The organism is Marinomonas sp. TW1, assembly GCF_001625355.1.
Classification (GTDB): domain Bacteria; phylum Pseudomonadota; class Gammaproteobacteria; order Pseudomonadales; family Marinomonadaceae; genus Marinomonas.
Genome location: NZ_JSEE01000004.1, coordinates 115344 through 173014, shown reverse-complemented (window position 1 = coordinate 173014; position 57671 = coordinate 115344). Strand labels below are relative to the sequence as shown.

The following is a 57671-nucleotide window of genomic DNA, read 5'->3' as shown; positions in this document are numbered from 1 at the left end:
ACCAAGCTATTGAGCTTAGACAATCAATTAATAATCTGCGAATTCCGCTACTCTACGATGAATGTCCGCTAACTCGTCCTGTACCATTTTTCTAACATCCAACTGACTCAAGTTGTCTATACAGACTGTGTGAGCATCTGTGTCGGAAGTGGCTTTTAACGTCCTCTCATATTGACCAACGGCATCGGAAGACTTAACTAAGCCCATGGTCAATGCCGACCCTTTTAGGCTATGCAAGACTGCTATTAGCTGACCAACATTGTGTTTATCGACAGCTTGTTTAAGCTGCTCAATGAGCGTATCGGCTTCACTTGCAAAACCACTCATGACGCTTCGATACAGTTCAACACTGCCACCAAAACGATCTAAAATATCTTCTATTCTTTCAGCTTCAACGGTTTCATCTATTACCGAGGTGCTTGTAATCGTGTCTATCAAAGCGGCGTCAAGAACACTATCTTCAGTGGTGTCAACGGAGTTTGAAGCTGACATTTGAGACTCATTCACCGCGACAACCTGAGGTTTTTTTTCAGGAATCAGTCGTAAAATACAAGCAATGATTTGCTCTATATCCAATGGCTTACCTAAGTGATCATTCATACCGGCATCCAGACAAGCTTGACGGTCTGAGGCCGACACATTGGCCGTCATAGCAACAATCGGTAAATCCGTAAAACGTGGATCCATGCGAATTTCTCGGGTAGCTTCTAAGCCGTCTACGTCCGGCATTTGCATATCCATTAAGACTAAATCAAAAATAGGAAGTGTTTGATTGAGTACCATTGAGACCCCTTCCGCGCCACCTGTTGCTACGGCCACATTAGCGCCTTCAATCATCAACAACTCTGTCGCGACCTGGCGATTAAATTCATTATCCTCTACCAACAACAAGTTAATGCCTTGCAGCGACTTCACCTCTTCCTGAACGATCACCGACACGTCTTGGACGGTCTGGTTTACTGCTAGCGTTTGATAAACGGTTTCAGATAAACGGCTCAAGGTCACAGGTTTCAGTAACTTAACCGTATTTGGTAATGTCGTTTCATGAGCGTTTTCATTGGTCGCATTGAGCAACAAGATGCTTTTAGGAAGTGGACTGCCATCAGGAATACACTGACCAAGTTCATCGAGACTAGACTGCCCATGAAAGTGAGGCAGCTTCACGTCAATCAATAAAACATCAAAAGGTTTACGATCAACATGAGCCTGCTTTAGTACACTGCTGATTGCAGTAAAATCATCGATGGCCTCAGTTTGCCAACCGAGGTTTTGCGCCATCCGAGTCAAGATAATCTGAGAGGCCAAATTGCTTTCCGCAATCAACACCTTGATGTCTTTTTGATGCGTCAACTGTTGGCGAATCGGTTTGCTAGAGGATTCATCAGCAACAGGCAAATCAATGCTGAAAGAGAAACAACTGCCCTGGCCAAATTGACTATCGACGGTTAACTCCCCTCCCATCAATTCAACGAATCGTCGACAGATCACTAGGCCTAACCCAGTTCCACCAAAACGTCTGGTAGTGGAAGACTCAGCTTGTGAAAACACTTCGAAAATGGAGTCTATATTTTCTTGTGAAATACCAATGCCAGTATCCCTCACTGCAACCGCTAACTTAGCCATGCCTTGGTTTTGTTGTAAGCATTTTATTTCAAGGGTGATGCAGCCTTCTAAAGTAAACTTAATGGCATTACTTAATAAATTAATGAGGATCTGTAGCAGGCGTAATTTATCGCCGACAAAATGACTCGGGAGGTGTTGGTCAACATCAAAAACCAACTCCACTTGGTCACGAATTGGACTGCCAGACAACACCGTCGACAATTCAGACAATAAAGCTTCAAAATCAAAAACCGCTTGCTCTAACTCTAACTTACCTGCATCGACCTTAGAGAAGTCCAGGACATCATTGATCAAGCCTAATAATGACTGAGCCGAAATTCGTGCTTTGGAAATATAATCGTCTTGCTGATCAGTCAAGGGGGTACGTTTCACTAATTGCAGCATGCCTAAAATGGCATTCATTGGGGTACGGATTTCATGACTCATATTGGCTAAAAAATTGGATTTAGCCGCACTGGCCATATCGGCCTCATCCTTCGCATGTCGCAACCAGGTTTCGAGCTCTCGCTCAGAGGTAATGTCTTGATTCACTCCGGTTAAACGTAAGGTGTTACCTTGCGAATCTTTTTCGATATACGCTCCAGCTTGGATATATCGCACACTGTCATCTGGCAAAACAATACGAAACACATCATTGTACAATTTGCCGTTACGAACGGATTGGTTAAAATGATTGAGGGTTTTTTCTTTATCCTCTGGGTGCAATCTCGCTTGCCAATCAGGTAAGGTCACTCCGCCTTCATTTAAATCCTTAGGGTAGTGATAAATGTCATACATCATATCACTCCACTCTAATGCATCCTGTTCAAGATCCCAGCTCCACACACCTAATTGAGCGACCTCTGCAGCAATCAATAGCTGGTCTCGAGCCGCGACTAAGGCTTGCTGATTTCTCTTCTGCTCCGAAATGTCCATCGCCATACCAAGATAACCGACAATGTCGCCATGGGCGTTTTTCATCGGTGTTATGACTAAAGACACGGGATGTCGCGAGCCACTCTTGTGTACATACGTCCATTCCTGACGGTCATAATCTTGCTGTTTCGCTTTGTATATCAGCACTTCCATCGGGTCTGATACATAACTACCATAATCTTCAAAAATCACCGCACGATGTTGATCAATTTCTGCTGAGGTATGAAATAACACAGGGGTTCTTTCAGCCAAGACCTCCTCTGCTTGATAACCCAACATGCGCTCTGCTCCCTTGTTAAACAAGGTGATCAAGCCTTTTTCATCCGTCGCCACGATGGCAATTTCAGAAGACGCTTGTAAAACATCATTCAGTAATCGGTTTAAATGTTCCAACTCAGACGTACGAGCTTTTACTTGATCTTCCAAACTGACATTCAGCTCTCGAATTTTTGCCTCAGCCTTTTTACGTTCGGAAATATCACGCACACTCTGCGAGATCCCAACAATGGATTGGCTGGCATCAAAAATAGGGGAAATGGTCAGTGATACTGGAACTTGGGATCCCAACTTGGTTTGAATTCGAGTTTCAATGGATAAAGCTTGTTTTTGCTGACGAACCTGCTGAAACATTTTCTTATCATCATTTTGCAGTTCGCTAGGCACTAACGTCTGCAGAGCGGGAAGACCGATTACCTCACTTTGCTGATAGCCATAGATCTGCTCAGCACCTCGGTTCCAGCTCGTAATGATGCCATCAAGGTTCAAACTAATAATCCCATCAGCGGAACTCTCAACGACCGCGGTGATCCGAGATTGATGAGCAATAACCTCTTGTCGACGAGCCATATTGATACGTACAACGGCGACTAAAATGGCAGCCAGAACACTCAGCGAGACACCAAAAAACAGAAAAACATAGGGGTCAGAAAGACGTAAGTCACGGATATAGGCATCCGTAACACTCAAACGATTTTGCCATTTACGGCCATATATTTCGGTTTCGGTGGTATGAAGCTGCTCGATTGAGCCTTTTCCATCATTGGAATAAAAACCGACTTGATCGTCCAAATCCGTGACGTCGTAGAGTTCAAAATGAATCTTACTCTGATCAATCTCCAACGCCATCAGTACATCTTCCATAATTAAAGGCGCATAACTCCAGCCAAAGCCTTCACGATAGCGCTCCTGCATGTCTCTTGGAGTCTGACCATTACGATACACTGGCATCAGGATGAGTACTGATTGCGATGTTTTACCAGAAGCCTGTACCAGTGTAATGGGGCCTGTTAATCGTACTTCACCATCATAGATAGCAGACAACGCGGCTTCTCTTCGATTGACTTCAGAAGCGATGTCCAAACCAATTGCCCGCTGATTTAGTCCAATGGGTTCAACAAATTCAATGATAAAACGCTCACTGAAATTCGTAGACAATTCTTTGACCTTAAAATTCGGCCAGCTAGACGCCTTAATATGAGACACATACTCGTCCATCGACTCTTGCGATACGCGACGAATAAAGCCAAAACCATTAGCACCGGGGAATTCTTGGTCGATATTTCGGGTCACACTGTATTGATAGAAGTCATCACGGCTGAGGTCTTTTTCGCCTGCCGTCAACACGACGCCACGGGCACCTCTCAGACCATATTGATAAAGCTGAATCCGAGTCACGACTTTCTGTAAGACTTCTTCAGACGCCTGTTTAGCGGATCGATCGATAATCTCTTGATTGGAAGTATGAACACGATAAGTGACATAAACGGATATGAAACAACCAAGCACTAAGGTCAAAACCACCCAGCGATTGAAAATATTGTTAGATGAAGTCCAATACACTTTTGCCTCCAGGCAAAAACTCCCCTAATGCGTGATGAAAGCTAAATTGCTAGGGGCATCCGTTGTTAATGTGAATCAATATGGTTAGTCTAGTCGAAACCTATTACTCTCTTCATCCTGTTATGTGATATATAAATAAAAAATTACAATTCCTTACCAGATACAAATTAACTATTAATTTATGTAAACAGAAACCGTCTTATCAACGATGCCTCATAAATATTTCTTATAAAAACTTGCTGCACATCAAAAAAAGTCTAAGCAATTTACTTTCTACGGAAGATATACGCTATAACCTTTATATCCTTCACAGAGTAATAGGACATTGGTTATGAACATCGCGGTTTTCTCCTGCAAGCCTTACGATAAAAGAACATTGAGCCATTACATCTCAGGCACGGATCTTGAAATGACGTTTTTCGAAAGTCGTTTGAGTCAAGAAACCATCAGTTTGGTTCAAGGGTTCGATGCGGTTTCCTGTTTTGTTAACGATGATGTCAATGCTGAAGTCATTTGCCAATTAAAACAGCAAGGTGTAAACACCATTGCCTTACGCTGCGCAGGCTTTAACAATGTCGACTTGGATATGGCAAAACAACAGGACATGAAGGTGTTTCATGTTCCAGATTACAGTCCAACGTCTGTTGCTGAACATGCCATCGCTCTTATCATGACTCTCAACCGCAAGACACATCGGGCCTATCATAGAGTCAAAGAAGGCAACTTTGCCTTGGAAGGTTTGTTGGGTTTTAACCTACAAGGAAAAACCGTTGGCTGTATTGGCACGGGCCGTATCGGTGCGGCTTTTTGTCGCATAATGAAAGGCTTCGGCTGTGAGGTGTTGTGCTATGACCTATACCCATCACAAGAACTCATTGACCAAGGTTGTCAGTATCTATCACTGGATGAGATCTACCAAAAAAGTGACATTATCAGCTTACACTGCCCACTCACTACCGCCACTCATCACCTAATCAACCAACAGAGCTTACAAAAAATGAAAGACGGTGTGATGATCATTAACACCAGTCGCGGTGCGTTGGTTCATGCTCAAGAAGCCATCGACGCCCTTTACAGTGGAAAAATTGGTTATTTGGGACTAGACGTATACGAGCAAGAAAACAAAATATTCTTTGAAGACATGTCCTCTCATATCATTCAAGACAGCGTTTTCCAACTCATGCTGACCTTTCCTAATGTTGTCGTAACCGGCCATCAAGGCTATTTTACGGAGGAAGCCTTGAACCATATTGCGCAAACCACAGTGGCGAATTTACAACTTAGCCAAACCCTCAATCCTCAGCAGAGACGGTTGGCATAGACTTTTTGGAAAGCGTTATTGAACTGGCGTTATGAAATCGCATTAGGGATAGTAATTTTCAAGTACGACCTTTAAAATTACAATAACGCTAAAAGCCCGTTTAGAGACTGCGAAAGAATGTCAAAAATTGATGAAAAACGATTGTTACTCAAAATCGCCACTCTGTATTATCAGGATGGATTAAAACAAGCCGATATTGCGAAAACACTTCGACTTTCACAATCTCAAGTCTCTCGTTCAATTACTCGATGCCTTAAAGAAGGCATTGTCAAAATCAGCGTTATTCAACCGCCTTCCGTTTTTATTGGATTAGAAACCAAAATCCAACAACGTTTTGGGGTATCAAATGTCATCGTTGTGGATGTTCAAGACGATCCTTCCGATGCACAAATTAAACGCGCGATAGGTTCTTCTGCAGCACATTACTTGGATACCTCATTGCGAGATGGCGATCTCATTGGCATATCCTCATGGAGCGATACCATTCGCTCTATGGTCGATCATTTGCACACCACCAAAGTAAAAGCCAAAGGGGTCATTCAGGTCCTAGGTGGTGTGGGACATAACGGTAATATCCAAGCGACCATACTGACGCAAACCATGGCGGATATTCTCTCTTGTGACGCCTTTATGTTACCGGCTCAAAGTATCGAACACTCCTTAAAAGACAAACTCAAAATGCTCGATACGGCGGAAGTATCAGACGTGGTGGACATGTTCAATAAGGTCAATCTTGCCATCGTTGGTATTGGCATGTTGGAACCATCAAACCTGTTGCGAAACTCTGGGAATTACTACGACAAAAAGCGCCTAAAAGAACTCGCGGATAAAGGCGCTGTGGGCGATATCTGTTTACATTATTACGATGAAAATGGCTGTCCAGTGGTCAACCCTGAAGACGATCCAGTAATCGGTATGTCACTTGAGCAACTTGAAGCTTGTGAACTGGTGGTTGCCCTTGCAGGAGGTTTGGACAAGGTAGATGCCATCAAAGGGGCTTTATCAGGCAACTACATTGATGTGTTAATTACAGACAGAGTGACAGCAGAAGCCATTTTAGAGACACACTAAAACATAAGAGAAACGGCTAAATTTACTTAACCGTTCCTTTTTCACCTTCTCAAATCCCCCTACCATCTAACAGTAGATATTTCATCAGGCGGTTAACAAACCGCTTTTTGAGAACCAATGGCCGCTTTATACTGCATCTTATTTTGCATCTGGTCGATGATCACTGCGATGATAATCACCACCCCTTTGATCACCATCTGCCAAAACTCACTGACGCCCATCATGACCAAACCATCCGCCAATATACCAATCACAAACGCACCAATTAAAGTGCCGGTGACGGTGCCTCGACCTCCTGCCAAGGAGGTTCCACCCAAAACCACTGCGGCAATCGCGTTCATCTCAAAAGCGGTACCAGTTGCAGGATGACTTGCCACCAATTGTGAGGTCACCACAATGCCGGCGATGGCAGCGCATATCCCTGCAATCGTATACACCCACACCTTGACGTGATTGACCTTGATACCAGACAATTCCGCTGCTTTTTCATTATCACCGATCGCATACACATGCCGGCCAAAAGGCAGTTTTTTGGCGATGTAAGCAATGACACCAGCCATAATAAACATCAACCAAATAGCGATAGGGAGCCCAAATAGATAACCAGAACCAATGGCATCAAACCCCGTGTTTCCAAGCTCAGGGTTGCCCTGTAAACCTGGAAAAGTTTCGCCACCTGATAACAACATAGCAGCGCCACGGATAATGTACATGGTGCCTAGGGTACAAATGAAAGGCGCGACTTTATAACGTGTAATGATAAAACCATTTATTGCCCCTATTATCCCCCCAATAATCACCACGACAGGGACAACAACCCAAACGCTTGGAAAAATGGCAATGCCTAGCGGTTCAATCACTAAACCATGAGAAATCAGATAGCCTGCCACCATGCCACAAAACCCCAATGTGGCGCCGATAGATAAATCAATGCCTGCGGTAATAATGACAAAGGTAATGCCTAACGCAAGAAAAGCATTAATGGAAATATGCTTAATCATAATGATCAAACTGGTGGGGGCTAAAAAACCATCTACCGTCAACGAGAAAAAGCCTAAAATAATAAAGAGCGCAATGAAGGTTCTCATTTTAAGAAGAATTAACCCAAGATTGCCCGAACGAAATACATTGTTATTATTTTTGAGGTTCATAATTAAAATCCTTGAGCACTGGCATGAACTAATTGTGATTCATTGGTTTCGTCTCTCATTAAATCGGCCGTTAACTTGCCATTAGACATCACCAATATTCGATCAGAGACCGCCATAATTTCTTTTAAGTCCGACGTTGAAAACAAAATACCAATACCTTGCTCTGACAACTTAACCATCATTTCAAATACATCGCCTTTTGCACCAATGTCGATGCCTCTGGTTGGCTCATCCAGTAACAGCACTTTAGGCTCAGTTAATAGAGCACGACCAATGACTACTTTCTGTTGATTACCACCACTTAACGCCTGTATTTCAACTTGAGGAGAAGACACTTTGATAGAGAGTTCATCAATCGTTTTCGTGATCGCTTCTTTTTCCACCACCTCATTGATGGCTAAACCTTTCAGACGCTTCCACAAACTCGACATAGACAAGTTATTGGAAACCGAGCTAATCGGAAAAATGCCTGACTGTTTTCTGTCTTCAGGCACCAAACCTAACCCCATTTTAATGCGTTCAGAGGTACTCATGCGGGTATTAACCTTTTGCTTGTCCAGCGTAAATTCACCCGAAAAACTTACTTTACCCAGCAAACATTCAAATAACTCGGTTCGCCCTGCGCCCATCAAACCATAAATACCTACGATTTCGCCGGCTCTTAATGAAAACGAAACATTGTCCACCAGCGTCACTTCCGCCTCGTTTACCAGAGTAATATGATTCGCCTGAAGTACCACTTCACCAAAGGAACGATCGGCGGTTAAAAAATTGGTCACCGGTTCGCTACCCAGCATTTCGCGGACAATCCAAGCAACATCAATGTCTTTAACCATAGCCTCGGATTGGAACTTACCATCCCGTAAAATCGTAATGTATTGACCTATCGCCATCAGCTCTTCAAGTCGATGAGAAATATAAACAATAGACACGCCCTGCTGAGTTAAATCATTAATTACCTCAAACAGAATCTGCACTTCTTTTTTACTCAATGCCGATGTTGGCTCGTCCAGGATGAGAATATCGACATCGGCAATTAAGGACTTAGCAATCTCCACCAACTGCTTCTGACCAACCTTTAAATTGGCCACCAGCTCAGTCGGTTCAATATTTTGTTTCAATCGAGCCATCGTTTGTTTAGCAATGGCATTTTGATGACGCTCATCGATTGGTAAAAACCCTTTTTGCTGCTCTCTTCCTAAAAATAAATTTTCCGCCACGGTCAGATTTTCAGACAAATTCAGCTCTTGATGAACCATGCCAATACCATGTTGAGCCGCGGAGCGAGGTCCTGTGATGTAAACCTTCTCGCCCTTCAAATAAAGCTGACCTTCCGTTGGTGATTGCACGCCTGAAATAATCTTCATTAAGGTGGACTTTCCGGCGCCATTCTCTCCAATAATGACGTTCACCGCCCCTTGATAAACCTTGTAAGTCACGTGATCGAGAGCCTTCGTACCAGGAAACACCATACAAATGTCTTCAGCACGTAAAATGACGTTTTCATCTGAACTAGACATCACATCCCCTCTTTACTGATTTCGAGAGGCACAGCATGTGTCACTTTATTCGCTTTTATTGTCACTGCAGCCAACACACTGATCCGCTGATCCACCCAACTACTATCGGGTGCCACAACTTGAGCAATGGCTTTTTTATTTAGAGCTTTGGACAATTGCGCAAATTGAATTTGATTCTTGAATTGATTAAACGAAATCATCGACGCGGCATCTCGAATGGAATTTCCTTTGATGATTTTCCCAAATTGTAATGCGACATCGTAACCCGCCACGTTTACGACGAGAGCGGTTTTGAGTTTGGATTCGTCGAAGCGACTCACTACGCCTTGAAAACGTACAAAAGACACCACACTCGAGTCTTTCTCAATCGATGACAAGGCCACTGCATTCTGTTGCGCGTCCTTGTTTATAGAAGGCCAAAGCTTGTCGGCAATGGCATTCGGTGTCATGTTTTTTAACAGCTCAGCATCCGCCGCAGACATGGGTATAATCGGCTTACCCTTTTCATCCAAATCCACCACATGACAGCCGATCAATCCCATCAAGGCAAGGCTCAAAAAGAGCATTTTACATACAGAATAGTTAGACATCATTGCTACCCTTGATACTTATTTAGCGTAAAAAAAGCAGAAGCAAAACGAGTCTTGCTTCTGCTTCAGCCTTAGTTCAAAGCAAACGTATCAAGCTGGTTGGCATTGGACTCATCAATCAGCACACAATCCATTAATTGTTTTTCAGGAACACCCGTCGAACCGGTTTCGATATATCGATGAGCTTGGATGACCGCCATTTGAGCCTGATCCCAAGCAGGCTGTAAAACCGTCGCCTTGATGTTTGACCCCGCTATAATAGAATCTCGAACATAATTACTGCCGTCGAATCCCACCACGATAACCTCATTGCGACCCGCTGCTTTTAATGCCGCTTCCGCACCCAGTGCCATCGTATCATTACCTGCAATCACACCTTTAATATCTGGGTAGGCTTGAAGAATCGACTCCATTCGATTAAACGCTTCAATTTGACTCCAATTAGCCGTTTGTTGAGCCACCATTTTTAGATCACTGTAATCATCAATAACATCATGATATCCCTGAGAGCGCACACGAGCATTGGTGTCAGATTCACGACCCAGTAACTCGACATAGGAACCTTCACCATCCATTAACTCAACAAACTTCTCAGCCCCCAATTGCGCACCTTGATAGTTATTCGACACAATTTGCGAAATGGCCACACCGGTTTTGTTAATTTCACGATCAATAAGGAAGGCGGGCACGCCAGCCGCTTTGGCTTTTTCCAGTGCCCCAATCGTCACATCTGCCCCCGCATTATCCAAAATAATGGCTTTGGCATTACGGGCAATGGCAGTAGAAATAAGCTGATCTTGTTTATTCGCATCATCATCGTGCGAAGCAACAAGCGTGCTGTATCCAAGCGCCTCAGCTTTTTCCTTGGCGCCCATCGCTTCAGACTTGAAAAATGGATTATCATGAGATGGCGTGATAATCGCGATCAAGCCATTCGCCGAAGCGATATTGGAAAAGGCAATTGATAGACCAAACAACGTAGTAGCAAGGATTTTCTTATTCATATTATTCTCCCCATTGAATATATATTCAATATTAGTTATTTATGCAAATAAAGTGTAATAAACACCTCAAGAGATGTCTACATCACCAGAGTAAAAAATCTAACCGTCTGATTTTTCATTTTGGAAACCACCAAAGTCCATTTTCCTTATGCCGCACTAATAGGGAACAACCCGCACTACTGACACCATGACGACGCTTAAACACTCGGCTCGTGAGCGCTCTGTCCTTTAAACACCATTGCTTAAATTAACAAGCCAAGCGGGCTTTTTTTATCGCCAAAGACCACCACTGATAACGGCCTTGCCAATAGTCGTACTTATCCTGTCTCGGTGAAAACACAGTAAATGTCTTCGGCAAGCGATCAAGCTCGTCTTTTGTTTGCCACCAACCGATGGCCAATCCGGCCAGCAAACCGGCGCCAACAGCCGATACCTCAGCCACCTCTCCGCGGCGGATCGTAACGCCTAATAGATCAGCCTGAGCTTGCATCAGCCAATCATTCTGTGTCGGCCCACCATCCACACACAAATACTCAATCTTTTCCGGTAACTCATCTGAGATCACATTAAACACATCCGCCACTTGGAAAATAACGGACTCAAACGCCGAGCGCGCTATGTCTGCTCGCTCTGTCGCACTCTTTAAGCCACAAAATATGCCTGTCGCCTCTAAATCCCAATAAGGTGCCCCCAGTCCAGACAACGCAGGTACAAAGAAGACAGAATGATTAGGGTCCGCTTGCCCTGCAAGCTCACACATGGCCTCAATACTCTCCACGCCAAGCATTCGTCGAGCCCAATCGATCGCCGAACCAGTGTGAGTAATGTTGCCCTCAAGTCCATAGAATAATGAGGAATCCTGCCAGGCAATCGTGGTACTGACGTCATGACGAATGTTGGGCAATGTCGGCATAGCGGCCATCACCGAACTGCCTGTTCCATAGGTGGCTTTTACGACACCAGCTCTATAGCCGCCATGGCCAAATAGCGCCGCATGGGAATCGCCAATTTGGGAAGCGATGGGAATACCGGACTTAAGTGCGCCAAACGCCTTTGTCACCCCCACTACCTGAGAGGAAGGAACCACTTCCGGCAACGTCTCTAAAGCAATGCCTAAGCGCGCTAAAATAGCGTCATCCCACACTTGCTTGCCAATATGGTAAAGCTGAGTTCGAGCCGCATTAGACGCATCCGTGACAAACACATCTTGGGTCATATTCCAGATCATCCAAGAGTTAATCGTACCAACACAAATCTCTCCCTTCGCCGCTCTGGCATGACCATCAGGAATTTGCTGTAACGCCATTGACACTTTGGTGGCCGGAAACATGGGATCAAGTACTAAGCCTGTTGACTCTTGCACATAGAGACTAAATGTCTGATCCTGGCGCAAGGTCTCACACAAAGACTCAGAACGACGACACTGCCAACTCATCACAGGCGTCAAAGGTTTTCCTGTATTGCGTTCCCAAAGTACAACGGATTCACGCTGATTACTGATGGCGACCGCCTCAATCATCACATCGTCTGCAACAGAATCGATTGCCAAGGCAATAGAAGCTTTCATCCTTTCAATGATTTCAAACGGATCTTGTTCAACCAAACCCGCTGCAGGAAAGCGAATGGAAAGAGGCGCCATTCCCTTACCAACCACATCCCCCTGTTTATTCAATAGCAGGGATTTTACGTTGGTTGTGCCTTCGTCTATCGCCAGAATTACATTACGCATTCGAGCCTCACTTAAACCAATGTTTCATGAACAAGTTGCTGACAGACCATCACTATGCCCGCACTGTCGATAGAAAGCATTTTTCGAGTATAAGAACGATCCCCCGCGGCCGCATAGCCGCCATCTTCAACGCCTAAACGAACCAACTTCGCCGTCATTCCCTGTTCAGCCATGAGTTCCGCCACCACGCTTCCTAAGCCACCATTCACATTATGTTCTTCTACACTGATAACATGATCAGCGCCACTGAGCTGATTGACCAAACGTTGTCGATTCAGAGGACGAATAGACGACACATTTACCACGGCAACGTCTAGGCCATCTTCTTTTAACGTATCGGCCGCCGCCACGGCTTCATGTACCACCGACCCCAGCGCACAGATCACCACTTGCTTACCCTCTCTTAACAACGAAGGTTCACCTGCCGTAAATTGAAATTCAGCATCGTGTAATACAGGCAAAGCTTTGCCATCCATACGAATATAGACTGGCCCTTCATACCGTATGGCATACTCAATTATTTGCCGACACTCAACAGGGCACGCTGGCGCAAAAATTTGAATATTGCCAAAACCGCGCATAATACTAATGTCATCAATTGAATGATGGGTACTCGCAAGAGGGCCGTAACTGGCACCCGAATTCAAACCAAACAACTTAACATTGGTATTGTTATAACAAACATCTACCTTAATCTGCTCATTGCTTCGCGACATTAAAAATGGCGCTGCATTACACGTCACGGCGACTTTTCCGGCCAATGCCAATCCTGCCGCCGTTCCAACCATCACTTGCTCAGCAATGCCAACATTCACTAAGCGACCTGGAAACAGGTCAACAAAAGGCTTAATTTTGGAAGTGGAAGTCGAATCCGCCACCACGGGTACTAAATCAACGCCATCATTCACCGCGTCGATGAAACACTGCACCATAACATTGGCTAAATGTTCACTGTTAGACATCGGCTAGCTCCTTCAATGCAAGATCAATTTCTTCGCCTTTTGGCACTCGGTGATGCCATTCTGGTCGGCCCGCGATAAAAGACACACCAGCCCCTTTGGTGGTATTCGCAATCACCACATTTGGCTTGCCTTCGACTTTTAGCCCCTCTAACGTACTCACGATTGAAGCGACATCATTGCCATCACACTGGGTCACAGAAAAACCAAACGCTTGCCATTTTTGATCCAACGGATCGGTTTTCATAATGGCCTCAGTCGGTCCAGCCAATTGCAGTTTATTCTTGTCATTAATAACAATCAGGTTGTCGAGCTGATAATGAGAGGCCGCTAAAGCCGCCTCCCAATTACTGCCTTCGGCTAACTCACCGTCACCCGTTAACACATAAACCTTTCTCGAACGGCCATCACGCTTAGCGGCTAGCGCCAACCCCACCGCCACGGGCAAACCATGACCCAAAGCGCCCGTATTTAATTCTACCCCTGGGGTTTTCTGACGAACTGGATGACCTGGCAAATGGGAATCATTGTGTTGATAGCTTGGCAGCCAGTCTTCAGGGAAATACCCCGCTTCAGCAAGACAACAATAATACCCACCAGCGGCATGACCTTTTGATTGAATATAAATATCCCGATCATCGTCCGAAATTCGATCAGGGGCGCAGTTCAACAAACGAAAATATAACGAGGTCACAATCTCAACTTGAGAAAGATCTGCTCCAGTGTGCCCACCTGCAGGACTGTCGGCATTAAGCCGAATTATTTTACGCCTAATCGCTCGAGCTTTTTTCTCTAGCCCATTCACATCAAGTTGGAAAGGATTCATATCATCTCCTATTACATAAGACTTTAAAATTTCAACACTTTTGAATTTAATTTCAATAAAGAATAAATATTCTATAAGGACAAAAAATATAGGCCCTAATTTACCAGCAGACAAAACCGCCATCGACGAGTAAATCCACACCGGTACAATACGATGCCGCATCAGACGATAAGAAAATCGCAGGTCCAGCCATTTCCTCCACACTTGCCATTCTTCCCATAGGCGTTTGCCGTTCAAACTCTTTGGTTTGATGGACCATTTCCGGACGAGTATTCATCGGCGTTGCGGTGTAACCTGGACTAATCGAATTAACACGAATCTTTTTGTCTACCCATTCCATTGCCAAACTTTTAGTGAGATGAATAACACCCGCTTTAGACGTATTGTAATGAGCTTGCTCAAGCCCACGATTAATGATGACACCAGACATAGATGCAATGTTCACAATAGAACCGCCTCCACTTTTTTCCATCAGTTCCGCTTGCGCTTTACAAGAATGCCAGATGCCCGTTAGGTTAATATCGATAACTCGCTGCCACTGACCTACGTCCATCTCTAACGCAGGGTTAGCATTAGCAATACCTGCCGCATTAACAGAAATATCAAGTCGACCAAACGTGTCGTCAGTTAATTTAACCGCTGCACATAAGGACTCAAAGTCACAGACGTCACCGGTATAATGGATGGCCTCTCCACCCCTATTTTTAATACTGAAAACCGTGTCGGCTATGCCTGCCTCTTGTACATCAAAACACACTACTTTGGCACCAGCACTGGCAAGCGCCTGAGCAATACATTGCCCTATTCCGCTGCCAGCTCCTGTGACCATGGCAACACGGCCTGATAAATCAAAAAGCTTGGCGGCATTTATTGTGAAATCACTCATTATAATTCCCCAACCTAATTAAAAGAGTTTGCTTTAAAAACGTTTCTTCAGCGCTTAACCGAAGGCTGTTGCCAACTCCATTACAGAGACATCATTCGCATTTTGACGATCAAGAATACCCGTCATTTTGCCTTCAGCCATTACCATAATGCGATTAGAAATACCGAGCACTTCTTCAAGATCTGAACTTACCACAATAACGGCAACCCCCTTGCTCGCTAGTTCTACGATAATCTCGTAAATAGATGACCGTGCTCCAACATCAATCCCTCGGGTAGGTTCATCTAGCACGACAACTTTTGGGGCTTTCGCTAACCATTTAGCCAAAATAACTTTTTGCTGATTACCACCAGACATTTCACCTGCATTTTGCCCCCCAGTACCCTTGACCCCAAAACGGGCAATACCTGATTTGGCATAATCTTTAATACGGCTAGGGCTAATAAATCCAAATTTAGATATCGTCGATAAATTTGCATAAGCAATGTTATCTTCTATGGAATGATCCAACACCAGCCCTTGTAGTTTTCTATCTTCCGGTACTAACACAACACCATTCTCGATCGAACTTGTTGGCGTTTTTGGGGTAATATCTTTACCGTTCAGAAGAACTTGCCCCGTTGCAATAGGGTCCGCTCCCGTTATCGCGCGAACCATTTCCGTTCGACCAGCACCAATCAATCCAGCAATACCAAATATTTCCCCTTTTTTAACGGAAAAATTGATATCGTGAAAAGTGGCATTGGGGGATGACAAGTTTTTCACTTCTATGCACAATTCTTCTTTCGGTGCAGGGATAGCCGGAAACATTTGATTAAGATCCCGCCCCACCATGCTTTCAACAATCGTTCTTATTGGCACATCGCCACTGTCAAACTTTTCAACCGTATGACCATCACGCATCACCACAAGACGATCCGCTACTTTTCGAATTTCTTCCAAGCGATGAGATATATAAATGATGCCGACACCATCGGCTTTCAATCGTTCAATCTGTTCGAATAACAATTCTGTTTCAGCACCACCAAGGGCTGCCGTAGGCTCATCTAAAATTAATAGTTTGGCATCCAATGCCAATGCCTTGGCAATTTCAACAAGTTGTTGATTTGCAGTAGAAAGCCCACAAACTAAACTAGAGACCGGAATATTCAAGCCTAACCTTTCTATCTGAGCTTGCGCACGTGCTTCCATCTCTTTGCGCCTGATCAAACCGGCTTTACTTGGCCAACGACCAATAAAGACGTTTTCAGCTATCGATAAATGCTCAAGTAATCGCAATTCTTGATGGATAAGCACGAGACCTGAGTTAATTGCTTCTCCAGGACTGTTGGGCGAGTATGACTCGCCCAACCATGTCATGTCGCCAGAACTCTGGTGAAAACCACCTGCAATAATATTAGAGGTAGTTGATTTACCAGCGCCATTTTCACCCAATAATGCCACAACTTCGCCGGGGTAAACCTCAAGGTCAATACCGTGTAAAACTTCTGTCTGACCAAAGCTTTTACGAATATTCTGCAGAGTTAATATAGGCTTTCGTTCAATCGTCATGATGTTATCTGCTCCTATATTTGCGATTTAAGGATGATCCGCAATAAACGCATCAACATTAGCAGACGTTGTTAAAACCGCATCGATAATCTGCTCTTTTGGCACTGTACCACCGGCCGCAAGCTTAATAGCCGAATCAACGGCTAAACGCCCCATAGCCCGAGTACTTTGAGTGGCTGTCACGTCAAATACACCTTTTTTAATGGCAAGCAACGCGCCTGTATCGCCATCATAGCCACCAACAAAGATTCGATGCTTAAGACCAGAAGCCGCAACCGCTTTAGACGCTCCCATTGCCAAACCATCAGCCTGACCAAAAATCAAATTCACATTTGGATAAGCTTGTAGCAAGTTCTGCGCAATCGAAAAACCTTCATCCTGCGACCAACGCTCACTCCATTGGTTTGCCACCAGTTTCACTTCTGGATTTTCGGCGATTGCCTGTTCACAACCTTTCGTACGATTAACTTCAGGAGTCACACCTTTTTGACCGTGGATAATGATCATTTCACCTTTACCACCCGCTAGATCAATAATGTGACTACATACTTTATAAGCGGACTTAATACCTTCACCAGCAATAAACGTATCACCAGGCTCAGTCTCAGCGTTACGATCCAAATTCACAACCGGAATGCCTGCTCTACGAGCCAATCGTGGTGGTACAGTCGCCGCCGCCGCACCAGCAGGTATGTATAAAAAGGCATCTATATTTTGCGTCATTAAGTCTTGAACTTGACTCACTTGAGTCGAGCTGTCGTCATTTGCGTTAACCGTAAGTACCTTAATTCCCTTTTTCGTAGCATATTCTTCAACAGACTCTTTAATTTGAATAAAATAATTAGCCGACAGATTAGGGACCGCTAAACCAATTTTTTTAATTTCAGCAGCACTGACAGTGCTTCCCATAGAGATAACAGACGTGGTGAAAGCGCACATTAACATCAGTTTTTTAAGTTTCATCGTTATTTACCCTTATAAATATTATTTTTATTAAACTCCGTATACTGCTTATATACGGGCTCTAAGGATGCCCGACAACTTGCCGAACAGTTCGTGCTCAGAATATCCGTTCAAAATGAGACCCTTTACTAACGAATTCAACAGTCAAGTTTCCACATTGCTTTTGACGACAGTTAAACACGCCGTACAGTCTCGAGAATCGAGTCGGACTACTACTTTTTCTTTAAAGCTTCAATCGATACGGCTAAGGCGATTACGAGACCGATAACAACTTGCTGCATAAAGGGAGAAACACCCAACAAGTTAAGCCCGTTTCGTAGCACTCCGATAATTAACACGCCAATAATCGTGCCAGCTAAGCTACCAGTCCCTCCAGATAAACTTGTTCCACCAATAACCACCGCTGCAATAGCATCAAGCTCATAGGAAACGCCTGCCTGTGGCTGTACTGAGTCCAATCTAGCGCCCAGCAATACGCCTGCAATACCGGACAACACCGCAGCAAAAACATAAACCCCAACGGTATGAAGCTTAACTTTAATACCAGCAAGACGAGCGACTTCGGCATTACCACCAATAGCGTAAAGACTACGCCCACCAGAAGTGAATTTTAGATATGCCCAACTAATAGCAAAGACTGCAAACATGATAGCAACCGTAATGGTGATGACGCCGCCATAGCGAATCACAGCCATTAAGTTAAACCAAATTGGAAAACTTATGATTTGATGCCCATCACTTACCATGTTAGCTAGACCTCGCGCGGCAGACATCATGGCTAAAGTTGCAATAAAAGCGGGGACCTTAAAAAAAGCAATTAGTATTCCTGAAACTAAGCCTGCCAACCCCGCGGCAATCAAAGCGGTAAAAATGGCCGCCTCCATTGGCCAACCAAGTTCTTTTGCGAGAAAGCCCATCACCATGCCACAGAGTGCTAAAACTGAACCAACAGAAAGGTCAATACCACCAATCAAAATAACAAACGTCATACCGACAGCAAGAATGCCCAACACCGTTATTTGATCAAGAATATTGACGAAATTGCGTATCGAAAAGAACGACTCAGTCGAAAAAGAAAGGAAAACACAAAGTAGCAACAAGCCAACCAAAGGACCGGTAGAACCACTCAATGAGAACAATGCACCAAAGCGGCTTCGTAACATAAGCATTACTCCAACAATAATTATTCTTTTTTTTGTATTTACAACCACCGAATATATATTCAGTAATGTTTAATTATTCAAACACTATTAAATACTCTCTATCACTTGTCAAGAACTAAAAAGTCAATCAATAGAACCTCCACTCTTTAAAAATTAAGAATGACTTATTGACTTTTTGTGATTTATTATTCTATCTTGAATTTTTATTCAAAAACAAAAACAGGTTTACTCATGACTAGAAAATACAACAATGTTGTCATCTGTGGTGGTAACAAAGGCATAGGGTTAGGCATTACAGAACGCTTTTTACAGGACGGTTTTAACGTAGTCGTTGGCACAGTCGACACAGACTATGGTGCTACTGTAGAAGCACTAAAAAAAAATTACCCTAAGCAAATAGTCAACTTCTTAAATTGCGATGTAAGTTCAGTCGATTCCATCAAACAGTTTTATAAACAAGCGAATGAACAGATGGGGTCAATTGACATTTCTGTGCAAAATGCAGGTGTTATCCGAATTTCAAAATTAGATGAAGTCACTGAAAATGATTGGGATATCACATTAGATGTAAACACCAAAGGCATGTTCTTCTGCTGTAAAGAAGCCATTAGCTATATGAAAGCAGCTGGCAATGGTGGTCGTTTAATCAATACCGCATCAGGCCAAGCAAGAGAAGGCTTTATCTACACCCCACACTATGCTGCCAGTAAATTTGGTGCGATGGGATTAACGCAAAGCCTTGCTAAAGAAGTCGCGATTGATGGCATTACTGTAAACTCTATCTGCCCAGGTATTATTCATACGGATATGTGGGACTACAATGACCGTGTCTGGGGGCAGCTCATGGGAGACTTTAAACCTGGAGAGTTAATGAGTTCGTGGGTAGAGAACATCCCAATGAAACGCGCTGGAAGTGTTCAAGAAGTTGCCGGATTGGTCGCTTTCCTAGCTGGGCCCGATGCGGCTTACATTACTGGACAAGCCATCAATATCGATGGCGGACTAATAATGTCCTGAGAATGCCTTAGCAATTAAAAAGGTCTAGTTTGAACGACAGACTAGGCCTTTTTCTAAACTGATTTCTACACAATAAACTAATTGTCATACTCATACCGTATAATAGATCCACCCAAAGGAAATACAGCGGAGTAAGGCAGTATGAATCTCGACCAAAACACTCAAGACACGTTAATCAATATTCTACGTCGTACTGGCCAAGAGATTGTTATGCCTCATTTTCGCCAACTCGACAGCCAAGATATCAAAGAAAAAACCAGCCGCAGTGATTTGGTCACCATTGCCGATCAAGCCAGTGAAGACTTCATTACCCATGAAATTCAACGCTGTTTTCCTGACTGGGCCATTGTCGGTGAAGAAGCGGTTGCAGCGGCCCCATCCACTACCGATAAAATCAGCCGTGCCGATACTTGTGTCATCATTGACCCTATTGACGGTACTTGGAACTTCGCTCACGGACTTTCTGACTTCGGCATCATTTTGGCCGTCGTCGTCAAAGGCGTTACTCGCTTCGGTGTGCTTTATGACCCAGTAAACGATGATTGGATTTATGCGAACCAAGGACAAGGCGCGTATTATCAAGCGACGACTCAGGCGGAACGAGGTAACTATGCAGCGCCTGAAACCGCCCCTGTCGCATTGCACATTCAAGCAGATACACCGCTAGAACAACACGCTGGCATCATGTCGATTCATTCCTATGTCGGTGACCGAAAAAAAGACTTTGCCATCAAGGCGACACGCTTTGCTCGCATCAACAACCTGCCTTCTTGCCCCGCTTACCGACAGATGGCACTGGGGCATTTTCAATTTAGCCTAACCTATAAAATGATGCCTTGGGACCACGCGGCTGGAGTGCTGATCTTCACGGAAACGGGCGGTGTGTGTCGTCTACTCAGCGGCGAAGAATACAGCCCAAGTATGCTCGACGGCGAAATGCTAGTAGCCCAATCAGAACAGCAATGGCAGGAGCTGGCGGAGCATTTTAGGAAATAGGCTAAACGAAAACCCGCCCTTTTACTCAAAGTAATCTGTGGCATAATGCCAGAACGTATAGGCCAAAGAGACGACAAAGGCATGACCGAAGAAAATCTACCATCAGAACGTTGGAAACAACGATTTCAAAATTATAAAAAAGCCTTACTGCAACTAAACGAAGCCGTAGAAGCCTACGACGAAAAATCGCCAAACATCATAAAGGAAGGCGTTCTACAGAGATTCGAATTCACTCACGAACTGGCTTGGAAAGTGCTAAAAGACTACCTTGAATACGAAGGTCATCAAAACATTACAGGGTCAAGAACCACAACAAGACTGGCGTTTAACCTAGGTCTCATCCAAGACGGTCAAACATGGATGGACATGATCGAAAGTCGTAACAAAACGGTACACGCCTACGATGCGAGTATTCTTGAAACGGAATTTTCAAAAGTACGAGAAAGTTATAACGCCTGCTTCATCCAACTAAAAGAAAAACTGTCCACCCTATGACCCTTTCCAAATTCGGCATTCCAACAAACTTGTTACAAAAAATGTCTGAGACCTTTTCAAAGTATCCAGACATTGAAAAAGTGACTCTGTTCGGCTCCCGCGCCACAGGCAATTTTCGTAACGGCTCAGACATAGACCTTTCTATTTCAACACCAAAAGCAGACATCATCCCCACGCTTCGTATTGAACTCGACGATATGAACAGCCCGTACATGATCGACTTAATTGATGAAAACAACCTCACCAACCAAGCCTTGTTAAAACAGATCCGAGAAACTGGGGTGGTTATTTACGCCAAACAAACTTAGACAAACCAGCCTGCTCCTCCCCCTGCTAAGGGGGAGGCTGGGAGGGGGTTAACTCTTCCCTGTCTTTTTGCCAACCTTCTTCGCGGCCTTGGCAAGGGCTTCGCTTTCGGCGCGAGCGGCGGCGATGCGTTTAAGCAGTTCGTCGGCGGGTTCATCGGTTGGATCTTGTGGTACGAGTTCGCCGCGGAAGGCTTTGGCTAAGATGGATTGGGTGAGTTTATCGACGCGCTGTTGGGCTTTTTGCACTTGCTGTTCGATGGTGTTGGCAAAGGCAAAGTATTGATCCACCAGACGGACGATCTCGGTTTGTTCTTCGAGTGATGGAAGTGGAATATCAAGTTCTTTTATCGGCCCCAAAAACAAATTAGACTGAGCAGTAGACCTAGAACTATCTTCAATATTTTTCTGAAGCATTGGTGACTGTAGAGCTAACATCATAAACTTATTGAATATAATTTCGTCTATACCTCTTACAAGTGCAGCGCTTCTTACCATCACATATTTATCATCCTCATCAACTAAGCAAACTCTTCCAACGGAACCTGAGCAAGAAATTAAAATATCACCCTTATTCGGATCACAGCGTTTTCTTAGCTTTGAAAACTCTTCATCACCAACATAATCAACATTATCTAAGGCTATATAACCATCTCTTACATTTCTAGCTGATAATAAGTAGTTCCCAGTACCTTCTCGCTTTGGTGTTTTATGCTCACCATCTGTTATTTTTAAAGCGACAGAGCATAATTTCACACACAACCATTCTTTAGGCATTGAATGTAACAAACGCCCTTCTTTAGCTTCTAAATCTTTTTTAGCAACTTTATTTTTTATTAAATTTTCTTTTATTAATTTGATCTCATTGAAACTGACTTGAGCAAGCTTATCCTCCCCCCTCCACTCTTCCGTCAATTTCCCACTCACTGCGGCGGCGAGGACGGATTGGCGGAAGCGTTTGAGGATGGCGGGAATGCCGTCGAGGCGAGCTTTGATGGTGTCCACCTGCGCCAAAACTTGATCTAGCTTTTCGACAATGCGTTTTTGTTCGGCTAGAGGAGGAATTGGTAAACTAGCTTTCTTAACCAGATCACCACTAATATTTTTAACCACCCCACCAACCGCAAGTTGATTAAACTGATTTTGAATATATGAGGAAGAAAGCAAGTAATAGAAGTAATTAGTGTCTATGCCATTTGGTAGTCTAATAGCAAACCACCCATCATGGATATAACCTTCAATTGCCATAATATATGGTCGCCCATAAGACATAGAGTTTGAAAGGATAAAATCACCAATACCTACAAACCGAGATTTTAAGGCACCGGCTTTAGTGATTTTCTCTCTTGTCGAAGTTACATATTTTTGGCCTTCCTTCATGTCACCGATTTTTACCCAATTAACCCCATCCTCTGCTTCGGTAATAAAATCCTTGATTGGGCGAGGAGAGCTGCCTCGCTCAACGTGAACAAGATTTCCCAATAAGTCACTCTCCCACCCTTTCGGCAATTCGCTCACGCTTGGCCTCCAAATAATTCGCCTTGGCCTTTTTCATTGCCTTGCGCTTTGTTCTGTTCGACGGTTTTTTCTTCCAGTCCAAAGGAGGCTTCGAGCAGTTGCTTTTGCGCTTCGGCTTCATCATCCGCACCAAGGGCTTGCATGAGTTGGTAAAGTTCGCCCATGGCTTCGGTCAGTTCGGCCATGGCTTCGCCGGCTAAGATGTCTGGCTCGGGTAGGTTTTCGGAGTTGCTGGCTTCTAGGTCTTTTAGCCATGCGATGTCTAGGCTGTCGCCTTTTTGCTCGCGAATGTAGTCGCGGCTGAATTTACGCCAACGGGCGTTGTCAACACCTTCCTCTTCACTCAAACCGTCGATTTCACCCAGTTGCTGGCTTTTCCCAGTAAAAACGCCCTCTTCCCGTGGCGATTGGCCATTGGCGTCTTCCCCGTAGGCCGCGATAAAGCCATCAAAGTGGGCATCGGTTAACATGCGGCGTTTACCAAAAGTTTGCATGTTGGTACGCATGTCGTAGACCCAGGTTTCTTGGGTACAGTTGGTGTCTTGCTGGGGATTATCTGGCGTGCCTTTTTGGAAAAACAGTACGTTGGTTTTCACGCCTGCCGCGTAAAAAATACCCGTGGGCAAACGCAAAATGGTGTGCAGGTTGCACTTGTTCATTAGGTCGCGGCGAATGTCGGTGCCTTTGCCACCTTCGAATAATACGTTGTCGGGAATCACCACCGCCGCACGGCCACCGGGTTCCAAAGTTTCGACTATGTGCTGCATAAAGCAGAGCTGTTTGTTGCCCGTTGGGTGCACAAACTTGCGGGTAATGTTGCTGCTGGACGCGCTGCCAAACGGCGGATTAGACAAGACCACATTGGCTTTGGGCACACTTTCACCATCCGCGCCCAAGGTGTTGCCTAGACGAATCGCGCCGTGTTCGCTGTCGCCTTCGATGTCGTGCAATAAACAGTTCATCAAGGCAAGGCGGCGAGTTTCTGGCACTAATTCTAGGCCAATAAAAGCGCGTTCCATTTGGAATTTCTGTATATCATCGGGCAAGTCTTCTAAGTTGTTGCTGTGGGCTTTGATATATTTGTCGGCTTCGATCAAGAAGCCCGCCGTGCCGGCCGCTGGGTCTTGAATGATCTCGCGCGGTTGCGGTTTCATCAGTTCCACGATGGCGCTAATCAGCGGGCGCGGCGTGAAGTATTGCCCAGCGCCGGATTTGGTTTCGTTGGCGTTTTTCTGTAACAAGCCTTCGTACATGTCACCAAAGTCGTCGCGGCCTTTGCCTGTGCCGTCATTGTCGTACCAATCCAACTTGTCCATGTTGGTAATCAATTCGGTCAATTGCGCGGGTTGAGTAATAGTTGTGGTAGCGTTTAAAAAAATGGCTTGCACGATGGCATGATGATCGCCATCCAGTTTGTTCAATAAGGTTTTGTAAAAGCTGTGTTGTTCGATGCCAATTTTGCTGGTCAGATCTTTCCAGCGGTAGCCTTCTGGCAATAAGTCTTCGTCTTGACCGGTTTGTTCGCACATTTTTAGAAACAGCAAAGACGCCAGTTCGTTGACGTAGTTTTGGTAGGACACACCGCCGTCGCGAAGGTTGTCGCACAGTTTCCAGAGTTTGGCGACCAGTTCGTTGTTGTTCATAAAATGTCTCTATTAATAACACAATTAAATAAGGTAAAAGCGCCCTAGCAGGTGGTTGGCTAAGGCGCATTGGGTGACAGTTGGCGCGTATGATACCGAGCTAAGCCAGTTCGTCCCAGATATACTCGTTAAATTTCTGCAGAATCTCGTCCAGCTCGTTGTCGAAGGCGTCTTGCAGTTTGCGTTTGCCGCCATCGCGTTTGTAATTGCCGATTTTATAGACATCGTCGTCCAATACGACCTTGTCTTTTATCGAACTGGCGAGACGATCCAGCCATTTAATTTGCACTGGGTTCCAGTCGTTTTCGCTTTTTATGCGCTCAAGGGCATGATCGACACGCACGTCAAAGGGCAAGAGTTGTGGGTTTCTCATACTAGCACGGCGAATGTGCCCGACCAGCTTGGCGGCAATGTCTTGGTTGGTTTTCTGTTTCCACGCGGTTTGCAAAGCGGATTCGTCAAAGTGCTTGGCATCGAACCATTCTTGCAATTCCACCAGCCCTTTACGGGTGAGATCTCGCGGCCGATTAACCACCGCATCGAGCGCCGCCAGTTGGTTGACGTTGTCTTTGACCAGTCGATCAAAAGCATCGAGGAAGTCGTCAGGCTGGTTGTAATCGCCATACAGGGTTTCCACGCCAATCACTTTGTCTTCGATATCGGTAAAAATCGGGCGATCTCGCAAGCTGTTTATCGTGCGTTTTAAACCTTCGATTTGCTCGATTACGCTGGGTAGCTTGGCAAAATACTCGGCGGATTGCTTCGCGCCTTGGCTTTTTAGAGTGTTGGCAAACTGAGCAAAATCACAGCCAACCACGTTTGTTAGACGTTCATCCAATTGTTGCACTTGCTGTTCGACCTCGCGACTGCGGTCTTTTTGGTAATTCGCTTGGGTGATCACTCGTTGTAGCTTGGACACCAGTTGCTCGTGGCTGTTGTCTGCAAAGGATTTGTCGTTGCTTTCGATCACGGTGTAGGTTTTGTTGTCGCGGATTTCGGCCACCAAGGTCGACAAGCTGACGTTAGGACGCACCACAACGGCTTGCATGGTGTCGACGGATTCCAGCGTAGCAAACACGTCAACGGCGTCAAAAATACGGAAACTTGTTTTGCCGACTTCGGGACATAAACGTGTGGCGCGGCCTTTCATTTGCTCGTACAAGATGCGACTGCGCACTTTGCGCAAAAACACCAGATTGCAAATGCTGCGGATGTCGATGCCCGTGGTTAATAAGTCGACGGTGACGACGATGTTCGGCAGGCGTTCTTTTTCAAAGCGGGTGATCAGGCTTTGTACCTTGTTAGCGTCTTTGTCGGCGTTGCCCGTGATCTTGATAATGGCATCGTGTTCTAAGTTGGCGTATGTCGGGTTGCCTGATTGTCGAAAGGCGTCTCGTAACGTTTCAACCACCATGTCGGCGTGTTCGTTATTGACACAAAAAATGAGGGTTTTCTGCTGGCTGTTTGGGTCAAGCCAATTGGTCAGTTCTTGGCAAATGGCCTTGGTAAAATTCGGCGCGATGATTTGCTTGTTGAAATGATCGACCTCGAAGTTCTGCTCGTCTTCTAGTTCATCCAGTTGTAAATCGCCAGTGACAGCAAGACGTTGAACTTGCTCGCCTTTAGCAAAAGTAATGCCTTTGGTGTTGAGCTCGGTATTAATTTTAATCGGCGGCTGATAGTCATTTAAGTAGCCATCAATCACGGCGGTGCGGTAAGAATAATTAAAAATCGGGCGGCCAAATATCTCGGTAGTATGCAAGGCTGGCGTGGCGGTCAGCGCCAGTTTGAAGGCGTCAAATTGGTCGATCACGCGGCGATAGGCGGAAATGTAATCGCGCTGATCACGAAATGCCAACTCGCCTTCGGTTTGCTCTTTGTCGAGAATATAGCCTCGGTGGGCTTCGTCTATGATGATGGCGTCGTACAAGCCAACAGGGATAAATTCGTCATTTTGCAAAACGCGCTTCACCAAGGATTGCACGGTGGCAACGTGAATTTTGGTGCTGTCTTCTGGGAAACGATCGGTCAGCCCTTTGATGTTAAAGATGCTATTAAAGGTTTGCCCTTGAATGCGGGTGTCGTCGAACGAACCAACCGCTTGATTGCCCAAGGAACGGCGATCCACCAAGAACAACACACGTTTAAACCGCTGAGATTGGATCATTCGAAACATGATGGCGATGGCGGTGCGGGTTTTGCCTGTGCCCGTTGCCATGGCAAGTAACGCACTACGATTGCCTGCGACGACGGCGTTTTCTACAGCACGAACTGCATCTTCTTGATAGTAACGCAAGCCCAGCTCGCTCATATCGGGGTGCGTGGTAAACCAGTTATTTAATTGGCCAATGTTTTGACCCAGCTTGCTTAGCAACTCGTCTGGGGTAAACCATTGAGGCAAGGCATCCGGCTGGTTGGTTGCTAATCGCGTGTCCCGATACCAAATGCCGCTTTTGCTTTTTACCGCGGCGCTGTAACCACGCCCATTAGCAGAGAAGCAAAAAGGAATATTATAGCCAGTGGCATTATATTGGTTAATTCTTAGCTCGCTGACCTGCGCCATCATCTCATCATCATTGGCAGCGCGTTTAGCCAATTCGTTTTGGTACGCCAGGACATCAAAGGTTTGGCTGTAGCGGTAGGCTTCGTTGAGTTTGCTGGCAACATCGATGTTGTAACGCTTGGCTTCCACCACGCCAACTGGATTAAGTCCGATGAATAGGACATAGTCCGCAAATCCCATCTTACCCGTTTCATCCGTGCCCGTTGGCCATTCGGCAATCGCCATATTACGGCCGATTTGTGGACGCGTGCCATTGCTGTGTTTGAGGTGTTGGGTGTCCGCATCCCAACCTGCAAGGCGTAATTGCTCGTCAATCAAATAGCGGGTTTCTTGTTCATCCAAATTGAGCTTGTTTTGGCTGGCTTGCGTTGCTGTCACCTTGTGGAAAGTGTTTCGTTCTGGCTCGCTGAGTGTCGCTAATTCATTTTCTTTGGCTTTCAGCTGAGCTTCTAAGGCGGCAATGCGTGCGTCGCTTTGGGCTTGGGTTTCTTGCTTGGTACTTTCAAAAACCGACAAACGGCCTTTTAGCTCGGCTAATTCGGTTTGCTGCGCTTCGATCTCAGCTTGGCTTTTATGTTCATTTTGCAAAGCGGCTTGCTCGGCTTTCATCAAGGCCTGTTTAAGTAAGCCTATTTCTTGTTGAAACGCCTGTTGAGTGGCTTGCTGATCTTGCTTACTGGGTAATTGAAATAATGGCGAGGGGAAATCTTTGTCTTGGCTAATCAAGCGGTAATACCAAACCGCTAAACGAAACGACAACCTCAGGCACATTTCGGCGTCGTTTAAATCATTATGGTATTTATGAACCGCTTGGTTGCCAATGCTACGAAGTTTATGAAACACATCCAGAATGGTTTCATCTATTTTCGTTTTACGTTGAATTTCTTCGAGCAATTTAAACTGGGTTTCTTGTGGTTCAATATTGAGCAAGGTGCCAAGATGATTCGCCACGTATTCGCCAAAAATACGCAACTTAACGAGTGTAGTATTCGGATCATCTGGGTAATTATTCTCGGCCGCTTGAGCAATGGAGAGCAAAAGGTCATTGTGACCTTTGAGAAAAGCAAAGTTGGATTGGAGTTTTGTCATGTTATTTTCGAAATCCCTTCACCGATACACACCAAAGTAGTATTAGTCTAACCCTTTTCTTCTACCAAATCTTAGAATATCTCAAGCATAACCAAGCTTAAAACACATGTATATTATTGAATTGCTTCATTTTGTACGGAATAAACTAACTCACCAAGGATGCTCAGCAAAGTATTGTTCTAAATGATCAATCAAGGCTCGAACATTGGGTGATAGGTGCTTTCTCGACGAATACAGAGCGTAGATGTCCATGTCTTTTGGTTTCCACTCGGGTAATACATGGCACAAACGCCCATCGTTGATGTAGCGATTCACTAAATACGTTGGCAACATACTAATGCCCACACCATTGAGCGTACCGTGAAGTATCGCAGTGGCTTCATTGATGGTTAAGCGACAATCGACAGTGATCGATTCAAATTGCTCGTGTTTCGATAAATGCCAAATATGTTGTTCAAAGTTTTTATAGCCCAAGCAGTCATGCTTCGATAAATCTTGCGGTTGCTGAATATCACCCAATACTGGTTGAGCTTTGTCTAGGTAGGCAGGTGATGCAACCAGAACGGATTCACACCGTGCGATGGGCTTACCAATTAAAGATGGGTCTGGATTAGAAGCAATTCGTATCGCGAGGTCGATGCTTTTCTCGGTTAAATCGGCGGTGCTGTCTTCTAGGTCGATGTCGATATGCACTTTAGGATGCTGTGCCATGAAATTCTGAATTGCTGGCATCAATTGGGAAAAACCAAATGACATACTGGAAGTCATTCGCACCAAGCCAGATAGCTCATCACTGGTATTTGCCAAGGAAGTGATTTTATCTGCTTGCTCTAACCACAGTACGACGTCTTTTAGGCAGACTTCACCAGCACTCGTCAGTGATATCTTCCGCGTAGTACGGTGCAACAGACGAATCTTCAACCAGTCTTCCATGGCTTCTATATATCGTGTCACCATAGGACGAGACATATTTAGACGATCGGCAGTACGAGAAAAACTACGCGATTGCGCAACATCAATAAACACCTTGGCGGCCGTCACTCTGTCCATATCTCACTTTCCAATTTGAACGATTTAAGAAACAATAATGCTCATTTTTATGTATTTTTCCGAGCACGTCAATTCTCTATTATGACCACATGAATTAAACATTAGCTCTTTGGAGAGACAACATGAAAAAATTGATTACATTGGCGGCTTCTGCTCTTATCGCTCATTCTGCTTTTGCTGCAGACAATAAACCTTTAACACTCGATGTTTATAATGCAGCTCCTAGCAGCTTTAGTGTTAACTCAACCCTGGTATACGGTGAAACAGAAGCCATGGTGATTGATGCCGGCTTTACTAAAGCAGATGCGTTGCGCATTGCCGCTAAAGTATTGGATTCTAAAAAAGAACTCAAAACCATTTTTATTAGCCAAGCAGATCCTGATTATTACTTCGGTGCGGAAACACTGCACAACATTTTTCCAAAAGCAGACATCATTACAACGCCTGCAGTAAAAAAAGTTATTGAAGAAAAAATGGCAGGTAAATTGGCTTATTGGGGCCCTCAAATGGGCGCAAACGCGCCGGTCGCACCTATCGCCCCTACCGCTTACACTCAATCTACTTTGACGATTGATGGTCAAACCATTGAGATTCGTGGTACGGAAGGTGTGTTAGCCCACCGCCCTTACCTTTGGATCCCATCAAATAAAGCGATTTTGGGTAACGTAGCGATCTTCGGAAACATGCACTTGTGGATGGCCGATGCCCAATCGGATGAGTCTCAAGAAGCTTGGAAAGCACAATTGAAAGAAATGCTTGCACTTAAACCAACAACGGTTGTTCCTGGTCATATGGTAAAAGGCACAGCATTAACGGCTGATAACATTACGTATTCTCTTGACTACATCAATGCCTTCCAACAAGCAAAAATGGACAGCAAAGACAGTGCAGAATTTATTAAAACAATGACAGCGAAATACCCAAATGCACAAGGTGCTTTGAACCTAAACATCGCAGCGAAAGTCCATAAAGGTGAAATGAAATGGTAAAAGTACATTATTTTTTCGACCCAATGTGTGGTTGGTGTTACGGAGCAACATCGTTAATTGAAATCCTAGCAGAGATACCTGATTTCGAAATTCATTACCACCCAGGTGGCATGATTCCGAAACGCGCGATTGATCCGTCTTTCAGACAGCACATTCTGCAGGCTGATAGTCAGATTGCCGCTATGACCAAAGCCCACTTTGGCGAAGCTTACAAGGCGAGAGTAGCAAACAATGGCGAGTTTGTTCTTGACTCATACTTACCAACCCAAGCCTTTTTGGTTGGTATTGAGATGGGCATTGAACCACATTTGATGCTGAAAACGATTCAAGAAGCGCATTACCAAGATGGCAAAGAATTAGACAAAGCTGGCAATTTGCAAACTTTAGCGGCGACATTAGGGCTCAATGAAGCGATTTGGGCTGCCAATATGGCAGGAGCAAAACCTTTTTTGATGAAAGAGATCCAAGAAAGCCAAAAGCTGATGGGACAGTTACAGATAAGCGGTTTTCCGACCTTGATCATGGAAAAAGATGACCAGTTCGTTCGCTTACCTCACAGTTCATACTACGGTAAGCCATCTGAATGGGAAGCGTATTTAGCCTCTTTGGTATAAGGCGAGTATCAGTGACACAAAAACCTCCTGTATTAAGGTAATAAATACAGGAGGTTTTTTATGAAACGCGTTAATTCTATAACTGCCAAGCAAAGGTTAACGTACCATACTGCGTCAACTTATCCATTTCACGCGCATTTTTACGGCCGTTTAGACTAAATGGTGAATTGATGGCAAAGGATAAAGAAGCCTCTTTCCAAGCGTAGGTTAGACCTGATGTAAACATATTGTTGTTGTGGTCATAATCTATAGACCGACTATTCCGAAAAGTATTGCCGTCTGTGAATATTTGATTAAAGGTGTAATCAAACTCCAGCCCAGCATACACAAACCAACCATAATTGACCGCTAATGGATTCGATACTCGAGTCTCTGCCAGTAAAACACTCGGAAAAGAGTCATGCAAGTTACGCCCATAACGCAACATAAAACCAGCACCGACCTCACTTTTAAGCGTTCCTATGCCCCCTTCAATACCCGTTAGTATATCCATGTTATTGCTGTCTGAGACCCAAGAACGCCAAGTTCTCCCTCGCGAAAATTGAAAAACAAACTCATTCTTCAATTGCGTATCCCACCCCATCGGCTCTTGAGCTGAAATGATTTTATGTATGGTTTTCTGAGTTTGTTTGCCCAAGGCAATGGGTCCGACAACGCCTAAAGTGGTACTCACTTTATCCGCATAATCTGGACCTACCGATATGTAGGTATTGGTAAAACTAATCAGCCCTGAATACGGCAAAGAATCTTCTGATGGATTCGTGACAGTGAGATCTGAAGGGGTCGTTAATGATTGCCCAAAGCTATAGACGTTAACCGCTTGACCTATATTTTCATGTGACAAACTCCACGCCAGTGGCATAACCCAAGCATCGGGCTTTGGCAGCGCCATAACGTCATCGTAAACATCATAAAGCGAGACATAAATGCCATTGGTATAGCCATTGTCTTCATTAACAAAGAAATCATTATCCAATGTCGCTGACATCCAGTGACTCTCAGCTTGCGCTGGAATGGCACTCAAAACCGACAAGCACAGCATCAATTGTCGGATTGTTAAGGATATTTTCATTGGCTCAATGGCCCTTTCGACAGTCAAACGACTTGCATCATCCAGACTGATATTTTTAATTTTTTTCATTTTTAACCTACATTGGTAACGGATTCTAAATTACCAATTATTATAATTTGAACGAATTCAACTTAAGCTAAACAAGAGATATAACAATGTGGAAGTTAAACAACAGTTTTAGGGGAATTTTGAAATAAATCGGTCTTTGTGTAAGGAAAGTGACTTTTCAGGATGAGCGAAGGGGGTTCTCAGTATTGAACGCAATTCGCATTATCGAAAAAACCGCTACCCGACCGTTTTCGAATAGTGGTTCTTATTATCTTTATGGCCTTTAGTCGTTCGACGCACCGGATCAAAAACTAAATTTGCCAAGCAAGCGTTAAGGTTCCATAACGGCTCAGCTTTTCAGTTTGACGACTGCTTTCCGTTTCCTCTTCGGAAAAAGACGAGTTATAAGCAAACGTTAGTGCCCCATGCCCTCCCACAGAGTAGGTAATCCCAGCGGTAAAGGTATTGTAATTATGATCGTAATCTATTGAGCGGCTATCTCGAAAGGTATTTCCATCCGTAAATATTTGATTGTAAATATAGTTGCTGGACAAACCAGCATAAATAAACCAACTATTATTCACCCCAATAGGATTAGATGCTCTAGAGTTTGCTAATAAAACCGTGGCATAAGAATCCTGAAGGTTTTGACCGACACGCAGCATCACCCCAGCATTTAGTCCGCTCGTAATGGTACCAAGACTTACCTGACCACCAACCAGCAAATCCATGGTATCAGAGCTTGTTGCAAGCACTCGCCAAGCACGCCCACGAGAAAAGCCAAATACGACTTCATTCTTTAATTGAGTATCCCAACCTTGCGCTTCTTTCACCCCAATGGCTCTGTGAACACCATTTTGCGTCTGCTCCCCTTTTGCAGCAGGTCCAACGATGCCTAAAGATGTACTAACCCAATCCGCATAATAGGGACCCACCGTGACATAAGCATTGGTGTACTTAAGCAAGCCAGAATAAGGTAAAGAGTTATCCGGTGGAATTTCTTGAGTGATGTCTTCTGCGGTCGTTAATGTTTGACCAATACTATTAACATTGATCGTATTATAAACACGCCCATTTGGCATACTCCACAGCAATGGACGAACTAATAAGCTGGGATTTAAACGGCTTGCAACATTATAAAAAGAAAAATAAATACCATTGGTGTAGCCGTTATCTTTACCAACGAATACATCATTATCTAGTGTTGCAGAGACAAAATTTTCAATGGCATTGGCTTGCACACTAGACATTAAAAACAGGCTCGCCAGCCACAACTTAAGACTAAATGCCTTGTTTAATCTGCGCACAATTTTGAACCTCGGTAACATATATAAACCATTAAAATCTAAAAACAGCCGCCATTATAAGTCGAACCTAATTGGAATACGCCTAAGCATAACATCTATAACCACCAAGACATTAGCCATCTTAAAACAAAAAACCACTGTTTGGAGGATCCAAACAGTGGTTTTTCAATCAAATACTAACTTGAGGTTAAATCGGCTATGCCCTTAGAAAATTAAGAAGACGAATGAAATAATCACACCAGAACCGATTAATGCCATCAAGCAATACCCCATAACATCCTTTGCACCAAGCCCAGCAATCGCCAATGCAGGTAAGGCCCAGAACGGTTGGATCATGTTGGTCCACGCGTCACCCCAAGCAATTGCCATCGCCGTTTTCGCGGCATCTACCCCAAGCGCAGCACCAGCAGGCATCATAATAGGCGCTTGTACTGCCCACTGACCGCCACCAGAAGGCACGAAGAAGTTAACAATACCCGCACTCAAAAAGGTGAACAGAGGGAAAGTGGTTTCATTAGAGATGGACACGAATGCCTGTGAAATAACACCGGCTAACGAAGCGCCAGAATCACCGGTTGCCGTCATCATGCCCATGATGCCTGCATAGAAAGGGAACTGCAGTAAAATACCAGAACAGTTACGCGCCCCTTGAGAAATCGAATTCAGCAAACTCTTAGGTGTGCCATGCAACAAGATAGCGGAGAACAAGAAGGTGAAATTAACAATGTTCAAATTAAGCGCAAAGCCGTTAGTAACAAAGTAATAAATAATATAGGCAAAACCCATGACACCCAGAATCCATGACAAAGTACGACTATTTTCTAGGCGCTCTGCGGGTGTCATTTTGCTCTTTTCTGTCACCTCATCTTCTGTCTCTTCCAACAGTTCAGCATCAATCGTAATGGTGTCTTGTGGAGCTGGGTGCATCAAACGATTTAACAGCGGAATAGAAACAAACATAACCGCCAGAATCGTCAGATTCATCGTAGAGAAAATGGTGTCCGACGTTGGGATAGCAGCCGTCACGGCACCATTTGTTACCGCTTCAATATTTTTCCCACCGGCAATAGACAATGGAACGGAACCCGATAGTCCACCATGCCAAAATAAGAAGCCACTGTACGCTGAAGCGATTAGCAAACGATAATCGACCCCTTTCACTCGTGCTGCAATTTCACGAGCAAAGATAGCACCTACAACCAAACCAAAGCCCCAATTCACCCAACAGGCCATAGCACTGATTACGGTTACTAAGATAATGGCTTGCCCCGGCGTTTTTGCTGCTCCTGCCAACATCGCTAACTTACGCTTAAAAGCAGGCGCACTGGCCATTGCATGGCCCGTTACAACGACCATCGCCATCTGCATCGAAAAACTCAGTAAGTTCCAAAAACCACCCGCCCACGCATTGACCACTTGCATTGGCCCTTGCCCTGTACTCGGCATAACAAACAAAAACACCACAATCGTTAAAACGATGGCGAAAATGAAAGGATCAGGTAAGTAACGCTGTAAAAGTGTCACAAAGAATTGACTAACGCTTTGTAAAGCGGTCTTTTTTTGTTCGAGAGTATTCATCTATCTTTCCTGTTTTTTATATTTTTTATTGGACGTAACAGCGAAAGCAGAAAGGGGAATCTCTATAAGAGTCCCCTTTCTGCTATGCCACTTTATTACGTGTTTTTATTGCTTTATCTAGTACAAAACCTTTTAACGAGATACCAACATAGCGACACCCATTCCGCCGCCAATGCATAAGGTAGCAAGCCCCTTTTTAAGGTTTTGGCGCTGCATTTCATGAAGCAAGGTCACCAAAACTCGGCAACCTGATGCTCCAATAGGGTGTCCGAGCGCCACGGCACCACCATTCACGTTAACTTTATTGCGGTCTAAACCAAGCTCTTTATTGACACAAAGCGCTTGAACCGCGAACGCTTCATTGGCTTCAACCAAATCCAAATCCGCTACTTGCCAATTTGCTTTATTCAGTACTTTTTGGGTAGCGGCAATCGGGCCAGTCCCCATAATTTCAGGGTCGACACCCACGGCACTTGCCGCTTCAATGACCGCTAACACGGGTAAACCTAAACGTTTCGCTTCCACATCTGAAGTCACAATGACCATGGCGGCACCGTCATTCAAAGTCGATGCGTTACCAGCAGTCACTGTGCCGTCTTTAGCAAACGCGGGACGCAGTTTGGCTAATGACTCGGTACTGGTTGAAGGGCGAATTTGCTCATCCGCCTCAACAATGACAGGCTCGCTTTTACGCTGAGGAATCGAAACCGGCAAGATCTCTTCAACAAACCGTCCTGTTGTTTGCGCCTGACTGGCTTTTTGTTGGGAATGCACCGCAAAATCATCCTGCTCTTGGCGGCTAATATCCCAACGTTTAGCGATGTTTTCAGCGGTTTGTCCCATGTGATAATCATTGAACGCATCCCACAATCCATCCGTTACCATGGAATCTAACAATTCCCAGTTGCCCATTTTTTTACCTGAGCGACTGTTTGGTAACACATGCGCGGCTTGACTCATGCTTTCTTGCCCACCAGCGACAACCATGTTGGCATCGCCATTTAGTACGGCTTGCGCAGCAAGTTGCACGGCCTTTAATCCAGAGCCACATACTTTATTGATCGTCATCGCTGATACATGCTTTGGTAGTCCAGAATGAACCGCGGTTTGACGAGCAGGGTTTTGACCACACCCTGCGGTCAGTACTTGACCTAAAATCACTTCATCGATCTGGTCTTTGAACATCGGTTGTTTAGCCAGCATGCCAGACAATAATTGTGTCCCCAGCTGCACAGCACTGAGCGCTGATAACGCACCATTAAAAGCACCGATCGGGGTTCTTGCAGCAGCAACGATTACAGCTTTCATAGAAGCTCCTATAATTATTATTTGTAATTCAACTCTAAGAAAAAATCATTTCCGGCACATCATCCGGTACGATCAATTTACCTTGAGTTTTTTCAATAATCTCTTCAACGGAAACACCTGGTGCTCTTTCTTTCAAGATAAAGGCACCCTCTTCAATTTCTAGCCAAGCCAAATCGGTCAACACCTTCTTAATGCAGCCTTTCCCCGTTAATGGCAAAGAACAATCAGAAAGTAGCTTTGAATCGCCATTTTTAGACGCATGCGTCATGGTGACAATAATATTCTCTGCACCGGCTACCAAATCCATCGCTCCGCCCATGCCTTTGATCAGTTTATTGGGAATCATCCACGACGCGATATTACCGTTCACATCGACTTCAAAGGCGCCCAAAACGGTTAAATCCACATGACCGCCTCGGATCATGGCAAAGGATTCAGCAGAGGAAAAAATCGACGCCCCTTTCACGGTTGTCACGGTTTGTTTACCTGCGTTGATCATGTCCGCATCAATGGTGTCTTCGGTAGGAAACTCGCCCATACCAAGCAAACCATTTTCAGATTGCAGCATAACGCTCATGTTATTCGGGACAAAGTTGGCGACTAGGGTAGGAATACCAATCCCAAGATTAACGTAAAAGCCATCCTGTAACTCTTGGGCAACACGTTGTGCCATTTGTTCTCTGGTCAGTGACATAGGAAACCTCTTTTTCTTATTCTGTTGTCTTATTCGGCGGTCTTAACGGTTCTTTTTTCGATGCGTTTTTCAAAGCTACCAAGCACGACTCGATCGACATAAATACCAGGGGTGTGAATATGCGTAGGATCTAATTCGCCAACGTCGACAATTTCTTCGACTTCGACGACCGTTATCTTGCCTGCGGTTGCGGCCAGAGGGTTGAAGTTTTGAGCGGTATGACGGTAAATCACATTACCGTATCGATCGGCTTTCCAGCCTTTAACGATGGCAAAATCGCCGACAATGGCTTCTTCTAGTAAATATTCGCGACCATTGAATTGTTTTGTTTCTTTGCCTTCGGCAACAGGAGTGCCGACTCCTGTTGCCGTATAAAACGCGGGAATTCCGGCACCACCAGCGCGCATTTTTTCTGCCAGCGTACCTTGAGGTGTCAGTTCTACTTCAAGTTCACCATCTAATAGCTGCTTTTCAAACAGAGCATTTTCGCCAACATAAGACGAGACCATTTTGCGGATTTGCTTATCTTCTAGCAAAACACCTAAGCCAAAACCATCCACGCCACAATTGTTCGATACAACCGTCAAACCTTTACTGCCTTTGCGTTTAATCTCGGCAATTAAGTTCTCAGGAATACCACACAGGCCAAAGCCGCCCGCCAGTACAGTCATATCATCTTGCAGACCTGCCATCGCTTCTTCATAAGAAGCCACAACCTTATCAAAACCGGCCATTAGAAATCTCCATCTTATTATTTTTAAATTCCGTTCAGTTTGACCCAACAAGATAAATTAATTAAATTTGTTTTTTCTATTTATTAATAAGAATATTAAATATAAAGCATCACTTTTCAATGCCATAGCATTCATACAGAGACCTTAGATGAACATCAAACAAGTTAGAGCTTTCTTAGCCGTTGCACAAACCATGAGCTTTGCCAGCGCCGCGACACAATTACACTTGTCACAACCAGCATTGAGTTTATCTATTAAAAGCCTAGAAGATAATTTAGGTGGAAAATTGCTGACTCGAACAACTCGCCATATTGCGCTAACGCCTGAGGGAGAAGCCTTAATGCCAATAGCAAGGCGGTTATTAGCACAATGGGAAAACGCCGAAGATGAGATGAAGCAACGCTTCGCATTACAATTGGGCAAAATCACCATTGCTTCCATGCCCTCTTTTGCGGCGTCGTTGCTGCCAAAAGCCATTCGCAATTATCACGCTTCATACCCAAATATTCAGGTCGCCATCGACGATGTATTATCAGATGTCGTCGTCGAAATGGTGCGCAATAACCAAGTTGAGTTGGGCATATCCTTCGAACCAAGCAACCTAATAGATTTGTCTTTTCACCCTCTTTATGAAGACAGGTTTATCGCGATAATACCAAAAGGCCACCCGTTAGAAGGGCAAGAGACCATTTCTTGGCGCGCCCTATTAGAATACGATTTTATTACCTTGCAGCGCCCTTCCAGTGTTCGTGCCATGATAGAAAGCACACTCCATGAAGCAGGCATCGAACTCAATGTGGCGTTTGATGCTCACCAACTTGCTACGGTGGGACGTATGGTCAGCGAAGGCATGGGCGTCGCCGTGGTACCCGCACTGTGCCGACAACAAGCCATAGAGCAAGGTGCAATCTGCCGCACTGTGATAGAACCTGAAATTCGCCGCCGCGTTGGCGTGATTTGCCAGCCTAGGTCTAACTTATCCATCGCTGCCGCCGCAATGCTGGATGTGTTAATTAACACTTATTCTTAACCACTACACTGGCTACTTAAGCTGTCTTAATAAAATTACGTTCCTATTCCGAGAATCTTCTACTAAACTCAACCTTGTACACATGTGTCCGAAATATTATCTAGGGTGCCATCGTTTTCCATGACTATTAAAGCGGCATTCACTTTTGCATAAAACGTAGCTTCACCTTGGCGCATGCCAACCCCTACCCGCTCTAATGCCATGGCATCGCCAACTCAACATCGTCCGTTGAATACACCGCGCCTTACAAACCCGCAACCCCCTTAACACAATCTCGCCTCGGTTCGCTATTAGTACTGTGTTAAACATAAAAAGCCTTAAAAATATCGACCTAACCAATCACAAATAACACTTGACCGGATGCCACTTCATCACCTGATGCCTCGCTAATCTCTTCGCTTGGTGGTATGTTGGGCACGGCCGTCACCGGATCCTTTATTAATTTTCTCTATAAGCAGAACTTAGAAAAAACGCTAATAAATGCAGATCAACCGCAACATATCACTGAGTTAAGCAACCCCAATATTCTGATACAAACAAGCCACTCAGCGTCAAATGAATTACCAATCGACCTTGCGCAACAGGTTTTATTAGACACCTTGAGTTTAGGCCTGTTTGCCTCTGCCGGTATTTGTTTAATCTCCTTATTGATACTCTGGAAGGTTCCCCCTATGGTGCTTTTTAAAAGATAAGACCGTTAATCCATAATGACAGAAACTGGCCATGCTCTAAGTTGCGTTATTCTCATCGGGATAGCATCCAATGTTGAGTATCTTGGTGTTCTCAACACGCCTTTTTATCACACATAGCCATCTTTCAAATAGAATCATTAGCCCAGCAAAGAATGAAACAAAATAGCCAATCCTATAATTAACGCGGCCTCCAGCGTTTTTTCCTGAAATCAGAGATATATACCGACGACGACAGTCTCCTAACGGCTAGTTTTCCTAGTCGTTTCCAGATTGCATTGTTGTCGTACAAAGACCTATTCTTTTTTTCGCTGGTGACAAAATAACCAGTCGTGAACAAAAATAACAACCGAAAAAGGATGCTCACATGCATAATCACGCAAACAGAGGCGTTATTTATCAAGGCAACGGCACGGTCAACGTCGAAGCTATCCCCTTTCCTGAATTGGCCATTGGCAAACGTCGTTGTAACCATGGTGTCATTCTAAAAGTGGTTACGACTAACATCTGCGGTAGTGATCAACACATGGTTCGAGGTCGAACGACGGCACCAAAAGGCTTGGTACTCGGCCATGAAATCACTGGTGAAGTGATCGAATGTGGCCGCGATGTGGAATTCATCAAAGTGGGAGATTTAGTTTCTGTGCCTTTTAACATTGCCTGCGGTCGCTGCCGTAATTGCAAAGAAGGCAAAACTGGCATTTGCTTGAACGTCAACCCAGCTCGCCCTGGCGCGGCGTATGGTTACGTAGACATGGGCGGTTGGGTTGGTGGACAAGCCGACTATGTCATGGTGCCCTATGCGGATTTCAACTTGCTCAAATTCCCCGACGCCGATCAAGCTCGTGAAAAAATCCAAAGCCTCACACTGCTGTCTGATATTTTCCCAACGGGATTCCACGGCTGCGTTACCGCGGGCGTTGGGCCAGGTTCTACTGTTTACATCGCCGGTGCTGGCCCGGTTGGTTTGGCCGCTGCAGCATCGGCTCATTTACTTGGTGCAGCTTGTGTCATTGTCGGCGACATGGTGGAAGACCGTCTTAACCAAGCACGCTCTTTTGGTTGTGAAACCATCGATCTTACTCAAGATGGTGACATGCAAGATAAAATCGAAGCAATACTAGGTGACCGAGAAGTGGATGCCTTTGTGGATTGCGTAGGGTTTGAAGCCCATGCTTGTGGCTGTAATCACCATCAAGAATCCCCTGCGGTTGTCTTGAATTCCGCCATGCAAATGACACGCGCTGGTGGGCAAATTGGTATTCCGGGCTTGTATGTCACAGAAGATCCAGGCGCCACAGACGAAGCCGCTAAACAAGGTAGCCTAAGCATGCGCTTTGGTCTAGGCTGGGCAAAATCTCATTCCCTTCATACCGGCCAATGTCCGGTAATGAAATACCACCGAGCACTGATGCAAGCTATCTTGTTTGATAAGATCGACATTGCAAAAGCGGTGAATGTACAAATGATTTCACTGGATCAAGCGCCACAAGGTTATGCTGATTTCGATGGCGGCGCTGCGAAGAAATTCGTTATCGATCCCCACAAAATGGTGAGTTGATAAATCAAAAAGCGGAATAACTAAACAAAAAAGGCCCTGCCTTGCTAACGCTTAACATCTCGTTAACAAGGCAGGGCCTTTTTATTAATCTTACTTTTTTGATGGGAAATATTGTTTATGAATAGCAGACAATACTTGCGGAAGATGGTCCGGTAAATCTTCGGCAATCAGCCCAGCACCTACCTCATTTGCCACTTCGCCATGCAACCAAACCGCTGCTGCGGTCGCATAAAACGGCGTCATACCTTGTGCGATCAAACCCGCAATGAATCCGGCAAGCACATCTCCTGCTCCGCCTGTGGCGAGTTCAGCTGGCGCATTCGCGTTAATAATCGCTCGACCATCCGGTGATGCAATAATGGTGTCCGCGCCTTTTAACAAGATGATAGCCCCACTCTCATGCGCTGCTTGTTTGGCTCTAGTGAATTTATCCTTTCCTGATTGTTCAGAAAGGTGAGGGAACAAGCGCGCAAACTCTCCTTCATGAGGTGTCAGGACACAAGAACCATGAATGGCGCTAAACAATGCTTCTGGCTGTTCTGAAAAGGCGGTCAATGCATCCGCATCCAAGACACAAGCTCGAGCACATTTTAATGTTTCTAGCACGGCATGTTTAACACGGTTCTTGTCGTTTCCTTCTAACCCTGCACCAGGACCAATCACCACGACATTAAAACGAGGGTCGTTCAGCACCTGCTGAAACGCGTGCTCAGGTTGCTGTGTTTCCAAAGGTTTTACCATCACTGACAACATAGAAGAAGCATAGACTGACCAGCTCATCTCCGGCACCGCCAATGAAACCAGCCCCGCCCCGATACGCTGTGCCGCTCTGGCACTTAGGCGACTGGCACCTGTCATCCATTGACCACCATAAATAAGCACATGACCGCGATGAAATTTATGACCATTTTGCTGAGGCCAAGGGTAGTCTTTTAGCCATAGATCAAGATGGTTTTCCCACGTGTTCAGATTCAGCTCGTCCAGTACCGTCTCAGGAATACCAATATCAGCAACAATAAGTTCGCCGCACAAATCACGGCCAGGGAATAATAAATGACCCGGCTTTTTACGAAAGAAGGTCACCGTTAACTCTGCAGGAGCAACCTTACCAAGCACCACGCCCGTTGTACCATCTACACCACTCGGAACATCTACCGCACAAACAGGCAAACCTGACTGAACAACGGCTTCCAACATCGCATAGGCAACACCGTCTATTGGCCGCGACAAGCCTGCACCAAACAAAGCATCAACCACTAACTCTGCATTTTCTAGCCGTTTTGGTAACAAGGTCTGCCATTCCCCCTGCCATGCCTTAGCATGGGCTTGAGCTTCCTTAGACATACGGTCAATTTGCCCCGAAAAAGCCAATGTCACAGGCCAGCCATGCTGTAACAACGCCTGAGCAATCACAAAGCCGTCGCCACCATTATTGCCAGGACCTGCCATCACCAAAGTAGGACGCTTTGACCATCGCCCAATAATGGCCTCAACTACTGCGTTGCCTGCGGTGGTCATTAATGTAAAAGCCGGCACCCCTGCGACGACAGCAGCCTGATCCGCTTGAGTCATTTGTTGCGGTGTCAGCAAAACATGTTGATTACCTGCCATATCATTAAGATCCTCAGAATAGGTGACTAAATCCATCCTACGCCCATTAAAAAAGATAACAAATAGCTAACATCTTGTGCGCCTAAAAATAAAAAAAGCCAATCTTCAAGGATGAGAGATTGGCTAAAGGCACAACTGGATAACAGGTTACTTAACGTTGCGGCATATCCGCTACGCTGTAGCCTAAACTGACTGTCGCATCGTCTGGTATTTGCGGCATAGTTTCATTCCAATCCAACCATCGCTGCCTCATGTCTGCGAGTTTATCCGGATATCGTTTCGCAAGATTCGCTCGTTCACGGGCATCATTGGTTATATTAAATAGATACTCATGCTCATCGACTTTTAAGTATTTCCAATCGTCTAGGCGCAATGCTCTTTGTCCTCGATGTTTCATACGCCAATATAAAGGGCGTTCAAAACGTTCCGTTTCCCCTTTAAGCACTGGCATGAGCGACACCCCGTCCACAGGATAATCAGGGCTAAACACACCATTCCCAGCTTCAAGCAAAGTTCGAGACCAATCCATCGTCATACAGTGCTGCATGCTGACGCTGCCTTTTTTGACAACACCTGGCCAACGAACCACCCAAGGCACTCGAATTCCCCCTTCGGTTAAGTCCATTTTGCCACCGACCAAGGGCCAATTATCAGAGAAGCGCTCGCCACCATTATCACTGGTAAACACAATGAGTGTATCTTCTGTCATACCATGCTTTTCCAACGTTTCCATGATACGGCCAATACCTTCATCCATGTGATGAATCATTTTTCGGTAAGTATGGATATTACCGCCTTCAAGGTGGAATAAAGTCGTCATTTTTTCAGACAAATGCTCATCATCTCGGGTCTCCCAAGGCCAATGAGGCGCTGTGTAATGAATACTCAAGAAGAAAGGCTGTTCAGATTTCTCTTCTGCTCGACGATTAATAAAGTCTAAAGAATGTTCTGAAATCAAATCGGTTAAATAACCAATTTCTTTGTGTTCTTCTTCATTTATCCATAAATCGTGATCACCTTGTCCACTTTTATGAGAAAAATAATCGACACCACCTGCCATGATGCCAAAGAACTCATCGTAACCCGATGCTCTAGGCCCAAAATGAGGAGGATAACCAAGATGCCATTTCCCCATCAAACCTGTGTAATAGCCTGCTTTTTTTAATTGTGACGGTAGCGTAGGAATATGTGGCGGCAAACCTAATGTGTCACTCCCCTTACTTCGGCTATTAATTGGTTCTTCTAAAGCACCTCGCAAACGATACTGATACGCCATTGTCATCAGTGCAAAGCGGGTTGGAGAGCACACAGGAGAATTCGCATAGCCCTCTAGAAACATCATGCCGTCACTGGCTAACTTATCGATGTTTGGCGAGACTTGTCCGAACTGAGCTTCACGCCCTCCGTAACAGCCTAAATCGGCGTAGCCAAGATCGTCTGCGACTATGTATATTATATTCGTCATTATTATGCTCCCTTAAATTTCTGCAATACTTTTAAATCATGACGTAAATGCCAAACCCACAAGAAGATGGCTAATGAAATACCTATTTGATCCCATAAAATCCCCGGGGCGAACAGCATAACGGCAGCCACCAAGCGAGCAACGATTTCAAATACATGCAATTTACGCCTATGAAAACCAGTCAAAGCAGTCGCCATTAATAAAATGCCAATTGCCAGTTTGATGAGTAGCCAACCCCAAGAAACTAAGTCAAAAGGAACACCCGAATCCCCCACGGTTAACAACATTGGGTTAAAGGCAAAAGTGAATGGAATAATAAAAATCATGATGCCGACTTTAGACGCCTGAACAGAAGTACCGATTGGCCCACCTTTCGAAATACTCGCAGCGGCAAAAGCGGCAATAGCAACGGGCGGTGTGATGGCCGATCCGACCGCAATAAAAAATACAAACATATGGGCCGTCAAAGGGGCTAAACCAAGCTGCTCCATCGCTGGGATAGCAATCGTCGCCACCGTCACATAAGCGGGTAACGTTGGCATCCCCATACCTAGAACGATGCAACAAAAAGCCGCTATCAATAATGAAACCAGCAAAGAGTTAGACACCACACTCGCTAATAACACACTGAATTTAACGGGTACGCCGGTAGCGGATAAAGCCGAAATAACAATACTGACGGCCGCAATCGCCATCAACAAACCCGCGAAAGTTCTACCACCAACACATAGGCTTTTTATCAGCTTAACTGGCTTTTCTCTAATATCTGGATTAATCAAACTCAATGGAAATAAACAAGCCAATGCTGTGATAGAAGCACCGGAAGGAGACAGTCCATACAGTAGTAATGCGACAATAATGGCAAGGGGAATAAAGATCAGCAATAAGTTGAGATAGTCTTGTTTGTTTGGCTTATCAACACCATCAAACTCATCGTCAGCTTTGATGTCTAAGCGACGAGATTCAAACACGATCATGGCAAACAAGCTGGCGTAATAAGCGATCGAAGGGACTAATACGGCAATAATCACCGTCATGTAGTTCACACCGACAAAATCGGCCATCACCAACGCAGCCGCGCCCATGATTGGTGGCATAATCTGCCCCCCCGTTGACGCTGATGCCTCAACAGCCCCCGCAAAATTGGGTGAAAAGCCACGTCGTTTAATCATCGGGATAGTGATGACGCCCGTTCCCACCACGTTCCCAACGGCGCTACCGGATACCGTCCCGAACAAAGCAGACGATAATACCGCTGCGTGAGCAGGTCCACCTGCTGTTTTGCGCATCCAGTGAAAAGCAATTCGAATCATAGAATCGCCGGCCCCAACGCCTTCAAGCAAAGCACCAAGGATAATAAACGGAAACACAGTCGTGATCACAATCCCAAAGGTGCTACCTAAAATTCCCGTATCCAAACTGTATAAAAGGTTCTGAGCTAAGGTTTCATTTACATCATGACTCACCGTCTGCAGCGGTCCAGGCCAATATTGACCAGTTGCCATGTACAAAATCCCGACAACGCCCAGCAGAGCAACGGGAATGCCCCAAATACGCCAACAAAAGAATAAAGCGCCTACCGATGCCAGAACGGCTATCCACATCTCATTCGAACCGAACAAAAACATGCCATCGTCCAACTCGCTGCTGATTTGATAGAAGGACCAACAAGACCACAACATGCCAAACATCAAAATGGTACTAAACAGAGCAACGAAAACATTTGCCTTACCAGTGAAATAATTTTCTAGCATACAAAGTGCAATGGTAATAACACACAAGGCAAAGAAAGAAGCTCGAAAAGACACTAAAGGAAATGGCCCTATTCGAAAATCACCGATGGCAGGCAGGACATTGACCAGCCCATACATACAAATGATAAAGCTCAATATCGCTATGACTAACGAAACCGCTTTAAGAGACAAGTGAGAGGAGGACATAAAAAGCTCCCTTAAATGGAGACGAGCGTCTCCATTTAATTAATATGACAAACAAGTAGGAAAGTAAGAGAATTACTTCGGCATTAATTCAGCTGGGATATCAACACCAATTTCTTGGTAATAACGTACCGCTCCTGGGTGCAAAGGTGCATTAACACCAGCAAAATAATCGGTTACAGGCAGATCTCTAAAGCTTGAATTGGACTCAGCTAGCGCAAGACGATTCTCGATATAATCTTTGGTCAGGGTATAAGCAATATCATCTGAGATGTCTTTTTTAACCGCCATCATCATGACTGTTTGCCACGTAATGACCGGATTTTCATTCACTAGGCCTGGGTAACTTTTCGGCGGAATGACAGCCGTCTGCATCCCTGTACCTTTAGGCGGCACCATTTTTTCACCAGGGATACCAAGTATACGAATATCATTAGACAGACTTAGCTCTGCAACCGCTTGAGAACCGAGACCAAATGTCCCCACATAGACGTCAAATTGACCATCTTGATAACTTTGCGTCGCAGCACCCCATGGGGCCTTTATAGGATCATATTCTCCTTCTGGCAATCCCCCTGCGTTTGCTAATGCGATAATTTGTTGGTTAGCAGCCCCTGCTGGTGGTCCGATAAATACGCGCTTTCCCTTAGCTTCTGGCCAAGATGTTATGCCTGAATCTGCTCGTGTTATCGCATGGTAATAGCTGCCCGGAATAGTGAATAATCCACGTACATTGTGAGACAAATCTTTGGCTTTATCCGACATTTTCGCATAAGGCCCTACGCCTTTTTGCAATGCCGAAAAAGCAGGCGGTGGAACAACTGCAGAATCTAAACTGCCTTTAGCGACTTTAAGAAGGGACTTAGTTAATGTTTGATTAAGTGACAACTGAATGTCCACACCACTCTCAGCCCAAAAAGGGGCCATAGCTTGAGGTATCATACCTAAAAGACTATTAGGAGAAGATGATTCCATACCTATTTTTGCTGCTAATGCATGACTTGTCAGTAACGATGTCACACAAACAACCCCAAAAGTACTAATACCTTGGCGCAATAACTTCTTCACATTCTGCATTATGAACTCCAACCTTGATTATTATTTTTAAAGGTATGTTCAATCTAACCTGCAAATTGATATCAGTAAAATACTTATTTAAGACACCAACCAATCAAAAATGAATACATAGAAATATTTAAATATTCATTTTTGTCGATTTAGAGCACTCTTTTGTCATTTTACGAATACAAACTGATTGTTTACTATCTTCTGTCAGCTTGGGACGGTCTTGTTTCCTCCATTTCGCCAATCAATTGGAAAGCGCATGTTAAAATCCCTACTTCTCGCTTTATTCCCTTTTATTTATTGGGGACGGCAACTCACTACGTCAGACCTCAAAAAAGACCTCATGGCAGGCATTACCGGCGCCGTCTTAGTCCTTCCACAAGGTGTGGCGTATGCCTATATTGCCGGATTACCTCCAGAGTTTGGCTTGTATACCGCCATAGTGTCTGCCGCCATTGCCTCCTTATTTGGTAGTTCCTTCCATATGATATCTGGCCCCACTGCCGCCCTTTCCATCGTCGTCGCTTCTGTTGTCAATCAAATGGCATACAGTGATCTCACCGAGCAGTTAACCATAGTCGTCACTCTGAGCTTTTTAGTCGGCATTATTCAATTCACCCTCGGCACCTTAAGACTAGGGGCTTTGGTTAATTTTATTTCACATACGGTCATCATTGGTTTTACGACAGGGGCAGCCATCCTCATCGCCACCAGCCAAATCAAACACTTATTAGGCGTATCTCTGCCGTCGGGCCTAAATTTTGTAGAAGAAATTAGTACTTTGCTTCATTCCTTGAGCGACACCAACCTTTACGCGCTCGCTATCGGTGCTACGACCTTTATCTCTTCAATACTGATTAAAACCATTAATCGCAAGCTACCCTATTTGTTGATTGGAATGCTGACAGGAAGCCTGCTGTGTCTTTTGTTAAATGCACAGCATCATAACGTTGCCATGGTAACGAGCATGTCGGGGAGTTTGCCACCGATCTCAATTCCAGATCTGTCCTTAGCAAGGATACAGCCCCTGTTTTCAGGGGCCTTTGCCGTAGCACTACTTGGCCTAATTGAAGCGGTTTCAATTGCCCGGGCCATTTCAGTTCGTTCAAAACAGGTCATTGACGGCAATCAAGAATTTATTGGCCAAGGTATGTCTAATATGATCGGAGGGTTCTTTTCTTGCTATACCAGTTCGGGTTCCTTCACTCGCTCAGGCGCCAACTATGATGCTGGTGCGGCAAGTCCTTTAGCTGCAGTGTTTGCCGCCATTATCGTTGCATTAGTTATTTGCTTTATTCCATCCAGTACGGCGTATTTACCCTTGCCAGCCATGGCAGGCAGTGTCTTACTGATCGCTTGGAATTTAATCGACAGCAGACACATCATCGACACGGTCAAACTGAATCCTGCGGAAGCGTGTATTTTAATTGGCACATTTTTATCGACCCTATTTATTCCATTAGAATACGCCATCTACTTAGGTATTGTTTTATCCATAGGCTTTTATCTACGTAGAACCTCTCGTCCACGACTCATTGAAGTGGCTCCCCTGCAAACGACTAAGCATCGAATGATTCGCAACATTGATCGATATAACTTAAATACATGCCCGCAATTCCAAATGATCCGCATCGATGGTTCATTGTATTTTGGCTCTGTCGATTATGTTCAAAAGGAGCTCACTAACCGCACACAGCAAGGTCCTAATCACCTCATATTGGTTGCTAAAGGGATTAATTTCATGGACGCCTCAGGGGTACTTTTGCTGGAATCAGAAATAAAGCGTATTAATAAGCTCGGTGGAGATTTACTTATATGCTCTTTAAAAGGTACGGTATCCGATGAAATTAAAACAATGCCAACGTTTCAAAATTTGTTAAAGCATCATATATTCGATAATTCAAACGAAGCCATCAGAGCGATGCAGGATAAAATAGACAAACAAAAATGCGCCGTTTGCGAATCAAGAATTTTCAATGAGTGTCGCCAATTTCCCAATAATAAACACAATACAATAAACCATTGACGAATAAGAGAATGTCTTCATGGAGTCCAAACACCTCATATATTTAGCCACCATACTTGATAAAGGCTCCATTACGGCCGCAGCAGAACAACTTAACCTGGCTCAGCCTACTCTGACCCGAGCTATGGCGACCTTAGAAATGCAGGCTGGCACTCAGCTGTTTACTCGCAGTCGATTTGGCGTGACCAGTACCCAAGTGGGAGAATCGCTAGCCAGAGAAGGCCGAGCCATTACTCGTCGTCTTAGTGCGGCACAAGAGCAGGTTTCGCGATATAAGTTAGGCATTAAACAAAATTTACGCATCGCTTCGGGTTCCCTTATAGCGATGGGCGTTTTGCCCAAAGTCATTGATCGTATGATTGAAGAACACCCAGATGTGTCTTTAACGATTACCTGTTTAAACCCAACAATTGCGTTAGAAGAGTTGCTCGATGATCAATTTGATATTGTCATTGCCCCGCAATCATCAGAAAGAAATACCACCAGCCTTTATAGCGAATTATTGAAAGAAGATAAGATAGGCATTTTTTGTGGCCAACAACACCCACTGGCCAGTAGAAGCGACATTCAGATTGATGACTTTATGTCTCTAGACTGGTTAAGTCTGGGAATCGCCACTTACTTTGAACAACAAACTACTGAAATGCTCTCATCCTATGGCATACATGGTGCAAGAACGAAAGCCGTGTTCCGCAATGATGCTTACATGTTTATGAGAATGCTAGCGTCTGGTCGCTATCTCGCGGCACTCCCCCACTTTCCAGTTACTGTGGTTAAAAACGAATTTTCGATTCATGAATTAGAACTTAAACACATTCAACCTGTCTCCCGTGACTTGTATCTATGGTGTGTCAAGCCATTACAAGAACAATTCGCCTTTCAGTCTTTTCGGAAAATCGTCAAAGAGGTGTTTGAAGAACTAAGTAGCGAATAAGGTTCAAAAAACAGCTTATTTTAAAATGGAAAATTACCAACAACATCGGCTTAAACAACTTGAACTTCCCTAGCCCCCATTAGCGTGAAATCTAGTTTAAAAAAGCTCGCCTTAGCGAGCTTTTTGTGTTTGATAGACATAGATTGAACCTAGACTCAATTAAAGGCTTTTTCAAAGCGCTCCAACGCCAATCTAGAGTCATCAGATGGAAAGCCTTCAAAGCCCACAACCCCTTTATAGCCTATCTTACGCAAATGCTGTGCGATGGCAGGATAATTCATCTCACCGGTTCCTGGCTCTTGACGTCCTGGTACGTCAGCAATTTGAATTTCACCTATCTGCGGCAAATAGCGAGTCAAAGAGTCCAAAATATTCCCTTCGTCAATTTGCTGATGATACAAATCCAGCATCATTTTCAAGTTTGGATGGTTGATTTCAGACACCAGAGTAAAGACGTCTTCCGCAGTGGCAAAGGGCGAGCCTGGATGGTCTACTTTTAAGTTGAGGTTTTCCAGTACAAACATCACGTCATTTTGTGCACCGATTTCAGCGATGTCTGATAACACTTTATACGCCTTGATCCAGTCGCGCCCCGACACAACAAGACGAGGATTAACCGGCAAGCCTTTATTATCAAGGCCCGTACCATGTAAGTTTAAACGCGGCACCCTCAGTTTTTTCGCCACCGCAACCGATTCGTGTATGGTCGTAAGCAAGCGATCACTGTTCTCTAAAAAATCCCCTTCAATGTAGCCCGTCATCGAGGAAAATGTAACGCCCGTCGACGCCAACGCGTCGATATCATGATTGGTCCAATCCCATAACTCTGGTAAAAAACCCAGTTCAGAAATCTTCTTCACCCTTTCAACCATGGATAAGTCAGTGAACATGGTTTCCGCACAACAGGACAGAGTAAATTTATCCATCGATATTCCCTCTTCTAAGCGTTTAACATCGTACAAAAAGTCTTATGACAATCGCTGATATGAAAAGGGACTTGAAAACCAGACGGAGTGTCAGGTAACGGTTTGCCGAAACAAGGCGAGCAAAACAACCTGATGATCAAGCTGACGCGATTACGACTCGTTTTCATATTTTTATTGTCATACTAATAACAAACGACATTGGGTGTCGGCCGATCGTTGCCGAGTATGCAATCTATGATTCTCACAAGTCAATTGTTCTAGATAGATTCACCACCACTCATGACACCTTCATTTTATCTAAAATAAGATTAATGTTGTCCTTCACTTGACCTTAGACCTAACTCCAAGGTTTATGATTAACTTATTGCCTCATTACTAAGCGGAATTCAACATTATGTATCGAATTGGGGAACTCTCAGCACTCTGCAACATCAATAAAGACACACTACGTTTTTATGAAAAAAGCGGATTATTACAAGCCTCAGCCCGTTCCAGCGCTGGGTACCGATTGTATTCCGAACAAGACAAAGACATCTTATGTTTCATATTGCGAGCCAAAGGAGTCGGATTTACCTTAGCTGAAACCCAAGAATTACTGTCCATTGAAATCGATAAAGAGAGCAAAGCTTGTTCAGATGTGAAGCAACTCGTTGACGATAAATTAACTGAAATTGAGGCGAAAATTGCTGAATTAAAGTGTTTTCAGAAGTCCTTAAAAACACTTTCAAACGCCTGTTGCGGTGGCCATGAAAGCGCCGTTCATTGCACTATTTTAGAAGCACTAGAGCAAGGCTCAAACGACGTTCGCTACGAGCACTCGGTTCGCCAAGGAGATCAATGATATGTTGTTTTTCTCTCACTTTTATCAGCTGTTTTTAGAGTCCGCACCTTGGCTTATTTTTGGTCTTGCTTTAGCGGGCATCATGAAAACCTGTCTTCCAATGAATTGGATGCATCAACAGCTGGGAGGCCATGATATTAAAACAACGCTGAAAGCCGCTTTCATCGGTGCCCCTTTACCACTCTGTTCATGTGGCGTGATTCCAGCGGCCATTGGCTTACGTCGAGCTGGTGCATCAAAAGCGGCTACGAGCTCTTTTCTCGTTTCCACGCCAGAAACGGGCGTTGATTCCATCTCTGTTTCCTACGTGATGCTTGGGCCTTTCATGGCCATTATTCGACCCATTGCGGCTATCTTCAGTGCTATTCTTGCGGGCTTATGCGTAGGCTCATTAGAAGCGCGAAAAAAGCCCTCTTATTCCGCTCAAGAAACACCAGCAGAACATAAGCCATCCTGTTGTGCCCCATCTAATTCAGAAACACCAAAGTCCACTCACCACATGACGGCCAGTTCCCCCGATGACAAAAAGGCTTCAAGTTCAAACTCTTATTGTTCAACCATAAAACAAGAAAACACATCAGCGACTTGCTGCAACACCAAAAAAACAAATCAAAGCAACTCGTTATTCCAGAAAATGAAAGCGGGTTTGCGTTTTTCAGCCACTAACTTAGTGGATGACATCAGTATATGGCTAATGATTGGCATCGGCTTTGCCGCATTTGTACAAGCCTATTTACCGAACAATTTTCTCGCTCAATGGGGAGACGGGATTCTCGCCATGCTCATCATGGTTATCATTTCTGTTCCCATGTATATTTGCGCAACGGCGTCCACCCCCATTGCCGCCGGGCTGCTTTTGGCCGGAGTATCACCTGGTGCTGTTTTAGTCTTTATGATGGCAGGACCGGCAACCAACATAGCGACACTGGGCGTCATCGGCAAAGAAATGGGTAGAAGAACGTTATTAGGCTATTTAATTGGCGTCATCGGTGGGGCGTTGATATTTGGTTATTTAATCAACTTTCTTGTCGCTAAGTTCCATATTGAGATACTGCCAAAAATGGGCCCAGAGCATGCCCTACTTCCCTATTGGCTAACACTGTCATCAGCCATTTTATTGGCTTTTTTAATCGGCTTGTCTTTGGTTAAAAAAGTCCATTTCCCTAAAACAAAGTTAGCCAATGAACACTAAAGTCCTTTTTAACGTTTCGCATAATAAACTCAACTAAGCTTGATAATCGACTCTCGATAACTGAAATTTTTGATACAAAGCCTCACATTTCTTAATCTCCATGTGTATACGCTGCTGTATCTCAGCAGGCGAAAGATCAAGAGTCTTTAAGGAATAAGTTTGCTGCATGGCTTTAAACTCAGACATGAGGTGCATTTCTTGAGTCGCATCACTTAATTCAATTAGACGATTCAAACGAATACTACTCGGTGCCACCCAGCCATACCAACCTCTAAAATCCATTCCTACTACACCCTGCTCAGCCAATGTCGGCACCTCAGGCCAGGGCGAATGTCGCTGCTCTGAGCAGACTCCAATAACACGCAATCGACCACTTTTTATCGCACTGTCTGCATTACCCGTCACCATAAAGCCAGCCGCCAGAACGCCATCTAGAAGGTCTTCCGTCATTAAAGATGTGCCACCATAGGCTTGCGCTCTCAAAGCTATTTTTTTTTGATAGGACAACTCTAAACCCGCTAAATGACTTTCTGAACCATATAATACGGTGCCAAAATTACGGTATTCAGGATTCTCTTTTACCCATTCCACATAGTCGTCTAGGGTTTTTACAGAACGATCCACCAAGGGCCCCACGACCAACATGTAAGAATACTCACCCAAAAAGGTAATGGGCACAAAATCCGTTAGTGGATCGTAAGGTAAATTCCGGTACAAACAAGTAAACAGCGACATAATAGTACCGTTAACTTGCAGCAAAGTATTGCCGTCCGATAGAGACTGCCTTACTAGTTCCGTTGCTGCGACAGTATTTCTACCTGGCTCATTGATAAATCGATAATCGAAATTAGGATTCACCTGATACATCAAATCTGCTGCAGCTTTACCCACTTTAGTGCCAATGCCGGTGGATCCGTAACCAAAATACAATTTTCCTGTGGGGTTATCCGATACAGCAAAGGCTGGCAGCATTGGTTGAGACAACAAAGCGCCACTCGCAATTAAGAAATCTCGTCTATTCATGAACACCTCACAAAATAAGAGTCTCGCGTACTCATTAGCGACGCAGCTCAGTTAATATTAAAGTCCAGACATTCGCCCAAGCTTGGCTAGCCACACTCTGAGGGCTGGCTTCGATCACCACTTTACCGGACAACTGTAAATCGCGAGTGATTTCACCCGTTTCAAAGGTAAATCTAACCTGATGCAATGCTTGTACTGGCGACGCAACCCCCTGATCGTCTTTCTCCGTCGCAATATCACCACCATAGGCTTTGTCTAACTCAACAATCTGCAAAGCATCGATCGCAGAAGGTGTAATCGCTTCAATCTTGGCGTCTTTCTTAGACCAAGACGGATCATCAGGGTAAAAATACGCTTTCGCACCAGAAGTGAGACGCTGCATTTGCTTTTCATTCACAAAAGCGACACCTTCTTGCTGGTCACGTGCAACAATCCGTCCTAATGACTGAGAAGGAGCCACCCACTGTCCAGCTTGCAACTGCAAAGGCACATCCACTAAACGACCACTCGCTGGTGCACGCCATTGCAAACGTTTTTCTTGTTCTAATAATGCTTCTAATGTGGCCTTAGATTTTTCATACTCTTGCACTAAAACCAGAGCAAATTCCCGCTGTCTTGCCTCACCAACAACACGGTTTAAACTCTGCTGTGCAAGGTTATAAGAAATCTTGGCCTCTTGAATTTTTTTCTCTAAATCAGGTGAGTGAAAACGAGCAATGAGTGCGCCTTCCTCCACTGCTGAATTCACATCAAAATACCAATTTTCGATATAAGCATTCTCAGGGGCACGAACGACAGCAATCTGGCTATGACGTACCACGCTTGGTAGGCTGACCGATTGATCTAAGGGGAAAAACATCAAGCAGACACCCCCAAAGAGAAGCGATACTAAAACCCCTTTTCTCAACCAAGAAAGCAATTGACGTTTCTGCCACCATTCACTCAATTTTTTTATCATAGGCGCCACTACATAGGTCATTACGACCGCAACAAATAAACACACACCTAATGCCGGTAAAAGCAGGCTGTACATTAGGTAACTAACACTGGTTAAGAGGATGATTTGATAGAACCAAGTAGCAATACCAAAACCCACTAACGCAAATGCAACACGACCTTTCGCTTGATCAGGTACGTCTACAGATGGGCCTATTACCAATCGATCTAAGAACCATCGTCCCCAGGACATTGCTTTAGATTGAAGGTTCTCTACCTGCAGAAAATCACTCAAGATGTAATAGCCATCGAACTTCGCAAAAGGATTAAGATTAATCAACAAACTGGTAGTCCAGCAGGTGGTTGCCACCATAAAAGCAAGGCTACGTAACAAGCCATCGGATAAAACGGCCCAGAAAAAAGTGGCAATTCCGGCAATCATAATTTCCGTTAAAATACCGCCAGCACCGATCAACATACGTTGTCTGGCACTATCAAGACGCGATACATCATCCAATTCGGTATACAACATGGGAAAAAACAAAAAGGTTGCAATACCGATACGACCCACCTTACAACCAAAGTAATGTGCTAAATAAGCATGACCAAGCTCGTGAAAACATTTAAGCACGCACAAGGTAAGACCAAATGCAATCATCCCCTCAACATTTAATAGACCACTGGCCGTGTTAATAAACTCATCCCATTGACGAAAGGAAAAGTACAAACCAAAAGTGGTTATCACCAACCAAATGAATAAAAAGATTTTATGTCCAACAAGGCGAACAACGGGATCAATCTGCTTCAATAAAGGCTGCATTAAAAAAATAGGCCGACGATAACTTCTCACTTTATCCAGCCAATGCTGCCAACCATTACTTACTTGACCACCTTGAAGGTATTTTGTCTGCTGTTCACTGTAATCTTCAGGTGAATGCAATTGGAACAATTGATAACGCTTTAAAAACGCCATTAAACCTTCCAGTTGACCATCATCAAAAGCCAAATTCATTCGTTGCAATGATTGCTTTAAAGCGCCGACCGTGCCACTTTGCCAAAGGGTTAACAGGCTAATATCAGCTTCTTCAAGCAAAAAACAACGATGTAAAACAGGGTCATAAAGACGCCAACGGCGTTTTCCCGTATCCGTTAAAGGCGCTTCTTCAAGCCGCAAGTCCTCCCTCAAAGACGGTAATACGTCGCTATCATTCAACATTTTATATGCCCATCCATTGACGAACGGTGTTCACAGGGCGACGTAATACATGCCAGATTAATGGCGCGTGCTCAGCGTAAATTCGTGCGGTTCCTCGTGCACCTATTTTCGGCGTTTTGCCAACAGTTGGTGAAGCCAATACAGTGAAACTCGCTACCCCTTCCTGAGTCACAGTTGGTAAATAACTAACACTTTCTAATTGCGCTTCATGCCCACCTAATGGCGCACTGTCTAAATAAATCGAAATTTTTGCACCTGACTCAAACGCCATGGACTGAGCAGATGGCAAATCAATTTGATATTGAATCTGACCCGGTTGTGCGACTTGTAAGATACGTTCACCCACTTGAACCGCCTTACCTTCTAAGGCTTCTTTGTCAGCATAAATGACTAAACCAGAACGCGACGCTTTCATCTGAGTTCTATCTAGCTGCTCTCTTCTGTAGCGGGTTTCAACCAAAGCCAAAGACAACTCTGCTCGAACCGCATTCAGCTGATACTTTCCCTCACCCGATGTAAAAGACTCCCCTTGAGTTTTCTCAAAATTCGCCTTAGCCACAGCCAATCGCTGTAATTCAATGAGGTACTCATTCCGCATTTGAATGTCTTCAAAGTTCAATAATGTCTGACCTTGATCAACATAGGTGTTTGGAGCAATGTTGATGCTTTTAATCACGCCATTAAATGGCGCCGTCACAATATAAGGATCTTTAGCAATCACTTGTACAGGCGCCATCACACTCATCGGCAAAGGAATTGCACAGGCAGCAACCAATACAGCCGCAAAAGAGAGTTTTAAGAAACGTGATTTACCACGACTCAATCTCGCCTTATTAGGCTTTGCTTCGATTGCCCGAAAAGCATGTTCATAGGTTTCAGCTAGTCGGGATAACAAGGCTTGCTGTTGTTCTGAGTAAGCAAAGTTACTAAACAAAAGTACAAATAAACAACTGTCACCATGACCACTTTCTGCCGCAATCGGCTGCCAATATGTGCATTCGTATGGAAGATCATGCTCTTCCCCCAATACCTCTTTAATTGGATAAGGTTTCGCTTCATTTAAAGAGACATCAAGACTCGCCCACTGA

At 44.6% G+C, this 57671-nt stretch carries 45 protein-coding genes (1 of these 45 only partly in view); 14 read left to right on the top strand and 31 right to left on the bottom strand.

Features of this window, described 5'->3' with window-relative positions; translation table 11 throughout:
* Positions 1-27: 27 nt before the first annotated feature.
* Entirely contained in the window at positions 28-4377 is a 4350-nt protein-coding gene (locus tag OA79_RS05080) for a PAS domain S-box protein (RefSeq protein ID WP_063332132.1), read from the bottom strand.
* Between the two features lie 331 nt (positions 4378-4708).
* On the opposite strand from OA79_RS05080, the gene OA79_RS05075 reads away from it, so the two are divergent.
* Positions 4709-5698 (top strand): 2-hydroxyacid dehydrogenase, encoded by a 990-nt coding sequence (locus OA79_RS05075; protein ID WP_063332131.1) that lies wholly within the window; start codon positions 4709-4711, stop codon positions 5696-5698.
* Between the two features lie 117 nt (positions 5699-5815).
* Entirely contained in the window at positions 5816-6769 is a 954-nt protein-coding gene (locus OA79_RS05070; RefSeq protein ID WP_063332130.1) for a sugar-binding transcriptional regulator, read from the top strand.
* Between the two features lie 92 nt (positions 6770-6861).
* On the opposite strand, the gene OA79_RS05065 is transcribed toward OA79_RS05070, so the two are convergent.
* From OA79_RS05065 to OA79_RS05015, 11 genes are all read right to left on the bottom strand, one after another.
* Positions 6862-7920, bottom strand: coding sequence for an ABC transporter permease (locus OA79_RS05065; RefSeq protein WP_063332129.1), 1059 nt, complete (start codon positions 7918-7920; stop codon positions 6862-6864).
* Positions 7921-7922: 2 nt separating this feature from the next.
* Positions 7923-9440: a sugar ABC transporter ATP-binding protein gene (locus OA79_RS05060; RefSeq protein WP_063332128.1), complete on the bottom strand. Its 1518-nt coding sequence runs from the start codon at positions 9438-9440 to the stop codon at positions 7923-7925.
* Positions 9440-10033: a DUF2291 family protein gene (locus OA79_RS05055; RefSeq protein WP_082825381.1), complete on the bottom strand. Its 594-nt coding sequence runs from the start codon at positions 10031-10033 to the stop codon at positions 9440-9442. Before OA79_RS05055 ends, OA79_RS05060 begins: the two co-directional genes overlap by 1 nt.
* A 68-nt stretch (positions 10034-10101) precedes the next feature.
* Positions 10102-11034 carry a D-ribose ABC transporter substrate-binding protein gene (locus tag OA79_RS05050; RefSeq protein ID WP_063332127.1) on the bottom strand — a complete coding sequence of 311 codons (933 nt, stop codon included), beginning with the start codon at positions 11032-11034 and terminating at the stop codon, positions 10102-10104.
* Between the two features lie 247 nt (positions 11035-11281).
* Entirely contained in the window at positions 11282-12763 is a 1482-nt protein-coding gene (locus OA79_RS05045; protein WP_063332126.1) for an FGGY family carbohydrate kinase, read from the bottom strand.
* A gap of 11 nt (positions 12764-12774) precedes the next feature.
* Positions 12775-13725 carry a transketolase family protein gene (locus OA79_RS05040; RefSeq protein ID WP_063332125.1) on the bottom strand — a complete coding sequence of 317 codons (951 nt, stop codon included), beginning with the start codon at positions 13723-13725 and terminating at the stop codon, positions 12775-12777.
* The gene (locus OA79_RS05035; RefSeq protein ID WP_063332199.1) at positions 13718-14548 is read right to left on the bottom strand and encodes a transketolase; all 831 of its coding nucleotides are present in this window, start codon (positions 14546-14548) and stop codon (positions 13718-13720) included. The genes OA79_RS05040 and OA79_RS05035 overlap by 8 nt, the downstream gene beginning before the upstream one ends.
* Before the next feature lie 100 nt (positions 14549-14648).
* Entirely contained in the window at positions 14649-15434 is a 786-nt protein-coding gene (locus OA79_RS05030; RefSeq protein WP_156486222.1) for an SDR family oxidoreductase, read from the bottom strand.
* Positions 15435-15488: 54 nt separating this feature from the next.
* The gene (locus OA79_RS05025) at positions 15489-16985 is read right to left on the bottom strand and encodes a sugar ABC transporter ATP-binding protein (protein ID WP_063332123.1); all 1497 of its coding nucleotides are present in this window, start codon (positions 16983-16985) and stop codon (positions 15489-15491) included.
* Positions 16986-17012: 27 nt separating this feature from the next.
* Positions 17013-17948 carry a sugar ABC transporter substrate-binding protein gene (locus OA79_RS05020; protein WP_063332122.1) on the bottom strand — a complete coding sequence of 312 codons (936 nt, stop codon included), beginning with the start codon at positions 17946-17948 and terminating at the stop codon, positions 17013-17015.
* A gap of 212 nt (positions 17949-18160) precedes the next feature.
* Positions 18161-19111, bottom strand: coding sequence for an ABC transporter permease (locus OA79_RS05015; protein WP_063332121.1), 951 nt, complete (start codon positions 19109-19111; stop codon positions 18161-18163).
* 231 nt (positions 19112-19342) lie between these two features.
* Between OA79_RS05015 and OA79_RS05010 the strand changes: the two genes are divergently transcribed.
* The 4 genes from OA79_RS05010 (at position 19343) to OA79_RS04995 (ending at position 21927) form a co-directional block, all read left to right on the top strand.
* On the top strand, positions 19343-20128 hold the full coding sequence (locus tag OA79_RS05010) for an SDR family oxidoreductase (protein ID WP_063332120.1): 786 nt from the start codon (positions 19343-19345) through the stop codon (positions 20126-20128).
* A gap of 141 nt (positions 20129-20269) precedes the next feature.
* Complete coding sequence (locus OA79_RS05005; RefSeq protein WP_063332119.1) at positions 20270-21124, top strand: inositol monophosphatase family protein; 855 nt, start codon at positions 20270-20272, stop codon at positions 21122-21124.
* Between the two features lie 45 nt (positions 21125-21169).
* A complete protein-coding gene (locus tag OA79_RS05000; protein WP_231908803.1) occupies positions 21170-21619 on the top strand; it encodes a nucleotidyltransferase substrate binding protein in 450 nt (149 codons plus the stop codon).
* Entirely contained in the window at positions 21616-21927 is a 312-nt protein-coding gene (locus OA79_RS04995) for a nucleotidyltransferase domain-containing protein (RefSeq protein ID WP_063332118.1), read from the top strand. Before OA79_RS05000 ends, OA79_RS04995 begins: the two co-directional genes overlap by 4 nt.
* A 48-nt stretch (positions 21928-21975) precedes the next feature.
* On the opposite strand, the gene OA79_RS04990 is transcribed toward OA79_RS04995, so the two are convergent.
* The 4 genes from OA79_RS04990 to OA79_RS04975 form a co-directional block, all read right to left on the bottom strand.
* The gene (locus OA79_RS04990) at positions 21976-23442 is read right to left on the bottom strand and encodes a restriction endonuclease subunit S (RefSeq protein ID WP_063332117.1); all 1467 of its coding nucleotides are present in this window, start codon (positions 23440-23442) and stop codon (positions 21976-21978) included.
* A complete protein-coding gene (locus OA79_RS04985) occupies positions 23439-25085 on the bottom strand; it encodes an N-6 DNA methylase (RefSeq protein WP_063332116.1) in 1647 nt (548 codons plus the stop codon). The genes OA79_RS04990 and OA79_RS04985 overlap by 4 nt, the downstream gene beginning before the upstream one ends.
* 100 nt (positions 25086-25185) lie before the next feature.
* On the bottom strand, positions 25186-28737 hold the full coding sequence (hsdR, locus tag OA79_RS04980; RefSeq protein WP_063332115.1) for a type I restriction-modification system endonuclease: 3552 nt from the start codon (positions 28735-28737) through the stop codon (positions 25186-25188).
* A gap of 150 nt (positions 28738-28887) precedes the next feature.
* Positions 28888-29787: a LysR family transcriptional regulator gene (locus tag OA79_RS04975; RefSeq protein WP_063332114.1), complete on the bottom strand. Its 900-nt coding sequence runs from the start codon at positions 29785-29787 to the stop codon at positions 28888-28890.
* A 122-nt stretch (positions 29788-29909) separates the two neighbouring features.
* Between OA79_RS04975 and OA79_RS04970 the strand changes: the two genes are divergently transcribed.
* Both OA79_RS04970 and OA79_RS04965 read left to right on the top strand, forming a co-directional pair.
* Positions 29910-30776, top strand: coding sequence for an MBL fold metallo-hydrolase (locus tag OA79_RS04970; RefSeq protein WP_063332113.1), 867 nt, complete (start codon positions 29910-29912; stop codon positions 30774-30776).
* Positions 30770-31390: a DsbA family protein gene (locus tag OA79_RS04965; RefSeq protein ID WP_063332112.1), complete on the top strand. Its 621-nt coding sequence runs from the start codon at positions 30770-30772 to the stop codon at positions 31388-31390. The genes OA79_RS04970 and OA79_RS04965 overlap by 7 nt, the downstream gene beginning before the upstream one ends.
* Before the next feature lie 76 nt (positions 31391-31466).
* Here OA79_RS04965 and OA79_RS04960 read toward each other — a convergent pair whose 3' ends face one another.
* The 6 genes from OA79_RS04960 to OA79_RS04935 form a co-directional block, all read right to left on the bottom strand.
* The gene (locus tag OA79_RS04960) at positions 31467-32531 is read right to left on the bottom strand and encodes a lipid A deacylase LpxR family protein (RefSeq protein WP_063332111.1); all 1065 of its coding nucleotides are present in this window, start codon (positions 32529-32531) and stop codon (positions 31467-31469) included.
* 290 nt (positions 32532-32821) lie between these two features.
* Complete coding sequence (locus OA79_RS04955) at positions 32822-33817, bottom strand: lipid A deacylase LpxR family protein (protein WP_231908802.1); 996 nt, start codon at positions 33815-33817, stop codon at positions 32822-32824.
* Positions 33818-34021: 204 nt separating this feature from the next.
* Positions 34022-35395: a short-chain fatty acid transporter gene (locus tag OA79_RS04950; RefSeq protein WP_063332110.1), complete on the bottom strand. Its 1374-nt coding sequence runs from the start codon at positions 35393-35395 to the stop codon at positions 34022-34024.
* 132 nt (positions 35396-35527) lie between these two features.
* Complete coding sequence (locus tag OA79_RS04945) at positions 35528-36703, bottom strand: acetyl-CoA C-acetyltransferase (protein WP_063332109.1); 1176 nt, start codon at positions 36701-36703, stop codon at positions 35528-35530.
* A gap of 34 nt (positions 36704-36737) precedes the next feature.
* On the bottom strand, positions 36738-37397 hold the full coding sequence (locus OA79_RS04940) for a 3-oxoacid CoA-transferase subunit B (protein ID WP_063332108.1): 660 nt from the start codon (positions 37395-37397) through the stop codon (positions 36738-36740).
* Between the two features lie 29 nt (positions 37398-37426).
* The gene (locus tag OA79_RS04935; protein ID WP_063332107.1) at positions 37427-38131 is read right to left on the bottom strand and encodes a CoA transferase subunit A; all 705 of its coding nucleotides are present in this window, start codon (positions 38129-38131) and stop codon (positions 37427-37429) included.
* Positions 38132-38279: 148 nt separating this feature from the next.
* Here OA79_RS04935 and OA79_RS04930 point away from each other — a divergent pair, with 148 nt between their 5' ends.
* A complete protein-coding gene (locus OA79_RS04930; protein ID WP_063332106.1) occupies positions 38280-39161 on the top strand; it encodes a LysR family transcriptional regulator in 882 nt (293 codons plus the stop codon).
* Between the two features lie 68 nt (positions 39162-39229).
* On the opposite strand, the gene OA79_RS18535 is transcribed toward OA79_RS04930, so the two are convergent.
* The gene (locus OA79_RS18535) at positions 39230-39364 is read right to left on the bottom strand and encodes a hypothetical protein (RefSeq protein ID WP_269447819.1); all 135 of its coding nucleotides are present in this window, start codon (positions 39362-39364) and stop codon (positions 39230-39232) included.
* A gap of 853 nt (positions 39365-40217) precedes the next feature.
* Here OA79_RS18535 and fdhA point away from each other — a divergent pair.
* Positions 40218-41411: a formaldehyde dehydrogenase, glutathione-independent gene (gene fdhA, locus OA79_RS04920; RefSeq protein ID WP_063332104.1), complete on the top strand. Its 1194-nt coding sequence runs from the start codon at positions 40218-40220 to the stop codon at positions 41409-41411.
* Between the two features lie 90 nt (positions 41412-41501).
* On the opposite strand, the gene OA79_RS04915 is transcribed toward fdhA, so the two are convergent.
* The 4 genes from OA79_RS04915 to OA79_RS04900 all read right to left on the bottom strand — a co-directional run bounded on the left by OA79_RS04915 (position 41502) and on the right by OA79_RS04900 (position 47501).
* Positions 41502-43022, bottom strand: a complete 1521-nt coding sequence (locus OA79_RS04915; protein ID WP_063332196.1) for a bifunctional ADP-dependent NAD(P)H-hydrate dehydratase/NAD(P)H-hydrate epimerase — start codon at positions 43020-43022, stop codon at positions 41502-41504.
* 151 nt (positions 43023-43173) lie between these two features.
* On the bottom strand, positions 43174-44487 hold the full coding sequence (locus OA79_RS04910; protein WP_063332103.1) for a sulfatase family protein: 1314 nt from the start codon (positions 44485-44487) through the stop codon (positions 43174-43176).
* A 2-nt stretch (positions 44488-44489) separates the two neighbouring features.
* A complete protein-coding gene (locus tag OA79_RS04905; RefSeq protein WP_063332102.1) occupies positions 44490-46427 on the bottom strand; it encodes a TRAP transporter permease in 1938 nt (645 codons plus the stop codon).
* A gap of 72 nt (positions 46428-46499) precedes the next feature.
* Positions 46500-47501, bottom strand: coding sequence for a TAXI family TRAP transporter solute-binding subunit (locus OA79_RS04900; RefSeq protein WP_063332101.1), 1002 nt, complete (start codon positions 47499-47501; stop codon positions 46500-46502).
* Positions 47502-47748: 247 nt separating this feature from the next.
* Here OA79_RS04900 and OA79_RS04895 point away from each other — a divergent pair, with 247 nt between their 5' ends.
* Together OA79_RS04895 and OA79_RS04890 are read left to right on the top strand one after the other, a co-directional pair.
* Positions 47749-49515 (top strand): SulP family inorganic anion transporter, encoded by a 1767-nt coding sequence (locus tag OA79_RS04895; protein ID WP_063332100.1) that lies wholly within the window; start codon positions 47749-47751, stop codon positions 49513-49515.
* Positions 49516-49534: 19 nt separating this feature from the next.
* Positions 49535-50449, top strand: a complete 915-nt coding sequence (locus tag OA79_RS04890; RefSeq protein WP_063332099.1) for a LysR family transcriptional regulator — start codon at positions 49535-49537, stop codon at positions 50447-50449.
* 155 nt (positions 50450-50604) lie between these two features.
* Here the strand turns inward: OA79_RS04890 and OA79_RS04885 are convergent, their stop codons facing one another.
* Positions 50605-51375 (bottom strand): TIM barrel protein, encoded by a 771-nt coding sequence (locus OA79_RS04885; protein WP_197465358.1) that lies wholly within the window; start codon positions 51373-51375, stop codon positions 50605-50607.
* Positions 51376-51769: 394 nt separating this feature from the next.
* Here OA79_RS04885 and zntR point away from each other — a divergent pair, with 394 nt between their 5' ends.
* Complete coding sequence (gene zntR, locus OA79_RS04880; RefSeq protein ID WP_063332098.1) at positions 51770-52216, top strand: Zn(2+)-responsive transcriptional regulator; 447 nt, start codon at positions 51770-51772, stop codon at positions 52214-52216.
* A gap of 1 nt (position 52217) precedes the next feature.
* A complete protein-coding gene (locus OA79_RS04875; RefSeq protein ID WP_063332097.1) occupies positions 52218-53408 on the top strand; it encodes an SO_0444 family Cu/Zn efflux transporter in 1191 nt (396 codons plus the stop codon).
* A gap of 33 nt (positions 53409-53441) precedes the next feature.
* Here the strand turns inward: OA79_RS04875 and OA79_RS04870 are convergent, their stop codons facing one another.
* The 3 genes in view from OA79_RS04870 to OA79_RS04860 are tightly spaced (at most 34 nt apart) and all read right to left on the bottom strand, a layout consistent with a single transcriptional unit that may run on beyond the window.
* Positions 53442-54431, bottom strand: coding sequence for a Bug family tripartite tricarboxylate transporter substrate binding protein (locus tag OA79_RS04870; protein ID WP_063332096.1), 990 nt, complete (start codon positions 54429-54431; stop codon positions 53442-53444).
* Between the two features lie 34 nt (positions 54432-54465).
* Positions 54466-56583 (bottom strand): HlyD family efflux transporter periplasmic adaptor subunit, encoded by a 2118-nt coding sequence (locus OA79_RS04865; RefSeq protein WP_063332095.1) that lies wholly within the window; start codon positions 56581-56583, stop codon positions 54466-54468.
* Between the two features lies 1 nt (position 56584).
* Positions 56585-57671: the 3' portion of an HlyD family efflux transporter periplasmic adaptor subunit gene (locus OA79_RS04860; protein WP_063332094.1), read on the bottom strand. Its footprint extends 266 nt past the window's final position; 1087 of the gene's 1353 nt are visible here — the last part of the coding sequence; its start codon lies off the right edge, out of view; its stop codon occupies positions 56585-56587.

Excerpts from the sequence above, each read along its gene's own strand:
- OA79_RS04885 (WP_197465358.1), bottom strand. The coding sequence starts at position 51,375 with ATGGATAAATTTACTCTGTCCTGTTGTGCGGAAACCATGTTCACTGAC.
- OA79_RS04945 (WP_063332109.1), bottom strand. The coding sequence starts at position 36,703 with ATGAAAGCTGTAATCGTTGCTGCTGCAAGAACCCCGATCGGTGCTTTT.
- OA79_RS05005 (WP_063332119.1), top strand. The coding sequence starts at position 20,270 with ATGAATCTCGACCAAAACACTCAAGACACGTTAATCAATATTCTACGT.
- OA79_RS05055 (WP_082825381.1), bottom strand. The coding sequence starts at position 10,033 with ATGATGTCTAACTATTCTGTATGTAAAATGCTCTTTTTGAGCCTTGCC.
- zntR (WP_063332098.1), top strand. The coding sequence starts at position 51,770 with ATGTATCGAATTGGGGAACTCTCAGCACTCTGCAACATCAATAAAGAC.
- OA79_RS05065 (WP_063332129.1), bottom strand. The coding sequence starts at position 7,920 with ATGAACCTCAAAAATAATAACAATGTATTTCGTTCGGGCAATCTTGGG.
- OA79_RS04960 (WP_063332111.1), bottom strand. The coding sequence starts at position 32,531 with ATGAAAAAAATTAAAAATATCAGTCTGGATGATGCAAGTCGTTTGACT.
- OA79_RS04930 (WP_063332106.1), top strand. The coding sequence starts at position 38,280 with ATGAACATCAAACAAGTTAGAGCTTTCTTAGCCGTTGCACAAACCATG.
- OA79_RS05075 (WP_063332131.1), top strand. The coding sequence starts at position 4,709 with ATGAACATCGCGGTTTTCTCCTGCAAGCCTTACGATAAAAGAACATTG.
- OA79_RS04890 (WP_063332099.1), top strand. The coding sequence starts at position 49,535 with ATGGAGTCCAAACACCTCATATATTTAGCCACCATACTTGATAAAGGC.
- OA79_RS05035 (WP_063332199.1), bottom strand. The coding sequence starts at position 14,548 with ATGAATCCTTTCCAACTTGATGTGAATGGGCTAGAGAAAAAAGCTCGA.
- OA79_RS05070 (WP_063332130.1), top strand. The coding sequence starts at position 5,816 with ATGTCAAAAATTGATGAAAAACGATTGTTACTCAAAATCGCCACTCTG.
- OA79_RS05015 (WP_063332121.1), bottom strand. The coding sequence starts at position 19,111 with ATGTTACGAAGCCGCTTTGGTGCATTGTTCTCATTGAGTGGTTCTACC.
- OA79_RS05060 (WP_063332128.1), bottom strand. The coding sequence starts at position 9,440 with ATGTCTAGTTCAGATGAAAACGTCATTTTACGTGCTGAAGACATTTGT.
- OA79_RS05045 (WP_063332126.1), bottom strand. The coding sequence starts at position 12,763 with ATGCGTAATGTAATTCTGGCGATAGACGAAGGCACAACCAACGTAAAA.
- OA79_RS04900 (WP_063332101.1), bottom strand. The coding sequence starts at position 47,501 with ATGCAGAATGTGAAGAAGTTATTGCGCCAAGGTATTAGTACTTTTGGG.
- OA79_RS04905 (WP_063332102.1), bottom strand. The coding sequence starts at position 46,427 with ATGTCCTCCTCTCACTTGTCTCTTAAAGCGGTTTCGTTAGTCATAGCG.
- OA79_RS04875 (WP_063332097.1), top strand. The coding sequence starts at position 52,218 with ATGTTGTTTTTCTCTCACTTTTATCAGCTGTTTTTAGAGTCCGCACCT.
- OA79_RS18535 (WP_269447819.1), bottom strand. The coding sequence starts at position 39,364 with ATGGCATTAGAGCGGGTAGGGGTTGGCATGCGCCAAGGTGAAGCTACG.
- OA79_RS04910 (WP_063332103.1), bottom strand. The coding sequence starts at position 44,487 with ATGACGAATATAATATACATAGTCGCAGACGATCTTGGCTACGCCGAT.
- OA79_RS04995 (WP_063332118.1), top strand. The coding sequence starts at position 21,616 with ATGACCCTTTCCAAATTCGGCATTCCAACAAACTTGTTACAAAAAATG.
- OA79_RS05010 (WP_063332120.1), top strand. The coding sequence starts at position 19,343 with ATGACTAGAAAATACAACAATGTTGTCATCTGTGGTGGTAACAAAGGC.
- OA79_RS04975 (WP_063332114.1), bottom strand. The coding sequence starts at position 29,787 with ATGGACAGAGTGACGGCCGCCAAGGTGTTTATTGATGTTGCGCAATCG.
- hsdR (WP_063332115.1), bottom strand. The coding sequence starts at position 28,737 with ATGACAAAACTCCAATCCAACTTTGCTTTTCTCAAAGGTCACAATGAC.
- OA79_RS04950 (WP_063332110.1), bottom strand. The coding sequence starts at position 35,395 with ATGAATACTCTCGAACAAAAAAAGACCGCTTTACAAAGCGTTAGTCAA.
- fdhA (WP_063332104.1), top strand. The coding sequence starts at position 40,218 with ATGCATAATCACGCAAACAGAGGCGTTATTTATCAAGGCAACGGCACG.
- OA79_RS05020 (WP_063332122.1), bottom strand. The coding sequence starts at position 17,948 with ATGAAACTTAAAAAACTGATGTTAATGTGCGCTTTCACCACGTCTGTT.
- OA79_RS04915 (WP_063332196.1), bottom strand. The coding sequence starts at position 43,022 with ATGGCAGGTAATCAACATGTTTTGCTGACACCGCAACAAATGACTCAA.
- OA79_RS04985 (WP_063332116.1), bottom strand. The coding sequence starts at position 25,085 with ATGAACAACAACGAACTGGTCGCCAAACTCTGGAAACTGTGCGACAAC.
- OA79_RS05000 (WP_231908803.1), top strand. The coding sequence starts at position 21,170 with ATGCCAGAACGTATAGGCCAAAGAGACGACAAAGGCATGACCGAAGAA.
- OA79_RS04865 (WP_063332095.1), bottom strand. The coding sequence starts at position 56,583 with ATGTTGAATGATAGCGACGTATTACCGTCTTTGAGGGAGGACTTGCGG.
- OA79_RS04935 (WP_063332107.1), bottom strand. The coding sequence starts at position 38,131 with ATGGCCGGTTTTGATAAGGTTGTGGCTTCTTATGAAGAAGCGATGGCA.
- OA79_RS05050 (WP_063332127.1), bottom strand. The coding sequence starts at position 11,034 with ATGAATAAGAAAATCCTTGCTACTACGTTGTTTGGTCTATCAATTGCC.
- OA79_RS05030 (WP_156486222.1), bottom strand. The coding sequence starts at position 15,434 with ATGAGTGATTTCACAATAAATGCCGCCAAGCTTTTTGATTTATCAGGC.
- OA79_RS04895 (WP_063332100.1), top strand. The coding sequence starts at position 47,749 with ATGTTAAAATCCCTACTTCTCGCTTTATTCCCTTTTATTTATTGGGGA.
- OA79_RS05025 (WP_063332123.1), bottom strand. The coding sequence starts at position 16,985 with ATGACGATTGAACGAAAGCCTATATTAACTCTGCAGAATATTCGTAAA.
- OA79_RS04970 (WP_063332113.1), top strand. The coding sequence starts at position 29,910 with ATGAAAAAATTGATTACATTGGCGGCTTCTGCTCTTATCGCTCATTCT.
- OA79_RS04870 (WP_063332096.1), bottom strand. The coding sequence starts at position 54,431 with ATGAATAGACGAGATTTCTTAATTGCGAGTGGCGCTTTGTTGTCTCAA.
- OA79_RS04965 (WP_063332112.1), top strand. The coding sequence starts at position 30,770 with ATGGTAAAAGTACATTATTTTTTCGACCCAATGTGTGGTTGGTGTTAC.
- OA79_RS04940 (WP_063332108.1), bottom strand. The coding sequence starts at position 37,397 with ATGTCACTGACCAGAGAACAAATGGCACAACGTGTTGCCCAAGAGTTA.
- OA79_RS05040 (WP_063332125.1), bottom strand. The coding sequence starts at position 13,725 with ATGTCTAACAGTGAACATTTAGCCAATGTTATGGTGCAGTGTTTCATC.